The 57,671-nt window shown below is 67.2% G+C and carries 47 protein-coding genes (2 of these 47 running past the window's edge); 13 read left to right on the top strand and 34 right to left on the bottom strand.

Features of this window, described 5'->3' with window-relative positions; all coding sequences use genetic code 11:
- A protein-coding gene (locus C8J24_RS16130; RefSeq protein WP_107933953.1) for an HlyD family type I secretion periplasmic adaptor subunit crosses the window boundary here: on the top strand, positions 1-394 show its end. It extends 980 nt beyond the left edge of the window; only the last 394 of its 1,374 coding nucleotides appear in the window; its start codon lies beyond the left edge, outside the window; it ends in the stop codon at positions 392-394.
- Positions 384-1,985 carry a TolC family outer membrane protein gene (locus tag C8J24_RS16125; RefSeq protein WP_107933951.1) on the top strand — a complete coding sequence of 534 codons (1,602 nt, stop codon included), beginning with the start codon at positions 384-386 and terminating at the stop codon, positions 1,983-1,985. The genes C8J24_RS16130 and C8J24_RS16125 overlap by 11 nt, the downstream gene beginning before the upstream one ends.
- 24 nt (positions 1,986-2,009) lie before the next feature.
- On the opposite strand, the gene pelF is transcribed toward C8J24_RS16125, so the two are convergent.
- From pelF to C8J24_RS17425, 13 genes are all read right to left on the bottom strand, one after another.
- On the bottom strand, positions 2,010-3,521 hold the full coding sequence (gene pelF / locus C8J24_RS16120; RefSeq protein WP_244180779.1) for a GT4 family glycosyltransferase PelF: 1,512 nt from the start codon (positions 3,519-3,521) through the stop codon (positions 2,010-2,012).
- Positions 3,518-4,174: a hypothetical protein gene (locus C8J24_RS16115; RefSeq protein ID WP_146163723.1), complete on the bottom strand. Its 657-nt coding sequence runs from the start codon at positions 4,172-4,174 to the stop codon at positions 3,518-3,520. Before C8J24_RS16115 ends, pelF begins: the two co-directional genes overlap by 4 nt.
- A gap of 254 nt (positions 4,175-4,428) precedes the next feature.
- Positions 4,429-5,346 carry a hypothetical protein gene (locus tag C8J24_RS16110; RefSeq protein ID WP_146163722.1) on the bottom strand — a complete coding sequence of 306 codons (918 nt, stop codon included), beginning with the start codon at positions 5,344-5,346 and terminating at the stop codon, positions 4,429-4,431.
- Between the two features lie 47 nt (positions 5,347-5,393).
- Positions 5,394-6,866, bottom strand: coding sequence for a hypothetical protein (locus C8J24_RS16105; protein WP_107933945.1), 1,473 nt, complete (start codon positions 6,864-6,866; stop codon positions 5,394-5,396).
- The gene (locus tag C8J24_RS16100; protein WP_107933943.1) at positions 6,863-8,584 is read right to left on the bottom strand and encodes a tetratricopeptide repeat protein; all 1,722 of its coding nucleotides are present in this window, start codon (positions 8,582-8,584) and stop codon (positions 6,863-6,865) included. The genes C8J24_RS16105 and C8J24_RS16100 overlap by 4 nt, the downstream gene beginning before the upstream one ends.
- Positions 8,581-9,477 carry a glycoside hydrolase family 191 protein gene (locus tag C8J24_RS16095; protein ID WP_244180777.1) on the bottom strand — a complete coding sequence of 299 codons (897 nt, stop codon included), beginning with the start codon at positions 9,475-9,477 and terminating at the stop codon, positions 8,581-8,583. Before C8J24_RS16095 ends, C8J24_RS16100 begins: the two co-directional genes overlap by 4 nt.
- Positions 9,474-10,871, bottom strand: coding sequence for an exopolysaccharide Pel transporter PelG (pelG, locus tag C8J24_RS16090; protein ID WP_107933939.1), 1,398 nt, complete (start codon positions 10,869-10,871; stop codon positions 9,474-9,476). The genes C8J24_RS16095 and pelG overlap by 4 nt, the downstream gene beginning before the upstream one ends.
- A 24-nt stretch (positions 10,872-10,895) precedes the next feature.
- On the bottom strand, positions 10,896-14,291 hold the full coding sequence (locus tag C8J24_RS16085) for a M10 family metallopeptidase C-terminal domain-containing protein (RefSeq protein WP_107933937.1): 3,396 nt from the start codon (positions 14,289-14,291) through the stop codon (positions 10,896-10,898).
- 260 nt (positions 14,292-14,551) lie between these two features.
- Positions 14,552-15,178 (bottom strand): energy transducer TonB, encoded by a 627-nt coding sequence (locus C8J24_RS16080; protein WP_107933934.1) that lies wholly within the window; start codon positions 15,176-15,178, stop codon positions 14,552-14,554.
- 343 nt (positions 15,179-15,521) lie between these two features.
- Positions 15,522-15,941 carry a hypothetical protein gene (locus tag C8J24_RS17430; protein ID WP_146163721.1) on the bottom strand — a complete coding sequence of 140 codons (420 nt, stop codon included), beginning with the start codon at positions 15,939-15,941 and terminating at the stop codon, positions 15,522-15,524.
- Between the two features lie 222 nt (positions 15,942-16,163).
- Positions 16,164-17,033 (bottom strand): CE1 family esterase, encoded by an 870-nt coding sequence (locus tag C8J24_RS16070; RefSeq protein WP_107933930.1) that lies wholly within the window; start codon positions 17,031-17,033, stop codon positions 16,164-16,166.
- Between the two features lie 112 nt (positions 17,034-17,145).
- Positions 17,146-17,427: a hypothetical protein gene (locus C8J24_RS16065; RefSeq protein WP_107933927.1), complete on the bottom strand. Its 282-nt coding sequence runs from the start codon at positions 17,425-17,427 to the stop codon at positions 17,146-17,148.
- Positions 17,428-17,602: 175 nt separating this feature from the next.
- Complete coding sequence (locus tag C8J24_RS17425) at positions 17,603-18,238, bottom strand: TetR/AcrR family transcriptional regulator (RefSeq protein WP_167396789.1); 636 nt, start codon at positions 18,236-18,238, stop codon at positions 17,603-17,605.
- Positions 18,239-18,302: 64 nt separating this feature from the next.
- Between C8J24_RS17425 and C8J24_RS18035 the strand changes: the two genes are divergently transcribed.
- A complete protein-coding gene (locus C8J24_RS18035) occupies positions 18,303-20,771 on the top strand; it encodes an alpha/beta fold hydrolase (RefSeq protein WP_107933923.1) in 2,469 nt (822 codons plus the stop codon).
- A 28-nt stretch (positions 20,772-20,799) separates the two neighbouring features.
- Here C8J24_RS18035 and C8J24_RS16045 read toward each other — a convergent pair whose 3' ends face one another.
- The 9 genes from C8J24_RS16045 to C8J24_RS16005 all read right to left on the bottom strand — a co-directional run bounded on the left by C8J24_RS16045 (position 20,800) and on the right by C8J24_RS16005 (position 30,777).
- A complete protein-coding gene (locus C8J24_RS16045; protein WP_107933921.1) occupies positions 20,800-22,536 on the bottom strand; it encodes a hypothetical protein in 1,737 nt (578 codons plus the stop codon).
- Positions 22,537-22,547: 11 nt separating this feature from the next.
- Positions 22,548-23,633, bottom strand: a complete 1,086-nt coding sequence (locus tag C8J24_RS16040; protein WP_107933919.1) for a protein-glutamate methylesterase/protein-glutamine glutaminase — start codon at positions 23,631-23,633, stop codon at positions 22,548-22,550.
- 3 nt (positions 23,634-23,636) lie between these two features.
- Positions 23,637-24,491, bottom strand: a complete 855-nt coding sequence (locus C8J24_RS16035; protein WP_420894123.1) for a CheR family methyltransferase — start codon at positions 24,489-24,491, stop codon at positions 23,637-23,639.
- A gap of 91 nt (positions 24,492-24,582) precedes the next feature.
- Positions 24,583-25,059, bottom strand: coding sequence for a chemotaxis protein CheW (locus tag C8J24_RS16030; protein ID WP_107933917.1), 477 nt, complete (start codon positions 25,057-25,059; stop codon positions 24,583-24,585).
- Between the two features lie 126 nt (positions 25,060-25,185).
- On the bottom strand, positions 25,186-25,701 hold the full coding sequence (locus C8J24_RS16025; RefSeq protein WP_107933915.1) for a chemotaxis protein CheW: 516 nt from the start codon (positions 25,699-25,701) through the stop codon (positions 25,186-25,188).
- Positions 25,702-25,703: 2 nt separating this feature from the next.
- On the bottom strand, positions 25,704-27,716 hold the full coding sequence (locus C8J24_RS16020) for a chemotaxis protein CheA (protein WP_107933912.1): 2,013 nt from the start codon (positions 27,714-27,716) through the stop codon (positions 25,704-25,706).
- Positions 27,713-28,081, bottom strand: a complete 369-nt coding sequence (locus tag C8J24_RS16015) for a response regulator (RefSeq protein ID WP_031439694.1) — start codon at positions 28,079-28,081, stop codon at positions 27,713-27,715. The genes C8J24_RS16020 and C8J24_RS16015 overlap by 4 nt, the downstream gene beginning before the upstream one ends.
- Complete coding sequence (locus tag C8J24_RS16010; protein WP_167396788.1) at positions 28,078-28,389, bottom strand: STAS domain-containing protein; 312 nt, start codon at positions 28,387-28,389, stop codon at positions 28,078-28,080. Before C8J24_RS16010 ends, C8J24_RS16015 begins: the two co-directional genes overlap by 4 nt.
- Before the next feature lie 219 nt (positions 28,390-28,608).
- Entirely contained in the window at positions 28,609-30,777 is a 2,169-nt protein-coding gene (locus C8J24_RS16005; protein ID WP_107933908.1) for a methyl-accepting chemotaxis protein, read from the bottom strand.
- A 300-nt stretch (positions 30,778-31,077) separates the two neighbouring features.
- Between C8J24_RS16005 and C8J24_RS17420 the strand changes: the two genes are divergently transcribed.
- Both C8J24_RS17420 and C8J24_RS16000 read left to right on the top strand, forming a co-directional pair.
- Positions 31,078-31,275, top strand: a complete 198-nt coding sequence (locus C8J24_RS17420) for a hypothetical protein (RefSeq protein ID WP_146163718.1) — start codon at positions 31,078-31,080, stop codon at positions 31,273-31,275.
- Positions 31,272-31,931 carry a UPF0149 family protein gene (locus tag C8J24_RS16000; protein ID WP_107933906.1) on the top strand — a complete coding sequence of 220 codons (660 nt, stop codon included), beginning with the start codon at positions 31,272-31,274 and terminating at the stop codon, positions 31,929-31,931. The genes C8J24_RS17420 and C8J24_RS16000 overlap by 4 nt, the downstream gene beginning before the upstream one ends.
- A gap of 69 nt (positions 31,932-32,000) precedes the next feature.
- Here C8J24_RS16000 and C8J24_RS15995 read toward each other — a convergent pair whose 3' ends face one another.
- From C8J24_RS15995 to C8J24_RS15965, 7 genes are all read right to left on the bottom strand, one after another.
- On the bottom strand, positions 32,001-33,113 hold the full coding sequence (locus C8J24_RS15995; protein WP_107933904.1) for an alkene reductase: 1,113 nt from the start codon (positions 33,111-33,113) through the stop codon (positions 32,001-32,003).
- Positions 33,114-33,449: 336 nt separating this feature from the next.
- The gene (locus C8J24_RS15990) at positions 33,450-35,792 is read right to left on the bottom strand and encodes a xanthine dehydrogenase family protein molybdopterin-binding subunit (RefSeq protein WP_107933902.1); all 2,343 of its coding nucleotides are present in this window, start codon (positions 35,790-35,792) and stop codon (positions 33,450-33,452) included.
- Positions 35,789-36,778, bottom strand: a complete 990-nt coding sequence (locus tag C8J24_RS15985; protein ID WP_107933900.1) for an FAD binding domain-containing protein — start codon at positions 36,776-36,778, stop codon at positions 35,789-35,791. Before C8J24_RS15985 ends, C8J24_RS15990 begins: the two co-directional genes overlap by 4 nt.
- A complete protein-coding gene (locus C8J24_RS15980; RefSeq protein WP_107933898.1) occupies positions 36,775-37,305 on the bottom strand; it encodes a 2Fe-2S iron-sulfur cluster-binding protein in 531 nt (176 codons plus the stop codon). Before C8J24_RS15980 ends, C8J24_RS15985 begins: the two co-directional genes overlap by 4 nt.
- Positions 37,306-37,493: 188 nt before the next feature.
- Positions 37,494-37,937 (bottom strand): VOC family protein, encoded by a 444-nt coding sequence (locus C8J24_RS15975; RefSeq protein WP_167396787.1) that lies wholly within the window; start codon positions 37,935-37,937, stop codon positions 37,494-37,496.
- A 188-nt stretch (positions 37,938-38,125) separates the two neighbouring features.
- A complete protein-coding gene (locus C8J24_RS15970) occupies positions 38,126-41,134 on the bottom strand; it encodes a TonB-dependent receptor (RefSeq protein WP_146163717.1) in 3,009 nt (1,002 codons plus the stop codon).
- Between the two features lie 239 nt (positions 41,135-41,373).
- Positions 41,374-42,120: a FadR/GntR family transcriptional regulator gene (locus C8J24_RS15965; protein ID WP_031439703.1), complete on the bottom strand. Its 747-nt coding sequence runs from the start codon at positions 42,118-42,120 to the stop codon at positions 41,374-41,376.
- A gap of 276 nt (positions 42,121-42,396) precedes the next feature.
- On the opposite strand from C8J24_RS15965, the gene C8J24_RS15960 reads away from it, so the two are divergent.
- The 6 genes from C8J24_RS15960 to C8J24_RS15935 are packed head-to-tail and all read left to right on the top strand — an operon-like array spanning position 42,397 to position 50,648.
- Positions 42,397-43,794, top strand: coding sequence for a 3-keto-disaccharide hydrolase (locus tag C8J24_RS15960; protein ID WP_107933894.1), 1,398 nt, complete (start codon positions 42,397-42,399; stop codon positions 43,792-43,794).
- A gap of 13 nt (positions 43,795-43,807) precedes the next feature.
- A complete protein-coding gene (locus tag C8J24_RS15955; RefSeq protein ID WP_107933892.1) occupies positions 43,808-45,118 on the top strand; it encodes a Gfo/Idh/MocA family protein in 1,311 nt (436 codons plus the stop codon).
- 1 nt (position 45,119) lies between these two features.
- Entirely contained in the window at positions 45,120-45,974 is an 855-nt protein-coding gene (locus tag C8J24_RS15950; protein WP_244180775.1) for an FAD:protein FMN transferase, read from the top strand.
- A complete protein-coding gene (locus C8J24_RS15945) occupies positions 45,971-47,242 on the top strand; it encodes a Gfo/Idh/MocA family protein (RefSeq protein WP_107933890.1) in 1,272 nt (423 codons plus the stop codon). The genes C8J24_RS15950 and C8J24_RS15945 overlap by 4 nt, the downstream gene beginning before the upstream one ends.
- Before the next feature lie 14 nt (positions 47,243-47,256).
- Entirely contained in the window at positions 47,257-48,414 is a 1,158-nt protein-coding gene (locus C8J24_RS15940) for a Gfo/Idh/MocA family protein (RefSeq protein WP_107933888.1), read from the top strand.
- On the top strand, positions 48,411-50,648 hold the full coding sequence (locus tag C8J24_RS15935; RefSeq protein WP_107933886.1) for a GH92 family glycosyl hydrolase: 2,238 nt from the start codon (positions 48,411-48,413) through the stop codon (positions 50,646-50,648). The genes C8J24_RS15940 and C8J24_RS15935 overlap by 4 nt, the downstream gene beginning before the upstream one ends.
- 13 nt (positions 50,649-50,661) lie before the next feature.
- Here the strand turns inward: C8J24_RS15935 and C8J24_RS15930 are convergent, their stop codons facing one another.
- Positions 50,662-51,816: a cellulase family glycosylhydrolase gene (locus tag C8J24_RS15930; RefSeq protein ID WP_107933884.1), complete on the bottom strand. Its 1,155-nt coding sequence runs from the start codon at positions 51,814-51,816 to the stop codon at positions 50,662-50,664.
- Positions 51,817-52,074: 258 nt separating this feature from the next.
- Between C8J24_RS15930 and C8J24_RS15925 the strand changes: the two genes are divergently transcribed.
- Both C8J24_RS15925 and C8J24_RS15920 read left to right on the top strand, forming a co-directional pair.
- Positions 52,075-52,974, top strand: a complete 900-nt coding sequence (locus C8J24_RS15925; RefSeq protein WP_107933882.1) for a 2-dehydro-3-deoxygalactonokinase — start codon at positions 52,075-52,077, stop codon at positions 52,972-52,974.
- Entirely contained in the window at positions 52,971-53,606 is a 636-nt protein-coding gene (locus C8J24_RS15920) for a 2-dehydro-3-deoxy-6-phosphogalactonate aldolase (protein WP_107933880.1), read from the top strand. Before C8J24_RS15925 ends, C8J24_RS15920 begins: the two co-directional genes overlap by 4 nt.
- 33 nt (positions 53,607-53,639) lie before the next feature.
- Here C8J24_RS15920 and lldD read toward each other — a convergent pair whose 3' ends face one another.
- The 4 genes in view from lldD to C8J24_RS15900 are tightly spaced (at most 43 nt apart) and all read right to left on the bottom strand, a layout consistent with a single transcriptional unit that may run on beyond the window.
- A complete protein-coding gene (gene lldD, locus C8J24_RS15915; protein ID WP_107933878.1) occupies positions 53,640-54,773 on the bottom strand; it encodes an FMN-dependent L-lactate dehydrogenase LldD in 1,134 nt (377 codons plus the stop codon).
- Positions 54,774-54,780: 7 nt separating this feature from the next.
- Positions 54,781-56,070 (bottom strand): L-fuconate dehydratase, encoded by a 1,290-nt coding sequence (locus C8J24_RS15910; RefSeq protein ID WP_107933876.1) that lies wholly within the window; start codon positions 56,068-56,070, stop codon positions 54,781-54,783.
- Positions 56,067-56,915 (bottom strand): fumarylacetoacetate hydrolase family protein, encoded by an 849-nt coding sequence (locus tag C8J24_RS15905; RefSeq protein WP_107933874.1) that lies wholly within the window; start codon positions 56,913-56,915, stop codon positions 56,067-56,069. The genes C8J24_RS15910 and C8J24_RS15905 overlap by 4 nt, the downstream gene beginning before the upstream one ends.
- Before the next feature lie 43 nt (positions 56,916-56,958).
- Positions 56,959-57,671: the 3' portion of an SDR family oxidoreductase gene (locus tag C8J24_RS15900; RefSeq protein WP_107933872.1), read on the bottom strand. The gene runs 28 nt beyond the window's last position; only the last 713 of its 741 coding nucleotides appear in the window; the start codon falls outside the window, past its right edge; it ends in the stop codon at positions 56,959-56,961.

Genomic DNA, 57,671 nt, shown 5'->3' with positions numbered 1-57,671 from the left:
GCAGGCGATCCTCGACATCGTTCCCGACGCCGCCCCTTTGGTGGTCCGTGCGAACTTCTCGCCGGGCGACATCGACGGGGTGTTTGCCGGGCGCGAGGCGGAGGTGAAGTTCCTGTCGCTGCACGAACGCGACCTGCCGATTTTGCTCGGCACGGTTCGTACGGTTTCTGCGGATTCGCTTCGCGACGAGCAGACCGGTCGCAGCTATTTCAGTGCGGAGGTCACAGTGCCGCGTGCTCAGATCGCCAAGATCGAGGCGGTGCGCGGTCGCGACACGGGGATCCGCGCGGGCGTACCGGTCACTGTTCTCGTCAAGCTGCGGTCGCGGACTGCGCTCGACTATCTTCTCGATCCGTTGACCGAGGCCTTTTCACGGTCGCTCCATGAACGCTGAGAGGATCTATCTCGCTGTCGCCGTGCTGCTGGTGCCGGCCATGCCCGCGCTCGCGCAGACGGCACAGGAGGCAGCAACCGCAGCGCCCGAAACGCTGGGGCAGGCGATCGCCGATGCCTATCGCAGCAACCCCTCGCTGGAGGGACAGCGCGCCCAGCTTCGCGCGCTCGACGAGCGGATCGTCCAGGCGGGGGCCGCGTACCGGCTGAATGCGGGCATCAACATGACGCTGCAATATCAGTCGCAGGACCAGCGTGGGCTGCTCGGCGACTTCGATACGGCGCGGGGGCGGACCCTCGGGGCCTCGCTGACCGCGTCGCAGATCCTGCTGAACGGCGGGCGGACCGCGGCTCAGGTGTCGGCGGCCGAGGCGACCGTGCTCGCCGGCCGTGAACGCCTGCGCGAGGCGGAGAACACGATTCTGCTCGAAGTCGTCGACGCGTTCGTGTCGGTGCGGCGTGACCAGGCGCTGGTGGCGATCCAGCAGCGCTCGCTCGACTCCTATGGGCGACAGGTGACCCAGGCGATCGCGCGCGAACGGGGTGGCGACCTGACCCGCACCGACATCGCACAGGCCGAGGCGCAGCGCGAGATTATCCGCGCGCAGCTGGCGCAGGCGACCGTCAATCTCCAGGCAAGCCGTGGGCGGTTCGCGGCGGTCGTCGGGCGTAATCCGGGGACGTTGCTCGTGCCGCCGACGCTGCCCGGCCTGCCGCGCTCGCTCGATGCCGCGTTTGCCGTGGTAGAGAAGGAGAGCCCGAGCCTGTGGCAGGCGATCCTCGCCACCAAGGCGGGCGACGCGCGGATCGCGGCGCAACGCGCCGAACGTGCGCCGATCGTCGCGCTGTCGGGAAGCTATGGCTATGGAAGCCCCTATTCCTACCGCCTGCGCGATGCCGGTGCACAGGCGACCGGCGGGGTCACGGTGACGATGCCGCTGTTGACCGGCGGCGTGATCGGCTCGCGCGTCCGCGCCGCGGTCGCCGAACGCCAGCAGCTCGGGTTCGAGGTCGAGACGGCGCGGCGTACCGCACTCGCCAATGCGCAGAACGCCTGGAACCAGGCGGTGGCGGGGGGTGAACAGATGGCGGCGGGGCAGCGCGCGACCGAGGCGGCGGAATCGGCGCTCACCGGGGTTCAGCGCGGGTTCGCCGAAGGATTTCGCTCGAATTTCGAGGTGCTGGATTCGGAACAGCGCCTGCTGACCGCGCAACTCGTGTTCGTCAACGCGACCTATGGCGCCTATGCCGCCGAGGCGCGACTTTTGGCGACGCTGGGGCGACTGCAGGCGGCGGCGATCGATCAGGCAGTCCCGACCTATGATCCGGCGCAGAACACGCGGGTGGTGCGGGCCAGGACATTCAGACCGTTCGATCCGGTGCTCGCGCCGATCGACCGTGCGCAGAAGCCCGCTGGCACCGCCCCGGCTGCACCCGTGATCGCGCCCGCCACCGACGCGCGGATCAGGCCGGCCGCCGTCCAGGCCTTGCCAGGGCCGATCGGCAAGACGCTGCCGATCGGGGCGGTTCCGGTACTTGCGGGTCCGGTCGCGGCCGATCTGAGCGATGCGGTGGTCACGAGCGGGAGATGATCCGATCCGGCCTACTCGCGTCGGCTACCGCTGGATCAAGGTTTCGTAGAGTTTCGCATAGGCCCCGATGATCGTGTCGTGATCATAGTCGCGGCGGACGCGTTCGCGCATGGTTTCGCCCATTGCCGATCGCATTGCCGGATCGCCCGCGATCGCGAGGATCCCCGCCGCGGTCGCTGCCGGATTGACCAGCGGGGTGATGATACCGCCATGGCCCGAGTCCGCGCCGCCACGTCCTCCGATCATCTCGCGGCAACTGCCGACATCGGGCGCGACCACCGGGATCCCGCAGGCACCGCCTTCCAGGATCACCAGCGGTTGCGCTTCGGACAGGCTGGTGAGCACGAGCAGATCGATCTTTGCCATCCAGTCCTCGATCCGCACGCGCCCGGCGAAGTGGAAGACCGGCGACAGGCCCAGATCCTCGACCAGCCGCGAGCATTCCGCGGCATATTCCGGGTCCTCGTCCTCGGGGCCGAGCACGACGAAGCGGATGTCGGGGCGTTCGGCATGCACGATCGCGGCGGCGCGGATGAACGTCTTCACGTCCTTGATCGGAACCACGCGGCCGAGCAGCGCGACCAGCGGGTGTGCCGGATCGCGCTGGTCGGGGAGTGCGGCGAACCGCTTCGAATCGATCCCGTTGGGAATGACTCGGACCCGGTCGGCAGCCGCACCCAGCCGGCGCTGGACCGCCGTATTCTCGCCGTACAGCGCAACGATCGGATCGCAGCTGTCATAGCAGGCGGTCGCATAGCTGGTGAAGGCACGGACCCAGAGGTCGCGCAGATCGCGCACGCTGCGTTCGAGCTCGAGCCCGGTGTCGACCTGATCGCCGATCCAGTCCGCCATCATCACCTCGATCTGGCGTTCGAGCAGATAGATGCCGTGTTCGGTGATGAACGCCGGGCGCCCCGTCTCGCGCGCGGCGCGGGCGGCGAGCAGACCTGCGAAGCCAGTCGAGATCGTGTGATACGCCTTGGCGCGCGGCAGGGGCGCGGTCAGGACCGCGAGCAACCCGCCGAGCAGCACGCGCATCGCCCAGAAATAATGGTGGAACGAGGCCTTGGGCAGCATCGCCTGATAATGGCGCCTGAGCCGTGCAAAAACCGCCGGGTGCGACAGGATGTCACCGGGGGCAAGCGGTCGCGCGATGCCGCCGATCACGTCGATCAGCGTCGCGAGCCGGTCCGCGCCACCGGTCGCGACGAACGCGACCAGCGCGTCGGCGATCGGCACCGCGATCCGATCCGGGATTGAGCGCGGCATCGCCGGCGCGGGCGCCAGGCCGATTTCGACCACCGCGACGACGTTGGGCGGCGGGGCGAGCTGGAACGCGAGCAGCCCGGCACCCGGCTTGATCGCGGCGATCACGAACCGGACGTCGGGCAGATGCGTGATCAGATCCTGCAGCCAGCCGGATACGCCGCCGATCACATAGGGATAGGCGCCCTCGACGATCAGGCAGATGTCGGCGTCCGGCATGTCGAGCGACGCGTGCCGGGACGTTTCGGCCAGGGCGGACAGCGGGATCATGCCACCGCGCCCGTCAGCCACCAGTTTGCCAGCGTCGATGCGCCGCGGTCGTTCGCGCCGGTTGGAGCATCGGTCCGGTCCACCGAGGCCTGGATCGCGGTCGCCATCCAGTCGATCGCGTCATAATCGCCCGCGGCCCAGAACGCCTCGATCATCAACGCATCGCGCGTGTCCGCATGCCGGTCGTCCGCCCCGTCAGATACCGCAGCGGCCATCGTCGCAACCGCGTCCTCGCGCAGGTGGAGGCGCTGTGAATCGGACAGCAGCACATCCGAACGCGCGTGGTCCCCGAGCAGCCGCGCCAAGTTCGTCGCGGCGTCCGGATCGCCGCCATCGGCAACGCGGGCTGACAGCCGTGCACGGGAGAGCACCAGATTTTCCGCGACGCGCGCCGACGCGGCCGCCGCAAGCGCGCGGATCGTCTGGTCGCTGTCGGTCAGCGCCAGCGCGATGAGCGGCGACAGCGCGGGCTCGAACGACCGCACCACGGTCTCCAGTGCCCGCCGCCGCTCGGCGACCGCGCCGTGACGCATGATCGTGACGAGCGAGCTCAGCGTATCGGGGGTGGCATGATGAACCCGCCCGTCGAGCATGCGGGCCACCGCGAGACGCGCGCCACGCTGTGCGGAACGCCCGGCAACAGGGCCGAACATCTCGTCGTCGGTCCGGTGTGCGGCAGGTCTGACCAAGCGAGCAAGGGGCAGGGCAACAAGCAGGCCAAGCGGGCCCATCACACCCAGCATCGCCGCCGCAAAACCGGCCGCCGCACCGCTGCGAAGCCACAAAGTGAGCCCAATTCCGCTAGCGACGGCATGGGCCACGAGCGCCCAACCGGCCGCGAGTCCAGCAAGCCAGCATGCCGTCAGAACGACCAACTCCAGCAGCGCGAGCGCAGCGAGGCGGCGGATCACGCAACCAGCCCGGCAGCTCTGACCGGGCGCTGGGTCGCGTGCAGCGTATCGGCGAGCAGCGGGGTCAGCCAGGCGGTGATCTCGGTCAATTCGGCGGTACGGCTCGCGTTCAGCGTCTCGAACGGCAGTGTGTGAAGGACGAGGCACCCGACGACCTCGCCGGTCTTGCGATCGGGCAGGGCGATCGCGGCGACGCCGATACCGTCGAGCAGGCTACGATCGCTGCGCTTCGCGACGTGCAGGATCCCGTGGGGCCGTGCCATCCGCTCCATCAACGTCGCTGGCAGGGTGTCGCGCCGTCCCGCGGTAACCGGCCCGCGGATCCATGCGCGGGCCTCGTCACCGGTCATGCGGTAGCAGGTGAAGTCGGGGGTTCGTGCGGCAAGCGCGATCAGTTCCCCGATCGCGCCACGTCGTTCAGCCAGGTCCTGCGAACAGAGTCGCGCTGCCGTCTCGATCGCATGGCCGACCGTATGTGCCTCGGTCGCGATCTGCACCTGAAGCAGTCGGTTGGTCCGAGACAGCGCGGCAAACGCCTCGGTCAGCCGTGCCAGGTTCCGCGCCGCAACCCCGCCGCGCTTTTCCAGCCGATCGTGCCGCGCGGTCCGCATGATCGTCACTTCGCCGATGACTCCGGCGGCGACGAACCACATCAATGGCTGGAGCGAGAGATGGAACAGATGATCGAGATAGTCGCGCGCGCCCGCGTCATCGTGGACATGCGCGAGCCATAGCCCCGACGCGATTCCGGCGGCGACGACGCCGGGGCCGGTGCCATAGGCGAGCGCCATCACCAGTACCGGCAGCCAATAGGGGTTGGGCTGGACGCGCGTGAAGCCGGTTTCGCCCGTCAGCCACCAGTCGAGCGCCGCCAGCGCGGCGAAGGTGAGCGCGATCTCCAAGGCAATCCGCAAGGGGCGTCGCCACCGGCCCTGCCATTTTGGCGCAGATTCGTCGTGCGTCACGGCGTATCTCCGAGGCTGCGTGTCAGCAGCGCGCGCGCATAAAGCTGGCGGCCGGCAAAGCCCTGCCGCGCGATCGACGTGATGCCGCCGCTGCCCTCGACCCGCCACGCGACCGCGATCGGGGCGGCGAGGCCGAGGCTGGCGGTGGGGCCATCGCCGCCGAACCGATCGACGGTCCAGCCTGCGAGCGCGGTCATCTGCACCGCGCCGACCGCGCCACTGGCGAGGCCCTGGAGGGTGTGGTTCTCGCGGGTGGCCAGCGGGATGACGGCAAGGCGGTCTGCGCCAAGCTGCATACGCTGAACATATTCCGCGTCGAAGCGGTAGGTCAGCCCGAGCGCCGGGTACTGACGGCGAATGAGATAATCCACCCCGGCGCTCGCGACGATGGTGTCGCTTGCAACGCTACCGGCTGCGAGGCCGTACCGGTAGGCGCCGATATCCCCTTGCGCGACCACGCCCGGCGTCAGGCGGTAGGTGACGCCGATCAGCGCGCGCGAGAGATATCCTCCCGCCAGCACCTGCGCCGGGGTCGAATAATCCGGCATGTGGCGGCTCAAGGTCGCGCGGAACTGCGCGTCGGGGGACCCTGCGGTCACCCTTGCGCCGCCCCCCGTCACCGCGTCGTCGAGCGCGGCGGAGGCGAAGAGCTGGATGCGAACCGCGCCGTCGAATGCTGCGGCCAGTGACGCGTCGACGACGGTGTCGCCGGATCGCACGGTTGGTGCGGCGGTGGCGACGCTGCTGACGAGATGGCGAACGCCGCCTCCCACGTCGAGCGTGTCGCCGACCGCTGCGTCGATCCGCGCGGCGAACTCTGTCTGAGCGAGGTCGCTGCCGTCACGCGCGGTGACGCCGACGCTGGCGGTCCCCGCCGCGGCGGCGATCGTACGCCGTGCGGTCAGGTCGTCCGCCGCGAGCGCGCGGTACCCGCGGGCTGCGCCGCGGAAGTCGCCCTGGGCGAGACGCGTGTCGGCGAGCAGGCGGGCGGCGCGTCGGTCGGCCGGATAGCGATGTGCCAGGCTCGTCGCAGCGCGCAGAGCCGATCCCGGATAGCCGGCGGCCACGTCCGCCTCGATTGCAGCCAGTGCGGCGTCGGACGCGCTGTCGTCGGCGGTTTCGAGCAGCGAGCCGTCCGCGGGCGGTGAGAAGGCGAGCGCGACGACCGGGCCTGTCTGCCGCCAGCGCATCGTCCAGCCCGCCGCGGGACGGAGAACCAGGCTGTCGTCGTTCCAGCGCAGATCGCCGATCGCGTCGCCCGCCGCCTCACGGAACGCGGCAAGCCGTGCGGGCGCGATCGGTCGATCGAACCGCGCGACCAGCTCGCCGTCACGATCCTCGATCCGGACGACGGCGTCGTCGGGCCAAGCGAGCCGGGACTCGGACGTGACGATCCGGCCATCCGCGAAAACGGTCCGGGGTACGACCAGCACCGGCGCATCCGCGAGGCAGAGAAACAGGCTGATCATTGCACCAGCACCGTCCGCGCCCGGCCCGGCTGGCCCTGCGTGATCAGCAGCCGGGCGTGCAGCGCGGCAAGCGATCGGTCCTGCGGCGTTTCGGATCGCAGCGTCTCGACCAATCTTACCGCCTCGTCCCGCCGACCGAGCTTCTCGAGCACTTCCGCGCGCGCCCTGCTGTCGGCAGGCGTCTGGGCGAGCGCGCGTTCGAGCCAGGGGCGTGCCCCACGCGCCCCACCGATCCGCGCCTGCACGTCGGCCATCAAGCGCAGCGCGGACAGATCGGTCGGGGCGGTCGCGATATGCGCGTCGAGCCACTGCCCCGCAGCCTTCGCATCGCCCGCGTTCAACGCCATCCAGGCGAGATCGAGCTGATCGCGCGGCGCAGCAATCCCGGCCGCGACACGGCGTTTCGAGATCGCCGCCGCCTGTGCCGGATCGATCCGCGCGGGCGCCGCAGCGGACACGGCGCGGACCTGATCGGGGGACAGCGTGCGGCCGTCGAGCAAGGTCGCCAGCACCGTCCGACCAGCGGCGTCATTGCCCGCCGCGCGCGCCAGCGCCAGCCGCATCAGCATCACGTCGGTCTCGTCCGCGAGCGGATGCCGGGACAGGAACACCAGCGCAGCGCCCGGTTGATCGCGTTCGGCATAGCAGGCCAGCCAGCCGCGCTGCCGGGTCGCGCTGCCTTGCAGGCTCTGCTGTTTCAGCCAGGCGAGATCGTCGGATCCGGGGCGTGGACCCATCAGGTAGAGCAGCCGCTGCGCTGCCGGTGCGGTCGGTGCCAACCCGGCCGCCGCACGCCGCAGCACCGCCGTCGCATCCCCGCGATACCCGGCCGCGACCAGCCGCTCCGCAATCTGCTCGAGCGGCGCACCGGCCGCGGCCGCATCTGCGAGCAACTCGGTCCGCAGACCGGCGCGGTCGCCCGCTTCGGTCAGGATGGCCTCGCGCGCCGCCTGGCGTTGCTCGACGGGGAGGTAGCCTGCCGCCCGCAAGCCTGCCGCGGTATCCCTGGAACGCGCCGCAACCCGGATGGCGAGCCAGGGGTCTGCGGCGCGCCAGTTCGCGGTCGTCGTGGTGTCGAGCAACGCGATCAGATCGCGCCGCCCGGCCTTGTCAGCCCGCCGCGCGAGATCCAGCGCCAGCGCGGTATCGGGCGGCGGGATGACGTGGTTCGCCGCCGCCACGATCACCAAGTCGGGGCGATCGATCGCATAGGCCGCCGCGACGATGTCCGCGGCGGGCAGGGGGCCGCGCTTTTCCGCTGCCCGCGCGACCAGCGCCGCGGCGTTCGCATCGCGTCCGGTCCGGTGAAGAAGATCGATCCGGAGGCGCCACGTCGCTGCGGTCGCACCATCGGGCCGGGCGGCAAGATAATCGAGCGCGACCGCCGGTCGCTTCGCAGCGACCAGGTCATAGGCGACCTGCAGCGTGGACACCGGCTGGCCCTCCGCGATCAGCCGCGTCGTGAGTGCGGCGAGCGTCGCTGCGTCCGCAGTCGCGATCTGCGCCGTGATCGACGGATGCGCAGGCGGCGGCACCGGCGATGCTGGCGCGGGCATCGAACTGCGCGCCGCCGAAAACGGCACCGGCTGCGCGCGACGAACGGCGGGGAGGATCTCGCGCTCCTTCGGCAACAGCATCAGCCCGCCCGCGAGCAGACCGATCCCGGTCAGCGCGGGCAGCAGGAGCGCAAGCCGTGCACGGTGGCGGTCGATCCTCACCCCGCCGGCTCCGGCATGAGGCGGTCGAGCGCCAGGGTCGCGACATAGGGGCTGAACCCCGCCGCCCGCTCGCGCGCATACAGTGCCGCGACCTGTTTCGTATCCGCCGGATCCCAGTAATCCAGCGTCATCAGCGACAGCGCCGGATTCCGCGCCTTTGCGGTGCGCAGGCGACCCGCTTGCCATTCCCAATCCGAATCGCTCAGCAACTCATAGTGTTTGGCCGTGAAATTCCACCGCGATGCCATCGCCTCGCCGAGCAGATAGTCGATCTTCGGTGCAACGTCGGGCAGCAGCGCATAGCCGCGGTTGAGCATGATGCGGATCTTGGGGAAGCGGGCGCGCACGGCGGCGATCAGCGATACGCCTGCTGCTACCATGCCCTTGTTGGCCACCGGATCCTGCTGTTCCATCGCCTCGGCATTATCCATCGTATCGATGAAGATTCCGTCATAGCCGAGCGCGAGGATCGCAGGGACGAGCCGGTCGAGCACCGCTGCCCGCCACGCCGGATGACGCAGGTCGGCGAGCCGCGCATCGGGCCAGTTGGGGTTGGCGGCCTTGAGCGCGCCGGCCTTGTCCAGCGCGGCGAAATAGGGTCGGTTGCGCTCGACTTCCCCGAAGCTGACGTAACCGAGCAGCGTGCTGCCCGGGCCACGAAGCGGCGCGATCGGACGCGCGTGATGCGGCTCGAGGACCAGCAGCGCGCAGCCGCGTGCCAGCACGGGATCAGTCGCGGCACCGTAATCGACGCCCCAGCGCACCGCAGCGTTCGCGGACGGCCCGGGCGCAGCGACCGACTGGTGGCGGCCGCCCAATGCCCAGCCGGCTGCGCCGAGCGCGAGCAGCCTCTGGACCACCCCGCGGCGGCGCATATCCGTAAATCCCGTCACAACAGACGCCCTCCATGCCCCACGACGGACGGATTGTTGCCGACGAACAGCAGATAGGTGAGGTTGACCGTGGCTTCGGCGACCAGCGCGAGGCCGACCGACGCACCGACCACGGCGCCGGCCATATAGCCCCAGCCGAACGCGGCGAACCCCGTGTCCCATTGGAGAAGCGTCGCCAAGCCGCTGCCGATGGCGAAGGCGGTCCAGGTCACGAGGATCCGCCCGAACAGGTCATAATAGGCGAGCACGACCGTGGCTGCGATCACCACGAGGTGAAAGACGGTGCCGAGCGCAGTCTGGCGAAACGCGAAGACCGCGCGTGCGTCCGCGCCGATCAGCTCGAACAGGGGAACCGCGAACACCCAGGCGAGCGCGGCGACGAGGGCCTGTACCAGCAGCAGGATCCTGAGCCCGTCGAACATCGTCCCCGCCAGGTCACTGCGCGCCTCCTCGATACGTTGCAGCGTCGAGGTGCCGGTACACCGGACGATCATGTCGCCGAATGCGCGATCGAACCGCGTCTCGGCGACGATCAGCAACAGCGTCAGGCCCGGCACCATCGTCAGCAGCCCCAGAAAACTGCCCTGATCGTTGATCGGGTTCAGCCGGAGCAGCCCGATCGCGCGAATGCTCTGCGGCCCTGTCCACAGGAGCCATTTGTCGATCCAGATCGCCGCGACCCCCGCAATGCCCGCCGCGGCGACGATCCATGCGAGGCGCGGCGCCATCGCGTCTTGCGTCGGCAGGACGGGCGTGGCGGAGAAATGTCGGCGGATCACCGCTATGATCGCGGCGAGCGTCAGGCCGACGCCCCCGGCAATGATTGCAAGCACGGCAGAGACGCCAAGCCTTGGCAGGAGCGCCAACAGCAGCGTCGCGATACCGATGCCGAGCAGATAGGCGAACGGAATCGCACGGTACCGGCGCAGCGCGGTAAGCAAGGGCGCGGCGATCCAGACCTGCGTCAGCCAGGCGAGGATCAGCGTCGCGAGCGCGGCCTCGCCGAGCGGAAGCCTGGCAAGGACCCCGAAGACGATCGCCCCGATCGCCAGCGCGATCCCGCCGCCGGTCGCGAGCGCGACCAGCATGATGCCCGATACGCCGCCTGCGTCCCGCGCGAAGATCCGATCCGCGGCGATCCGCGTCGCGAGGATGCCGACCGGCGCCGCAGCGAGCGCGGACAGGCTGAACGCATAGACGAGGATCGTCTGGACGGTCCGCGCGCCGCGTGCGCCGAGATGCGTACCCAACCAGTGGGTGAGCAACGCCATCGCGACCGCGGTGATCAACCACGGTCCCGCGCTGATCACCGCGCCGAATGCAGCGGCGCCGACGATTCCGCCGACACCGCCCTCGCGCGCGGTTTTCGCTAACTGGAAGCCTATGCCCGCCATAACTTCGCCGGCCTATGGCGCAGCTTACATGAAGAAATCGTTCGCGGTCAGCACCTGGTGACCGGTCAGCGCGATCGAGAAATCGGCACCCGCACCGCTGTCGATATTGCCCTCGACCACGGTGAATTCCTTCCCGCCGATCATCTGGTAGCTGTAGCGCAGCTGCCCCGGCGCGGTGAATCGCGCGCTCGTGCCGATGAAGCTGAACGCCTGATCGCCGCGCGCGAACAGCGACGTGTTGGCGTCGATCATCGACAGGTCGATCTTGTCCTGCCCGACGGTGAAGTCGGTGATCACGTCGCGCGACGCCGATGCGAGGCTGTCGCCCTTGGCCTCGAACCGGAAGATGTCCGCGCCGGCACCGCCGGTCATCATGTCCAAGTCGTCGCCACCGATCAGGATGTCGTTGCCGTCGCCGCCGCTCAGGACATCCCTGCCATTGCCGCCGATCAGCGTGTCGTTGCCCGCGCCGCCGTTGAGCGTGTCGCTGCCGAGCCCGCCGGTGAGCCGGTCGTTGCCGCCGAGCCCGTTGAGCACGTCATTACCCCAGCTGCCGTCGAGCACATCCTGCTCGCTGGTGCCGTTGATCGTCTCGGAGAATATCGTGCCCGTCTTCGTGATGCCGACCACGTCCGTCACGCCGATCGTCAGCGTCTGCGTGTCGATCGCGCCGCGTGCGTCGGTCGCGACCACCGTCACGCCGTATATATTGTCGCGGTTGGCATCGGTGGGCGCCTCGAAATCGGGCGCGGTGACGAACTTGAGCACACCCGTCGTCGCGTCGATCGAGAAATTCGCGCCGTCGCCGCCCGCACCGATCGAATATTTGATCGAATCGCCCCAGACGATGTTGGCGTCGGTCGCGGTGATCGTCGTCAGTGCCGTGCCGTTCTCAGCGATCGACAGCGATCCCGTCGTGCCGCCCGCGAACGACGTCAGCACCGGATCGACATTGGCCTGATGACCGATCTTCACATCGTGAACGCCGATCGCGCCGAGGTCGATGGTCAGGATCTCGCCGATCTGGCTGGCGACCGTCCCGCCGCTCACCGTCGTCCAGTCGGTGCCGGGCGCCTTCAGATCGACGGTGACTTTGCCCTCGCCCTCGACCGTGAACGCCAGGTCGCGTCCGTCGCCGCTCAGTGTCGTCAGCGTCGCGCGCATCGGCAGCGCGGTGATGTGGGTCACGTCGTCCGCCACCGCGCCCATCGTGATCGCATAGGTCCCGCCCGCCTTGGGCAGGAACACGGTGTCCGCGTCATAGGCGTACCAGCCCGCGACACCCTTGATCACTTGGCCGCTGCTCTGGCCGTCGACGTCGAGCGAGAAGCTGCCCGTCGTCGCGCCGACCGTCGCGGTGATCGTGTTGCCGACGACGGTCGAGGTGATCGTCGTATTCTGGAACGCGCTGACCCGGCCTGCCAGATCGGCAAGCGTCACGAACTCCACCCCCGCCGCCGCGGCCTGCGCGATGAAGGTGGTGAACATCTGCTTGGTGTACGGGCTGGTCGCGCCGTCGCTCGACCACATGGTCGGGCCGTAATCATGCCACGGCCACACCACGACCGGCGCATCGCCACCGGCGGTCAGCGCGGCGAATTCCTTGGCCCAGATGGCGCTGGCTTCGGCAACGGTCTTCTTCTGGAACTCGATCAGCGAGAAGTCGAACGACGTGTTCGGCGCGATATACACCTTGTCGTCCGCGGCATTCTGCGGGGTCATGTACCCGACCGCGTTGGGATAACCCGCACCGACGCCCGAATAGCCGCCGCTGAGATAGGTCACGTATTTCAGGATTTCCTGGCTCGTCGCGATCTGCTCGGGCGCGCCCGGTACCGCGGCACCGCCGACCGTCACGGTCTTGCCGAGATACGCGCTCAGCTGCTTTTCCAGCTCGGCGCGCGACTGGCCGAACTCGAACGCGATCTGCGCATCGGTCAGCAGATTGGTGTTCTCGGGATGCGTGTAGCTGTGCGAGCCGACCTCGTTGCCGGCATCGAGCAACGCCTTATAGACGGGCAGCGAGACCGCCCAGTCGGTTGTCTGACCGTTCGCGGCATCGTTGCCGACATTGACGTAATAGCTGCCGACGAAATTATAGTCGGTCTTCCATTCGGTGAGGATCGGCAGCAGCTTGTCGTAGATACCGGGCGCGGTCCCCGCCGGATTGACCTCGTCGCGCTCCTGGCTCTGGTCCATGTCGACGCGCGACGCGAACAGGCCGCTCTGCCGCGTCATCTGCAATCCGACCGACAGGCCGTTGCCATGGACCGAATAATCGATCGCCTTCTGGAGCAGATTGTCGTCGGCCATCACCGCTTCGCTCGAGAACAGCACGTTGCGCCCGCCGGTCTGGGTGGCGATCGCCGCCGCATAGGTCTGGCCGTTGACCGTCTCGGTCGCGATCGTCGTGCCGGTCCCGCTGACGCTCGTGAACGCGTTCCAGCCGATGCCGGTATATTCGCGAATGACCTGCCCGTCGGCATAGCCGTCGAGCACCAGCTGTGCCCCATCGCTCGCCTTCACGGTCACGTCGGCCGGAAAGCCGCCGGTCACGCGCGTCGCGTCGAACAACAGCTTCATCCGCGCATAGGAGTCGCCGGCCAGCGCGGCATTGTCCGCGCCGTTGGTCATGAACTCGCCCGCCGCGACCAGGCCGATTCCGAACTGCGTGGTCGCCTGTTCCAGCGTCTGCGCGATCTGGTCGGCCTTGCCCGCCTCGACGTTGCGGAACGACGGGAAGACGATCGTGTCGTATCTCGCGAGCGTCGCCAGGTTGGTGAGATCGCCTTCGGTCAGGATGTCGAACGGCACGCCCGCCTGCATCGCCTGGCTCTGCGCCGCCATGAAGAGCTGTGAATAGGCAGTCTTGCTGAAATAGGCGTTCGCGGTCGTATCGGACCAGACGATCGCGATGCGGTGCGTGGGATCGGCGACGACGCCGGTGTCGTTGAACACGGTGAACGCGGGGTTCGAATAGCTGCCGGGCAGGAATGCGGTGTCGTTGACGTCGTAGATCGTGTCGATCGCGTTCGGATTGCCGATCGCCGCCTTGGGGACCTTGAACTCGACGGTGGTGCGATCCGCCGACCACGCCGCCTGCAGGCCGCTGGCGATCAGCGTCTGCCCCGCCGCACCGCTGTACAGCGAGACCGTGCCGTCGGCGGCGAAATTGACGTTGAATTCGGCACCGCCTGCGAACCCGAACACCTGATAGCCGGTGGCCGTGTTGCGATCGGTGTTGAGCCAGGCGGTGGTGTTTGCGCCGATCGCCGTCGGCGCGGTCATCGCAAAGGCAAAATCCGCGCCGTCGCTGCGGGCATAGATCGCATAGCCGGCACCGAGGCCACGGTCGATCCGGTCGCCTGCGGTCCAGTCGTTCAGAGTGCCATCAACGGTCACCGGAGTTGCGTTCGCCATTCTTTGTCCCCGCTTCGGTCTCGGGCTTCATGCGAGGGCCAAGCCGCTCGTCATCAAGCTCGAGCGTCAACTAGCGAAGACCGTCGGTCTTTCGAACAACTTAGATGAATGGTTAACGCCGAACTTGTATCACCATGGTACGCGATTACTGGTGGTATGCCCGGGCGCGAGGGCTGAGCGGTAATGCGGGCGAAACCGGAAGAATGGCAAAGCTGTGTCAATGGTAACGAACATTGATCACGTGCGCCTATCGTGTCAGGTTAACCCAGTTTAGTCGAGGTGAACTCAATTCGCTGCATGCGAATGACTGGCCACGCCTTGTCGGCCTTGTCCTTGGCCGGCGCGTATCGATAATGCTTTATCATCGAAGAACAGGCGCCGGTATCGAATGGCGCAGAGCCGCTCGACGTTATAACCGAACAGTGTCGGATCGCGCCGTCTTCCCCGACCAGATAGGCCAGGGTGACAGCAACGGACCTCCGCCCCGCCGGCAGCTTCGCGACTTCCAGCACGATGTCTGCCGGCACCTTGGGTGTAGGGGTCGAAGCATCAAAGAAGAGCTCAATGAGCCACCGAACCCGCATCCGGTAGACACCGTACATGGGCGACCCGGTCTCGTCCGTAGCCGGCGCATATTTACCCCGCAGCACCCCGGCTGCACACGCCTTCAGGTCCAGATCCTTGGATCCGCTGGTCGAGACAAGGCCGCACGTCTGCGGTTTTCCGGTCGGATCGATCAGGATCTCGACCACCGTGAAACCGCCCTTGCCCGTACCGGCTGCGCGCGCGACGTAATCGTCGGACGTGAGCATCTCACTCGCGTTGCGGACGATCACGGGCGTCAGCGTGCCCTGTCCCCCAAGAACGAGCATTACCAGCCAGAACATTCGCCTCTCCCCGTTGCGGATAGTGCTTCTTTGTAGCTGGAACCCCGGGCTGTTGACGCTCGTCTCGCGGGTAGGGTCGCCCACCCGACCCGATGCCCGCAGGTGCGTTTCTTTCCGGCAGCGCACCCCAACGGCAATCCGGGCCCCGGCAGCTTAAGCATGATCATCTGACCCTGCCGCGAGCCCGTGGCTCCGCCGGCCGAACCAACCGCATCCAAAGGGGTACCCGTCAGGCGCGGGCGGCATGGTGCGGCGTCCCGTGGCGGCGGAAGACATGGCTCAAAGCGACCCGAGACCGGCGGCTACAGACGCGCCGCTGTTGGCGTTTAGGCCCAACGGCGCGTCAAGGGGCCGGATGACCGTGCGCCATCATGACGTCGAGCTTGCTCTTGGGCATATTGATCATGAGCCCGTTCTTGTTCTTTGCAAAGGACGGAAAGTCCACCTCGACGCTCCCGATCGCACTCGACACGACCGCAAAGCCTTTACCGACGGTCTCGATCTTGCCGACGAGGAGTCCCTTTGCGTCATGGACTTCCAGCCCCTGAATGATGTCCTTCGGTCCGGCCGGGACCGGCCGCATCGTCAATCGATTGGTGTCGGTAACGCTGACTGCGAAATCCCGGAAATTTTGCTGACGGTTGAATTCCCCCGTACCGCTGTCGTTCGCCCCGACTCCCTGCGCCGAAGGAAATTGTTGTCCCTGGGCTCCGGTTGCCGATGCGAGAACAGATGCGATCATGCCAAGCAAAAGCCCCCGCATTTCATCCTCCCATTATCTTATGCAACCAGCGTATCCTGCTTTCATATCGCGGACAATACATCGAGTCGGTCTGATAAAATAAGCATTAGGTAATTTAATACAAAACAACTGGCAGATTAACCTGGCAATCAACCATCGCAATAGGGTTGGGATGGCGAAGTATTTGAACTGGCAACCAAACCGGGAATTGCCGAGACGACCTGGCAGCTGCCGACCTTTGGCTTAGCGCCGGTGGCGGGAGAAGAACGCCCACATTGCCTCATTGTCTACGACCGACCAGCTATGCGGCCCGCCGCGCGTCACACGCGCCGCGACGCTCGTGCCGTGCTGGCAGCGGGCATAGCCCTGTTCGTAGACCGTCGCGCCGAGGTTGCGGGCATAGGGATCCGAGCAGCCGTTCAGCACGGCCCAGCGTTGCAGCGCGGCGGCCTGTGAATATTGCCAATAGGGCGCGCCGCCGCCGGTGATGGGGTTGGTGGTGTCGGCATCGCCGGCGAAGGCGAGAACGGGCAGCGGCGCTGTCGAGCGACACGTCGCAGGATCGGCGCGTGACACATTGGACGTGAGGGGGCGTCCGGCACGCAGTCCGACCACCGGCGCGATCGCGGCGAAACGTCGTGCGACGACGCAACCGAGCCAGGACGTCATCCGTCCACCACCCGACAAGCCGGTCGCGTACACCCGCGCGCCGTCGACGCAGCCTGTTGCGACGAGCCGGTCTATCAGACCCGTCAGATACCGGACATCGTCGCGTGCATCGCGTGCCGGCATGCTGCCCGTGACGGTCGGGACGCCGGGGATGTTCCAGACAAAGCCGCGATCCGTGGCGATACCGCCATCGGGCGCCGCGACGACGAAGCCATGCCGATCCGCCGTCTCGGCGAGGTGGCTGTCCCGCAGCATCTCCGCGCCCGTGCCGGTGCTGCCGTGGAGCAGGATCACGAGCGGCACGGGCCCGGTTACGCCCGCCGCGGGAAGGTGAAGCATCGCGCGTTCAGGCAGGGCCTCGATGCTGCCAGGACGGCACTCGGCGCGCGCGACACCCGCAACGAAGCAGAGGGCAAAGGTAATAAGCAGACGAAATACCACCATGTGTCCGATCCTCGACGTCAGCCATCCGCGCTGAAAAGTCCCTGTAATAGCAAGGAACGCGTGTCCAGACGCGCGTCACGTCCTGCGTCGTCGGTGGATCGAGACCCCAGCGCTAGGATTGCGGCAAGTTGGCGAGGCGGCGTTCCACGCCGTTCCAGAACCGCTCGAGCCGATCGAGCGCGTGTCGCTTGATACGGTTGACCTCGTCGTCGGTCATGACCTGTACCCCGGTTGCCTGAAGGCTGCCGAAATCCTTCAACATGCGATGCGCCGTAGCCTGACAGGCCCTGACCGGATCAGTGTCGCTGGCGAGCAGCAAGGCATACAGGTTTTCCAGCACGAAGCCCTGTGCAGCCAGTGCGCCGGCCACGGCTTCGGCAAATTCATCGTCCACTGGGTATCTCCGTCCGCCGTGCCGCGGTGTGTAGCGAAGCGCTTGGCGTTCGGAAACCGCGCAGATCAAGTGTGTTGCAGCGATGACGTCGTCGTCACGACCGCCGCGGCGGAATGTGGGAAGTGGAGAAGGGCAGGGGGCTCCTTAACTCGGGCGTTCCGGTGACATCGCGCCGCTAATCATCACCCCCGCAGCTGACCAGCATCCGGCAGAGTGGCTCGACCGTGCGCACGACCCGCGCCACGGGTTCGTCGCACCCCCGCGCTACCCAGTCGCGCGCCACCGCGAGCAGCCCGTGCATGGCGCCGGCACGGCACAGCGGCTCGATCGAGCCGGGGACATGGGTCGGCACCAGCGTGCCGGCGATCAGGTCGGCGAAGCTGGCCATCGAGCGTTCGAACAGTTCGTCGACGTGCGGGTCGATGCCGGACAATTCCGACAGGAAGACGCGCGCGCTGGCCGGTTCGTCGCGCAGCAGGTCGTAATAGGCGGTCAGCAGCGCGATCAGCCGATCCTGCGGCGTCCCCCCCGCCGCATCGGCCGCCGCGGCGACCCGTTGCGTCACGAACTGCGTGACCTCGCCGAATGTCGCTAGAAGCAGCGCCTCGCTATTAGCGAAGGCTTCGTAGAAATAGCGCGGGGTCAGCCCAGCCGCGCGGCAGACCGCGGTCACCGTCGTGTGCCGATAGCCCTGCTCGCCATACAGCGCGATCGCGGCGCGGATCAGCCGGCTGCGCCGTTCGACGCGCCGCTCGCTTGCCGATGCACCGCCATAGCGCCGTCCGCCTTGGCTTGCCGCCCTCGATTTCAAGTGATAACTCCTGTTTCCAGATAACGGCGATTGCTGTCGCATCCTTCTATCGGAGCACTCCGGCATGGCAATTGAGACTGCGTCCATCCCCTCCGCCTCCGGCGCCGCGGAAGAGCTCGACATCGTGATCGTCGGTGCGGGTCTGTCGGGGATCGACGCGGGCTATCGCTTTCAGACCGAATGCCCGGGCAAAAGCTACGCGATCCTCGAGGCGCGCGATGCGATCGGCGGCACCTGGGACCTGTTCCGCTATCCCGGCATCCGCTCGGACTCGGACATGTACACGCTGGGCTTCCCCTTCCGCCCCTGGCCGAGCGACCAGGCGATCGCCGGCGGCGACGCGATCCGCGACTATATCGCCGACACCGCGCGCGCATTCGGGATCGATGCGCATATCCGCTTCGGCCGCCGCGTCGTTCGCGCCGCTTGGTCGTCCGCCGATGCGCGCTGGACGGTCGAGGTCGAGCGGGACGGCGCCGCGTCGGAGCGGATCGTCTGCCGGTTCCTGTACATGGGCAGCGGCTATTATGATTATGACGCCGGCTTCACGCCGCCCTTCGAGGGTGTCGAGGACTATGCGGGGCAGCTCGTCCATCCGCAGCACTGGCCCGCCGACCTCGATTGGGCCGGCAAGCGCGTGGTGGTGATCGGCAGCGGTGCGACCGCGGTGACGCTGGTGCCGTCGCTCGCCGAAAAGGCCGCGCACGTCACGATGCTGCAGCGCTCGCCGACCTATATCGTCTCGCGCCCGTCACAGGACGGCTTTGCGCGGTGGACGCACCGGGTGCTGCCCAAAAGCATTGCCGACAGCGCGACCAAATGGAAGAGCGTCGGACTCGGCATCGCCACCTACGCCTATGCGCGCAAGCGCCCCGATCACATGAAGGCGCTGATCCTGAAGGGCGTCCGCGCGCAGTTGCCCGAGAAATACGAGGTCGAGCGCGATTTCGAACCGCGCTACGATCCGTGGGACCAGCGTATCTGCCTCGTCCCCGATGCCGACCTGTTCGAGGCGATGCGCGGCGGCAAGGCGGAGATCGTGACCGATCACGTCGCCCGCTTCACACCGACCGGCATCGCGCTGCGATCGGGCCGCGAACTGCGCGCCGACATCGTCGTCACCGCCACGGGCCTCGTCCTGCGCCTGCTGGGCGGCGTCGAGCTCGTCGTCGATGGGCAGGTCGTGAACCCCGCCGACCGGCTGATCTACAAGGGCATGATGGTGAGCGACGTGCCGAACCTAGCGCTCGCCTTCGGCTATACCAATGCATCCTGGACGCTGAAATGCGATCTGTCGGCCCGCTACGCCTGCCGCTTGCTGCGGCACATGGACGCGAACGGCTATGATATGTGCACGCCCACGCACGACGACCCCTCGGTGACACCCGAGCCGATGCTCGGCTTCACCTCGGGCTATGTCCAGCGCGCCAACGCCATCCTGCCACACCAGGGATCCAAGGCGCCGTGGAAGGTGCATCAGAACTATGCGCTGGACCTCGCCGCGCTAAAATTCGGCAAACTGGAGGACGGAACGATGCGGTTCGACAAGGCGCGCGGTGCCACCACTCCGGCGCCGGTCGAATCACCGCGCTCTGCCGTTTCGATCGGCGCGGTGACGGCCGCGGCGGCGATCGCAGCAGTCGGCGGTCTTGCGCTGTTCGCGAAGCTGAGCCAGCGGCGGACCGAGCGGATGATACCTGCCGACGGCGCCTTCATCGACGTCGACGGCCGGCGGATGCACTATCTCGACCGCGGTACCGGACCGACGATCGTGATGATCCATGGCCTTGCCGGGCAGATGCGCAACTTCAGCTATGCGCTGCTCGACCGCCTCGCGACCGAGTACCGCGTGATCCTGATCGACCGGCCCGGCTCCGGCTATTCGGCGCCCGGCGAGACCGCGAATATCCGCGCGCAAGCCGCCCAGATCGCGCGTTTCGTAGCGGCGCTGGAGCTCGAGAAGCCGCTTGTCGTCGGCCATTCGCTCGGCGGCGCAGTCGCGCTCGCGCTGGCGATCGATCACCCGGAAGCGGTCGGTGGCTTGGCGCTGATTGCGCCGCTCACCCAGCCGCAGGACAGCGCGCCGAGCGCGTTCGCGGCTCTCGCGATAGTCTCCCCCGCCGCGCGCAAGGCGGTGGCCTGGACGCTCGCCACACCCGCCGCCATCCTGGCGGGCGAGAAGGGCGCGGCGGCGGCGTTCGCGCCCGAGGCCGTGCCCGCCGATTTCGCGACGCGTGGCGGCGGGGCGCTGGTGTCGCGGCCGGCAAATTTCGAGGCGGCCTCGGCCGACCTCGTCGCCGCCAATGACGACCTGCCCGACATGGTCGCGCGCTATCACGGCCTCTGGCTCCCGGTCGCGATCCTCTATGGCCGCGACGACCAGATTCTCGATCCCGAGGTGCATGGCGCCCGCTTCGCCGACATGGTGCCGCACGCCGCGCTGACGCTGATCGATGGCGGCCACATGATTCCGGTGACGCGGCCCGACGAGACCGCGGCGTGGATCAGGACTCAGGCCGATCGTCTCGGCTGATCGAACCAGCCGGGGGCGCGCCGCGACCTCAGAACAGACCGTCGCAGTCGTCCGTCTCTTCTGACATCGCAGCGACCTCGGCTTCGGGCTGGTCTTGGGATGGCGAAAAGCGGGCGTGCACCTGGCGTTCGCGTGCCATCGTGTAGAGTGCGTTTATCGCGTGAAAAAGCTGCTCACCGGTGGCCGAGATACTCTGGCTCGCTTCGACCAGCGGCATCGCCAGTGCATCCAGTTTCGCGTTGATGCGCGCCAGCGGCTCGGCAAACGCGGTTTCGCAGTCCAGCGTGCTGGTCATCGCCGCGACGATGTCGTGGATCGCACCCGCATCACGGTCGAGGCCGGACATGCCCTGACGCGTGAGCAACGCCCCCGCGCGAATGACCGCGAGCGCTTCGGGCAGCGACCCTGCCGTCGCTTCGTTGCCATCGGGGGGCGAGCCGATCGCGTCGGCGGCGTCGCTCAGCTGTTCGAAGGCGCTGGCGATCGATGCCGAGACAGCCTCCAGGGTGTTGACGGCACAGCGGATCTCGGTCGCGATACGCGCCAGCCCGTCGCCCTCGCGGCCCATGCGGAACGAGCGCAGATCGGAATTCCACGCCATGATCCGCACGCCGCTCGTGACCCGGTGGATCGTCGTCAGCCGGTCGCCCAGGCGTCTGACGGTGGCGGAGGCTTCGGATCCCAATTGCGTCGACCGCATGTCGGCGTCGCGCAACTGCGCGGTGACCGCATCGACATCGGCGACGCTTTGCTCGAGCAGCTGCAGGAACGCGCCATCGCTCGTCCGCTCGACGCCGCTCGATTCATGCGGTGCCACCATCGTCGCGACCTGCATTGCGATCGCGCGGAAATTGCCGCCCAACAGACGCGATTCCTTCTGGAGATCCGCAGCCGCGTCAGCGACCTGGGCCGCGAGCATCGCCATCACCTGGCCTTCGAGCGCGCTGGCGGCAGCCGGATCGCCCGCGCGATTGAGCTCGTCGACCGCCGTACCGAGCAGGCTGCAGGCCTGAGCGACATGTTCGAGCCGCTGCCGGGTGATGTCGCCGATCTGCAACGCGCCGTGCGCCGCAGACAGCTTGCTGCGAATGTCGCGGGCAATTGTCGCGATCGTCTCGGCACGCCGCGCGGCCTCGATCTGGTTCTGCTGGAGTCCGATCGCGTCCGCGGCGAGCTTGTCGGGAACATGCGGGCACAGGCGCGCGCATTCGGACGCGAGCACGCGGTTCACCTCGACGACGCAGGGAACCGTCGATGCGAGCTGCCCGACCTCCTTGCTGATCTCGTGGATTTCGCGTTCGCTGACGTCCAGTTCGGCGACCATCGCGTCGGCGAACTCGGCAAAACCATGCGCGCCAGCGGCCGCGACTTTCAGATACTGCCCGCAGATCTTCAGCAGATCGAGCGTCCGGTCGACCCGCCCGATTTCCGTCTGCACCGTTCCGCTCGCTTGCTGAAGGATGTCGAGCGAATGCTGCCGCGTCTTCTGTCGCGCGGGCAGGCTGGCGAGCTGGTCGGCATTGGCCTGCATCGTCGCGACCGCGCGGTCGGCGGCATCCCGGTCGAGCGCATTGGTGACGCTTTCGAGGCTGCCGATCAGGTTTCCGACCGTGTCATAGGCGCGTTCCAGCGAGCGACCGGCATCGACGAAGCGCTGGTCGAGCCCGCTCGCCACGCTCTCGAGCTCGGTTGCCAGCACGCTCCAGGCCGGCATTTCGTCGCCGTCCCGATCGGACTCGACAGCCTTGTGTTCGACCCGTGTCATCGTCCTAGCCCCTATTGTGCCGTTGCGTGCAAGACGTCGCGGGCGATGTGATGCAACGGGACGACCCGATCGACGCCGCCCAGCGCGATCGCTTCCTTGGGCATGCCGAAGACGATCGACGTCGCCTCGTCCTGCGCGAAGGTGCGGCCGCCCGCCTGTTTCATCTCGAGCATACCGCGCGCGCCATCGTCGCCCATCCCCGTCATGATGACGCCGATCGCGTTCGTGCCCGCAGCGGTTGCCGCCGAGCGGAACAGGACATCGACGGACGGCCTGTGGCGCGAGACCAGCGGCCCGTCGCGGACCGCAACGAAATAGCGGGTCCCGCGCCGCTCGATCATCATGTGCTTGCCGCCGGGTGCGATCAGGACCGTGCCGGGCAGGACGGGATCGCCGTGCTCGGCTTCCTTGACGGTCACGACGCACAGCGTGTTCAGCCGGTTGGCAAAAGCGCGCGTGAAGTTTTCCGGCATGTGCTGAACCACGACGACACCGGGCGTCGTTGCGGGCAGCGCCATGAGGACTTCGCGCAAGGCTTCGGTTCCCCCGGTCGATGCGCCGAGGCATACCACGCGCTCGGTCGCGCGGTTCATCACCCGACCGCTCGGGGGCGGCAGGACGGCGTCCGCGGTGAGCTTCTGCTCGAGCCGGCCCGGCCGGCTGCCATTGGACGACCGCAGCGAGACCCGCACGCGCGCCGCCGCCTTGATCACGTCGCGGATCTGGAGATTGTGATCGGCGAGGTGCTCGGCGAGCCCGGCACGGGGCTTCACGATGACGTCGACCGCGCCCGCCTCCAATGCCTGCAGCATCGCGTCGGAGCCCTTTTCCGTGACCGACGAGCACATCACCACGGGAAGCGGGCATTGTGCCATCAGCTTCTTCAGGAACGTGATCCCGTCCATGCGCGGCATCTCGACGTCGAGCATCATCACGTCGGGTACTTCGTCCTGGATGCGGCGGGCCGCACTGAACGGGTCGGCGGCGGTGCCCATGACGGTGATCTCTGGATCTTCCTCGAGGATCGCCGCAAGGGCATGCCGCGCGACTGCGGAATCGTCGACGATGAGCACACGGATTTTTCCGGAGACGGCCATGGATCAGCTCCGCTGGAAAACGGTGTGGGCGACGGGCACGAGCGGCAGGTCGTGGCCCGTGATCGATTCCGAATGCCCGAGGAACAGGTAACCACCCGGCGCGAGCCTGCTGACGAGCTTCGAGACGACCTCATGCTGGGTCGGCTTGTCGAAATAGATGAGGACGTTGCGGCAGAAGATCAGGTGCATCGGCTCGCCGACCGGATAGACCTCGTCCATCAGGTTCAGCCGGGCGAACGCGATCGCCCGGCGCAACTCGGGTATCACGCGGACTTCGCGACGCGCCGGATCACGCGATTCCATCAGATATTTGCGCCGCAGCGCCGCCGGAACGGGCTCTGCGAGATCGGCGGGATAGATGCCGCGCCGGGCGATCTCGAGCACCTCGGTGTCCAGATCGGTCGCCAATACGCTGTAAGCGATGCCGCGGCGCGTGGCGGCAAACTGGTCGAGCAGCATCGCGATCGTGTAGGGCTCGGGCCCGGTCGAGCAGGCGACGCTCCAGGCACGGATCGTCCGCAGATAGGTCGCTTCCAAGCCGGGGAGGGCGACGTCGCGCAGAAAGTCGAAATGGACCGGTTCGCGGAAGAAGTCCGTCTTGTTGGTCGTCACCGCATTGATCAGGTGGATGCCTTCCTGATCGAGATTATTGTCCGTCAGGACATGGCGACAATAGGCCTCGAGCGTATCGAACCCCAGCGCGCGTTGCCGGCGCCGCAACCGCCCTTCGAGCATCGTCCGCTTGCTCGCCGGCATCCGGATCCCGGCATAGTCGAAGATATAGTCGGCGAGCTGCGCGAACTCGCGCGGGCCGATCTGGTCCGAGGCGCTCGGCGTAGCTTTGACGATCGGGGAGATGAAGGACACGGGAGCCAGCTCCAGAAATGACGAGGGACCGTTCGAGGCGGCACCATGAGGATTGGGTGTCAGGGGTCGCGACGCGACCCCGTCATGCGGCGCTGGCGTGCAGGGCGTTGACCTCGGCGCTGGAGAAGATCTGCGCGACATCGACCAGCACGACGAAACCCTCGGTCCGCTTGACCACCCCCGCAATATAGCGCGAGGGCCAGCGGACGCCGATATCGGGCGCCGCGCCGATCTGGCCGCGGTCGAAGGTGCTGACCTCCAGCACCCGGTCGACGACGAGGCCTAGGACCAGGTTGCGCCCGTCGACGGGGACATCGATCACCAGAATCCGCGTGCTCGGCGTCGGCGCGACCGGCGGCAGGCCGAGGCGGCGTCGCAGATCGATCGTCGTCACGCCCTCGCCGCGCAGATCGGTCAGCCCCAGCAGATAATCGGGGCCGTTCGGAATATGGAAGGTCTCGGTCCAGTCGAGGATCTCGCAGACCAGCGTGACGGGCACGGCAAAGGTTTCGGCACCCAGCCCGAAGGTCACGGCCTGCAGCTCTCCGGCGACGCTCATGCCGCGCACCCAGCACAGGCTGCGGAGCGGGGGCGTGCCGCACCACCCGGCCGGGACCCGCGGGACCGATCAGTGGCCGTCGCCGAGCATCGTTCGATTGACCCGTACATGTCGGTCCTTCCAGCGTCAGAGGAGTGCCGGCGCGAGCACGGCGGGGGTGGCGCGGCCACCGAGCAGCGGGTCGAAGATCCGCGCGATATTGGCGAGGACGATGACGCCCTGCGGCGTCCGCACCAGCTCGCGGATGAAATCGCGGCGCCAGCGCAGGCCGACCGTGGGCGGGGTCTCACTGGCATTGCGGTGCAAGGTCGTCACCTCGTGCACCTTGTCGGTGCGGATGCCGATCTGGGTCGGGACACCGTCGACGTCGAGCTCGACCACCACGATCCGGCTGTCCATCGTCGATTCCGCCGAGGGGAGGCCGAACGCCAGGCGCAGGTCGGCGATCGGGATGATCTTGCCGCGGAAGTTCGCGACGCTCGCGACCAGCCGGTCCGCACCCGGCACGACCGTTTCGGGCAGCAGGTCCAGGATCTCCCGGACGAGGACCGCCTCGACCGCGAACTTCTCGGCTTGCAGATCGAACGTCAGCACCTCGAGCCGGCCGTCTTCGTCCCACTGGGTTTCCGTCGTGTCTTCCATGGTCATGCAACGGCGCGAAGCCGCTCCTCCTGATGCTGGCCCAGCGCGACGAGCTGGACGACGTCGAGGATCAGCGCGACGCCGCCATCGCCGAGGATCGTCGCGCCGGCGAAGGTCGGGACGTTGCAATGCACCGCCGACATCGGCTTGATTACGGTCTGGTGGCTGCCGATGATCTGGTCGACCACCAGTCCGACCCGCTCGGTGCCGGTCGCGATGATGACGATCTTCTGGTGGACGCTGGGCTTCGTCCCCGTCGCGAACATCTCACGCAGCCGGACGAACGGCACGAGCCGGTCGCGTAGCGTGATGAAGCTCCGCCCCCGCGAACGCAGGTCTTCCTCTAGGCTGAGTTCGATGCATTCCTCGACCACGGCGAGCGGAATGACGTAGCGACCGTCGCCGACCCGGATCAGCAGCCCGTCGATGATCGCGAGCGTCAGCGGGATGCGCAGCGACATCGCCGACCCCTGGCCCGATACGCTTGCGACCTCGATCGTGCCGCGCAGGCTCTCGATCGTGCGCTTGACCACGTCCATCCCGACACCGCGGCCCGACAGGCTGGTGATCTGCGGCGCGGTCGAGAAGCCGGGATGGAAGATCATCTGGAGCAACTCCTGGTCGCTCACGACCTGTCCCGGCTGGAGCAGCCCGTGTGCCTCGGCCTTGGCGCGGACGCGCTCACGGTCGATGCCGTGGCCGTCGTCGCGGATCGTGATGACGACCTCGCCACCCTCCTGACGCGCGGACAGCCGGACCTGCCCGATCTCGGGCTTTCCCGCGGCGAGGCGCCGCTCGGGCGGTTCGATACCGTGATCGCAGGCGTTGCGGATCAGGTGGATGAGCGGATCGGCGAGCCGTTCGATCACCGTCTTGTCGACCTCGGTGGTCTCACCGTCGGTCGACAGCTCGATCGTCTTGCCGGTATCGCGCGCGATGTCGTGGACGAGGCGGCGGAAGCGGCCGAACAGCGTGGCGACGGGCACCATGCGGAGCACCATCACCGTGTCGCGCAATTCGCTCGCCAGCCGCTCGATCTCTTCGGAGATGGAGCGAAGCGCGACGTCCGTCGCATTGCTGCCGCTGCTATGCGCCAGCTGCGACAGCCGGCTCTGGACGATGACGAGTTCGCCCACCCGGTCCATCAGCAGGTCGAGGCGTTCGGCGGGTACCCGGACGCTTTCGCCGGTCTTGGGCGCGCCCCGGCCGTTCGGGGTGGTGGCCGGGTCGCGATCCTGCGCCGGTGGCATCGTGTCGACCCGTGTGGGCGGGAGCGCAGACGGCGTCGTCCCCGCGCCAGGCGGCGGCGCGGTATCCTCCACGTCGTCGCACGACGTGTCGCCGATCGCCTCGATCTGAAGATCCAGGTCGTCGAGTACGAATATGAAGACATCCTCGAGGTCATCCCGCGACACCGCGCCGCGCACTTCGATATCCCAGCCGATATGGCATTCGGTCGGCACCAGCTCGGCAAGCGGCGGCACCTGGTCGGTCCGCGCGACGATCCGGCAGTCGCCGAGCGTGCGCAATTCATCGAGCAGCGCGAGCGGGTTGATGCCATTCTGCATCGCTTCGGGGGGCAGGCGGAGCGACAGCCGCCACCCCTGCACGACGGGCGGTGCCTCCGGCGTCGGCGCGGGCGCGCCGTCGAGCGCCGCCTGCAGCTTCGCCAGGATCGCGTCGCCTTCCGCCTTGCGGTCGGTCGCGTCGCCCTCGATCAGCGCGCGCATGTGGTCCTGCGCGGACAGGATGACCGCGATCAGCTGCGGCGTGGCGGGGGTCAGGTTCTTGCGGACGCGGTCGAAGGCGGTTTCGCAGTGATGCGTGAAGCTGGCCAGCGCGTCGAAGCCGAACATCGCGCCCGAGCCCTTGAGCGTGTGCAGTCCGCGGAACACCGCGTCGATCAGCTCGTGATCGTCCAGCCGGTGACCCAGATCGAGCAGGCCCTGCTCGACTTGTTCGAGGACTTCGCCCGCCTCGACGCGGAATGCGGCGACGGGGTCGTTCTGGCTCACCGTCCGAGGACCTTGCGCACGACCCGGATCAGCTGTTCGGGGACGAACGGCTTGACCAGCCAGCCGGTCGCGCCGGCGGCCTTGGCTTGCTGCTTCATCGCATCCTCGGATTCAGTGGTGAGGAACAGGATCGGGGTACCGCATTGCGCGGGGTTCTTGCGCAGCGCGCGGATCATCGACAGCCCGTCCATGTTGGGCATGTTGAGATCGGTGATGATCATGTCGAAGCGGCTGCCGCTGGCCTTGCTCAGGCCCTGCGCGCCGTCGGCGGCCTCGCTGACGGTGTAGCCAGCCCCGGTCAGCGCCATGCGGATGGCGACGCGTATGCTGGTGGAATCATCGACGATAAGGATGGATGCGCTCATCGCGGCAGGTCTCCGTGAAACCAGAAATTCTGATCGGCTGATGGGATATCGGTGAGGAAGCCCGCGCGCCCGAGCAGCGCCGCCAGCGCGTCGTGCACCGGCTGTGCGAGGCGCAGGGACTTGCCGTCGCGTTCGGCCTGACGGCGCGCCGCGCAGACGAGCTGCAACAGGCTGACATCGGCTTCGACAACGGCGGAGAGATCGAGTTCGATCGCGTCATGCTGCTCAAGCTGCGACGCGAGGTCCGCAGCGAACGGCACCACCGAGCTGGTCGTGACGGTGGCCGGTACAAGGATGATTTGCGCCATGCGTTCCCCCATTCTCTCCGACCGGCAGCTTCGCGCGGCCGGGTCCGCTGGTTCATTATAGACGGCGGCCAAGAGGTCCGTTCCGGACCCATCGCTTATTTTCGATCAGGTCGTCATTGACGCCGCAAGGCGACCGCGCCCGACGGCGCGATCGCCTCACCACAGCGTCAGCGATTGCGTCTGATTACCGGCTAGGCCGCCCGCCTGCGCAATCCGCGCTCAGGCCGCCTGCGCGCCGAAAGCATCGTCGTCGGCGTCGGTGCCACCCTTGATTAGATCAAGCGCGAAGCCGTTCACGCGGGCCTGCTGGTCGGCGATAGAATTGGGCTTCGGCCGCTTGGCCTTGGCGCTTGGCCGGGCGGCGATTGGGCTGCGCGCGCTCACTTTGCGCTGCACGGTCGGGGCCGGCCGCCGATGGCTAAGGTCCGCGCCGCCGCCGGTCCGGAAATAGGCGATGCTGGCCTGGAGTTCCTCGGCCTGCGAGGCCAGTTCTTCCGACGTCGCGGTGATCTGTTCGGACGCACCGGCATTCTGCTGACTGATCAGGTCGAGCTGCTGGATCGCCTCGTTTATCTGTGCCGCGCCGATATCCTGTTCACGGCAGGCCGCGCTGATCTCGGCGACGAGTTCGGCGGTGCGGCTGATGTCGGGCACCAGCTTGGTCAACATGTCGCCGGCTTCGGTCGCCGCTGCGACGGTCTGCGACGAGACCGATCCGATCTCTGCCGCCGCGACCTGACTGCGTTCCGCGAGCTTGCGGACCTCCGAGGCGACGACGGCAAAGCCGCGGCCATGTTCGCCCGCGCGCGCAGCCTCGACCGCGGCGTTCAGCGCGAGCAGATCGGTCTGCCGGGCAATCTCCTGGACGATGCCGATCTTCTCCGCGATCGTCCGCATTGCATTGACCGCGCGCTGGACCGCGATCCCGCTGAGTTCGGCGTCCTTCGCAGACTGGCGGGCGATCTTCTCGGTCTGCGCGGCATTGTCCGCGCTCTGCTTGATGTTGGCGGCAATCTCTTCCATCGCCGAAGACGCTTCTTCGGCAGCCGCCGCCTGCTCGGTCGCGCCTTGCGAGACCTGCTCGGAACTTGCCGACAGCTCCTGGCTTCCGGCCGAGACGTTGTCGGCGGCGCCGCTGGCCTTGCCGACGACGTTGCGCAATTGTTCGATCATCCGCACCAGCGCCTGGCCGAGAACATCCTTGTCGGACATGGGCTGGTGCGACACGGCCAGATCGCCATCGGCAATCTTGTCGGCCAGATCGGCACTCACCCGCAGATTGTCGACCATCCGCACGATCGCCTGTCCAAGCGTATCCTGGTCGGACAATGGCTGATGTGCAAAGCTCAGATCACCATCGGCGATCTTGTCGGCGAGACTGGCGCTTACCCGCAGATTGTCGACCAGCGCGTTGATGGAATCCTTCATGCGGCGATGGTCGCCCTGGCAGGGGATCTCGACCATCTCGCGCAGGTCACCGACGCTGGCGAGGTTCAGGACGCGATTGCCCTCCTCGATCGGCAGCAGCGTCGCGTCGAGCATCGCGTTGATCCCGCAGACCAGTCCGGCGAAATCCCCGACGAAGCGCGTCTCGTCACCGCGCTGGGCGAGCTCGCCCGCCGTCGATGCCTTGATCAGCCGTTCCACCTCGCCAACGATATCGCGCAGGTTGCGCCGAAGTGTCTCGACGGTGTCGTTGATGAAGGCTTTCTTGCCGGGAAAGGCTTCGAGCGGCGCGTCGAAATTGCCTTCGCCAAACGCCTTGATGCAGGCCATCGCCTTCTTCTTCACGGCGATATGGTTGCCGACCATGGTGTTGACGCCGCGTGCCATGGTGCCGAAGTCACCCTTGAACCGGTCGGCCGCGACGATGACGTCGATGTCGCCCTTGTCGTGCTCGGAGGACATGTGGTTCAGTTCGCTGATCAGGCCCTGCAGATTTGTGCGCAGCGTCTCGATCGTTTCGTTGATGAACGCCTTCTTGCCGGGGAAACGCTCTAGCGGGGCGGCGAAATTACCCTCGCTGAATTCCCTGACGCAGGCCATCGCGGTTCTTTTGACCGCGATGTGGCTGCCGACCAGAAGGTTGAGCCGCTTCGCCATGACCGCGAACGTTCCGTGAAACTCGTCGAACGGCAGGATGGCGTCGATATCGCCCTTGTCATGCGCAGCGCTCCAGTCGTCGATCCGGGCGCTCAACTGGCCAACCGGGCGCAGCGCGCGATCGAGCATCTGGTTGATCGCGCACAGCACCGTCTGGGTCTGGCCGTTGGCGAGCGAAGTATTCGCCCGCTGTGAAAAGTCACCATCGGCAAACATGCTCTCGAGGCGCGCCAATTCGGACGTGAGGACGTCTGACGAGACGCCGCCGAGGATCTTTGCCAACATCAACGGATTCCTTTGTGCTGCATCATGTAAATCAATAGCTCAAACAACATGGCCGCGATTTGCCGCCGTCTGAATCTCACATGTCACGCCGATCTGGCCGCCGAGCGCGGAATCGGGGGACCGCCCATCGAGGTCAGCTTGATTATAGAGTGGTCAGGGGAGGGACGGTTTGGAGCGCGCGACAATTTTCGAGATTGCGATCCGGTGCGCCGGGTGGCTGCCTCCCGCACGTCGATGCGTGCCGGATCATGGACGTGGTCTGCGCCTGTAAATCCCGACCGGTTCTGCTAGTGGACGGCGATGCTCAAAATACGAACCAAGCGCCAGGGGATGGTAACGGCGCGCGCGCTCGATCGCCTCGTGGCCGTCGAGACCTCGGTGAATGCTCTTGGCGACGAGGATCTGCTCGACCTCGCGGACATCTTCGCTGTGGGCGAGGTGACCCCGCTGCGCGAGATGGCACAGGCCGAGATGCGCCGCCGCGCGCTCAGCCTGTGAAGCGATTCCCTTCACGCTTCCGGCGCCTCGATGGCGCGCTCGCCGATCTCGCCGTCGAGGAACCGATGTTGCTCACCGAGCTCGACGGCTTCCTCACCGGGCTGCTGATCTCCCCGGAGGCGATCGCGCCGGGCGAGTGGATGACCGTGATCTGGGGAAGCGAGTCCGACGGCACGCCGCCCTTCGAGGATCCGCTCGACGTGCAATGGTTCGCCGATGCGGTGGCGGCGCGGCGTGATGAGATCGCGCGCGACCTTGCCCGCGGCAAGCTTCAACCGATCTTCGACGTCGATGAGCGCGACGGTGAAGTTCTGTGGGAATATTGGATCGACGGCCTGACCGATGCGATCGCGCTGCGCCCCGAGGCCTGGAACGCGCTGGCCGACGACCCCGCAAGGGCGGCCCCGTGGTCGTGGCTGGCGACGCTGATCGCGGTCGCGAGCAATGAGAGCGACCTCGACAGCGTTGAAATCAACGCGCTTCAGGACCGGGCGCCGGCCGAACTCACCGACGCCGTCCAGCGCCTGTACGCCGCGCAGGTGAGCGTCGCCGGCCCGTCGTCACCCGACGCATCGGCGACGGCGGCATCGAAAGTCGGCCGCAACGATCCGTGCCCTTGTGGGTCGGGGAAAAAGCACAAGCGCTGCTGTGGCTGATCGGGGACGAGGGCGGCACGATGTGTGCCTGCCCCGCGTCCCCTCGGCCACCTCAGACGCTCTGCCGGATTACGAGAGCTCGATCTTCCCGTTCATGCCGGGCCAGTCCGAATAGCCGACGGCGCCGCCGCCATACCAATATTGCTTCGGCGCCTCGGCCAGCGGCGCGCCGGTGCGCAGCCGGTCGACGAGATCGGGATTGGCGAGGAAGGGGCGACCAAAGCTGAACAGGTCGGCATTGCCTTCCGCCAGCGTCTTTTCGGCAAGCTCCAGCGTATACTGGTTGTTGGCGATGTACGCACCCGAGAAACGTTTGCGCAGCGCCTGGAAGTCGACGCCGTCCGGCACGTCGCGCGTCTGCTGGGTCACGCCTTCGATATCGTGGATGTACAGCAGCCCGATCTCCGACAGGGCATCGACGAACGTGTCGAAGGTCCGCCCGACCTGGCTGTCGAGCGGCGTCTTGCCGGGCTCGGTCGTGGCGGGCGAGATGCGGATCCCGACCCGGTTAGCACCCCAGACATCGACCACGGCGCGAACGACATCGAGCGGGAAGCGCAGCCGGTTCTCGATCGAACCGCCATAGACGTCGCTGCGCTGGTTGGTGCTGTCGCGGATGAACTGTTCGAGCAGATAGTTGTTCGCGGCATGGACCTCGACGCCGTCAAAGCCGGCGGCCTTGGCCTGTTCGGCAGCGCGGCGGTAATCCTCGACGATCGCGGGAATCTCGTCCGTCTCCAGCGCGCGCGGGGTGACGAAATCCTTCATCCCGTCATTCGTGAAGGCCTGGCCTTCCGCCTTGATCGCGGACGGCGCGACGGGGAGTGCGCCGTCGTGGAGATCGGGATGCGAGATGCGGCCGGTGTGCCACAACTGAAGAAAGATCGCCCCACCACGCCGGTGGACGGCCTCGACGATCGGCGTCCATGCGGCGACCTGCGCGTCCGACCAGATGCCGGGCGTCATCGCATAGCCGCGCGCCTGCGACGAGATGTTGGTCGCTTCGCTGATGATGAGGCCGGCATCGGCACGCTGCGCATAATAGTCGGCGGCAAAGTCGGGCGGGACACCCTCGTCGTTCGAGCGGCTGCGCGTCAGCGGCGCCATGACGATACGATTCTGCAGTCGCAGATCGCCGATCGTGACGGGCTGCAGAACGGGGCTGTCGGTTTGGTCGGACATGATCTGATCTTCCGTGAAAGTTGGGAGAAGCGGGGGCAGCAAGCTGTAACGCGCGAGCAGCCGCTAGATCCCGGCGCGGTGGCGAGGAGGGGCGTCGTCGCGGCAGAATGGGACGACCTTCCGGATCCGGTGGCGAGACACGGGTGAGGGTGTCGATGCTCGACCCCGACGGGATTTAGGCGATCACGGGCGGCTGCCGCTGCGGAGTCATCCGAAATCGCGTCACGAAGGGGCTCGAGGCCGCAGACGATCAGAAGCGCGGCGGGGGGGGGGCAGCACAGCGCCGGTCGGCGACTGCCCGACCGGCGCGTGTCGCGTTCCCGCTAAACGGCCACCCTATAGCAGCTTGTCGAGCGTGATCGGCAGGTCGCGGACGCGCTTGCCGGTTGCGTTGTAGACCGCATTGGCGACCGCCGCCGCGACGCCGGTGATGCCGATCTCGCCGATACCATGCGCACCCATCGGCGTGTGGGGATCGGCGATATCGGTCCAGATGACGTCGATCTCGGGGACGTCGAGGTGCACGGGGATGTGATATTCGGCAAGGCTCGGGTTCATGATCCGCCCATTGCGTTCGTCGAACTGCGTTTCCTCCATCAGCGCCATGCCGAGCCCCATGATGATCCCGCCGCGAAACTGGCTCTTTGCCGTCTTGGGGTTGAGGATGCGCCCGCAGTCGAACGATCCGAGAATCCGGCTGACGCGTGTCTCACCGGTGACCGCATTGACCCGCACCTCGCAGAAGATCGCGCTGTGCGAGTGCATCGACCAGTGCATCAGTTCGAGCGGCTGCGCCGCCGCGGCGGTGACGGTGACGCTGTCGCGCTGCGCACGCGTCAGGATCGAGGCGTAGCTTTCCCGCTGCGTCGGATCATCGATCTTCGCCAGCCCGGCATCCTCGCTGCCGACCGTATCCGCCGACAGCCCCGCGAGGGGCGAGTCGTTGCCGGCCAGCTTGAGCAGCTCGGCGACCAGCGCGTTATGCGCCGCGATGACGGCCGCACCGATCGCCGCGGTCTGCTGTGATCCACCCGCCATGATCGCGCCCGGGATCGACGAGTCGCCGTAGCCGACCTCGACCTGATCGAGCGACAGACCCAGTCGTTCCGCGCCGACGATCGCGGTGGTGGTCGAGGTCCCCATGCCCATTTCCGCCGCCGCGACCTCGATCAGCGCGCGCACGGCATCGCCGTCCCGCGTGAGGGTGATACGCGCCTGTGCGCCGGGCATCCGGTAATAGGGATAGGTCCCGGTCGCGCAGCCCATGCCGATCTGCCATTCGCCATCGCGGCGCGTGGCCGGTTCGACACTGCGATCCGCCCAGCCGAAATGATCCGCACCGTTGCGCCACGCCTCGACGATATGGCGCGACGAGAAGGCGAGCCCCGACGTCGGGTCCTTGTCCGGCTCGTTCAGGATCCGCAGCTCGACCGGGTCGATGCCCAGATCGACCGCGAGTTCGTCGACCGCGCATTCCAGCGCGAAGGTGCCGACCGCCTCGCCCGGCGCGCGCATGAAGGTGTTCGCCAGCATGTTCATCCGCGCGATGTCGACCTGCAGGCTTATATTGGGGCAGGCATAGGCGGCGCGCGTGCCGAGGATGAACGGCTCGGGCATGTTGTTATGCGGCGTCATGATCGACAGCCCGGTGTGGACCAGCGCATCGAAGCGGCCCTCCGCGGTCGCGCCGATCGCAACCCGCTGCTCGGTGAGCGATCGCCCGCCGACGACGCGGTACACGCCTTCGCGCGACAGCGTGATCCGTACCGGCCGGCCTGCCAGCTTCGCCGCGGCTGCACCGATGATCTGGTGATCCCACAAGCCCTTGCAGCCAAAACCGCCGCCGACATAGGGCGAGGTCAACCGGACCTTGTCGGGCTCTAGATCGAAGATTTCGCCGATCGTCTGCGCCTGGGCGGTGACCATCTGGCTCGCGTCGTGGATCACCAGCGCGCCGTCGATCCATGCGATCGTCGCGGCATGCGGTTCGATCGGATTGTGGTTGTGGCGCGGGGTGCGATAGACCTGATCGACGACATGCGGCGCCGTGGCGAGCGCGGCGTCGGCATCGCCGATCCGGTTGTGCAGCGGCTGGCCCATGAACAGGCCCGGTTCGCGCCCGTTCGCCTTCGCGCCTTCGAGACTGGTCGTCGACGGCTCCGCATCATAGGTGAAGCCGAGCAGCGACGCGGCATGATCGGCCTGCTCCTGAGTCTCGGCGAGGACGCAGGCGATCGGCTGCCCGTTCCAGTGGATGCGGTCGTCCTGCAGGATTGGCAGGTCGGCGGGGCCCACCGCGGTCGGGGACGAGCCGAACACGCCCGGCGTGTTCATCCGTGGCGCGTTGAGGTGGGTCATCACCAGGACGACACCCGGCGCGGCGTCCGCAGCCGCGCTGTCGATCGCCGTGATCCGGCCGCGCGGGATCGTCGCATAGGCGAGTGCCGCATAGGCCATGTCGTCGAAGCGAAATTCTGCGGCGAAGCCTGCCTCGCCCTTGACCTTCAGCGCGCCGTCGCGCCGCGATACCGGCGTGCCGATCAGCCCGTGCTTGTGCGCGATCAGCGGATCGGGCCGGCCACCGGGGATCCAGCTGTCGGGTGCCAGCGGAACGAGCTTCTCTATCGCGCCCTGCATAAGGCCCTGCGCCGCCTGCTTTGCGGTATCGATGATGCTCATGCGACGTCTCCCTTCGCCAGCTCGGCCAGCACCGCGGCCAGCGTTCGCGTCGCCAGTTCGGGCTTGAACGCATTGTCGCGAAGCGGCCGCGCATCGGCGAACTCCGCGGCTGCGGCTGCCCGGAAGACGGCCTCGCTGGCCAGTTCGCCGCGCAGCGCGGGCTCCGCCTTGGTCGCGCGCCATGGCTTGTGCGCGACGCCGCCGAACGCGATCCGGACGTCGGCGATCCGGTCGCCGTCCATCTCGATCGCCGCCGCGACCGAGATCAGCGCGAAGGCGTAGCTCGCCCGGTCGCGCACCTTGCGATAGGTCGAGCGCGCCGCGACACCGAGCGGCGGCAGTTCGATCGCCGTGATCAGATCGCCCGCCGCCAGTACCGTATCGAGGTCGGGACGATCGCCGGGCAGGCGGTGAAGCTCACCAAAGGGCAGCGTCCGCGCGCCGTCGCGCCCCTCGACATGCACGACAGCGTCGAGCGCGGTCAGCGCGACGCACATGTCGGAGGGATGCGTCGCGACGCAGGCATCGGATGCGCCGAGAATCGCGTGGATGCGATTGAACCCTTCGCGGGCATCGCACCCCGTACCGGGCGCGCGCTTGTTGCAGTGCGATCCGTCGGTGTCATAGAAATAGGTACAGCGCGTACGCTGCAGCAGGTTGCCGCCGACCGTCGCCATGTTGCGGATCTGCGCAGACGCCCCCGCCAGGATCGCCCGCGACAGCATGGGATAGCGCGTCCGCACGCCGTGATGCTCGGCGACCGCAGTGTTGGTGGCGGCGGCGCCGATCAGCAGTCCGCCCTCTGCCGTCTCGGTGACCGCAGCGGACAGGCGGGTCACGTCGACCAGTGTCTCGTGGCGGGCGACGGTTTCGCGCATCAGATCGACGATATTGGTGCCGCCGCCGAGAAAGGCCGCGGTCTCGCCCGCACCCAGTCGTACGGCATCGTTCACGGTATCGGCGCGCAGGTAGGTGAAAGGCGTCATGCCGCCAACTCCGCGCTCGTCTCGGCGGTCGGCGCTGGCGCCATCGTCGCCTGAATCGCGTCGATGATGCCGTTATGCGCGCCGCATCGGCACAGATTGCCGCTCATCCGTTCCTGGATCTCGTCGCGGGTCAGGATCACGTCGGCGGCGAGGTCGGCGCTGACATGGCTCGGCACGCCGCGGCGGGCCTCCGCGGCCATGCCGATCGCCGAGCAGATCTGCCCGGGTGTGCAATAGCCGCACTGGAAGCCGTCATGCTCGATGAACGCCGCCTGCAACGGGTGAAGCGCCGCGGTCTCGGCCAGGCCCTCGATCGTCGTGATCTCACGTCCGTCATACTGGACCGCCAGCGCGAGGCAGGACAGGATCCGCTCGCCATCGACCAGCACCGTGCAGGCCCCGCACGCGCCCTGATTGCAACCCTTCTTGGTGCCCGTCAGGTGAAGCGTCTCCCGGAGGTGATCAAGCAGCGAAACACGGGGATCCGCCGGTCCGGGGACGGCGTTTCCGTTTACAACGAACGACATGGCGATCTCTCCTGTGGCGCACCGCGCCGAGGGGCAGCGTACACCAGTTTATGTGTCGTGCTGATGTCTTTCAGGGTCCGGGATGCAGCGCAAATCCAAAAAGATCAAACAGCGTGCTCGTCTCTCCGGTAAGGCAGGCGGCCAAGCGAGGCGCCGCTCGATACCCTCGGTCTCGATCGGCTGCCACGTCATCGTGGCGCAGCGCCGCGTGCGTCCCCTATCTCGAGCCAATAGCCATCGGGATCCTGCGCATAGATCTGGCGGACGCCGTCGAACCGGAGCTGCATCGTGTGCGGTGTGCCCGCAAGGTCGGTCCAGACGCGTCCGTGCTGGTCCAGCCAGGCAATGACGGTGGCGAGATCATCGACGTGCAGCGCCAGATGCTCGTTCCGGTTCGAGGGTTTCGGCGTCGTACGGCCGTCGAGGATGTGGAGCGCGAGGCCGTTGCCGAGATCGAGCCAGCGGCGGTTTTTGAGCGGCGTCGGGATGATCCGCAGGCCGAACGCCTCATGATAGAAGGCCGCGCTGCGGTCGATGTCCGCTGCCTGGATCGCAACATGCTCGGCGGTCGCCGCGGGCGCCGCTGTCGTTTGCAACGCTGCAAGCGAGAGAAAAATGGATGGCACGATCATGAGGCCCGGTCCCTGAAATATGTGCTCAGCGCGTTTGTGACGATGAAGGCCCGGACCCACGCGGCGCACCGTCTGCGCCGTAGTCCAATAAAGAACCGGGCGCGCCGCACGTGACGTGCAGCGCACCCGGAGATCGGGTCGACATCGGCAGGGGGGGCGCGCCGATATCGACCAGAACCGTGAAGTCATCAGAACTGGAAATTGACCGCCAGCGCGTAGGTGCGGCCAAAATAGGACGTGTAGAGCGGGTCCTGACGCACCGTATCGACGGTCAGACGATTGGTTTCGTCAGTGATGTTCGATACTTCGGCGATCAACTTGATATGCTCGTTGAGGTTGTACGAGGCCGAGGCGTCGACAAAGATCGAACTCGCATTGGCGGTCGAATCCGCGTCGACCGAGCCGCTGGGGACGGCGGTCAGGAAGGCCGCGCGATAGTTGACCGTCGAGCGGATGCTGAACTTGTCGTCTTCGTAATAGAGCGTCCCGCTTGCCGTTTCGGGCGACAGCCCGACCAGCGGCGCGGTCCGGGACAATGTCGGCGAGATGACGTAGTTGATGTTCGACCGGACCCGCGTGAAGTTGCCAAGCGCGCCGAAATTGCGCAGCACGCCGGGCAGGAAGGTGAAGGGCAGCTGGACGTTGACCTCGAACCCGCGCAGCGGCCCGCCCTCCGTGTTGTTGCTCCGCTGGACGGTGAACACGTCGGTCGGGCGCAACTGCGTTCCGTTCAGCAGCGTCAGCGGCAGGCCGATATCCTGGAACGCGACCGCCTGGCTGGTCGTCTGGATATAGCTTTCGATATTCTTGTAGAAATACGCAACCGAGATCAGCGAGCCCTTGGCGAAATACCATTCGATCGCCGCGTCGAACGTGTTGGCACGGATCGGTTCGAGGAAGGGATTGCTGAAGGTTGCGGTCTGGATCACGAGGTTTGCAGAGCCTGCGGGGATCAGCTGGCCATAGGCTGGCCGTGACATCACGCGCGCGACAGAGGCGCGCGCGATCAGCTCGGGCGTGATGTCGAGCGCGAGGTTCGCTGACGGCAGCCAGTCGTCATAACTGCGGCCGACCTCCGATATCACGAACCGCGAGGGATAGAGCGACCCGGCAGGCGCGGCCGAGGTGATCGGGCCATAGGTGTCGAGCTTGGTATGGACGTACCGTACGCCCGCATCGCCCCGCAGTGCGAAGGGCAGCGAATTGGCGGTGTTGAACTTCACCATCGCATAGCCCGAGGCATATTTCTCATCGACGCCGCCATACGTGCCCTTGGCGCATTCGAGGCTGCAATAGACATAGTTGTCGAGCCCGACCGCGTCGCGGAACTTCTCGGGATCGATCGAGACGAAATCCTGCAACAGCCCGTCGAGGTTGCTGCCGATGCCAGTCGTCACGGTGGTGAGGCTGGCGAGCGTCACGCCCGACGGCAAGGCAAGCGGCGTGTTGGTGGCGAGCTGCCGCTCACGCGCGGTATATTTGTTGGTGCGATACTGGCCGCCAATCTGCAGCGTAAAGTCGGGGGCGGCCTCCCATTCGCCGTTGAGTTCGAAGGTCTTGCTCGTGATCGTGTTGCGACGGATGAAGTTCGACAGCTGGCCGCGCTGGTCGCCGTTGGCGAGCGGCGGGCCATATTGGAAGAGCGCGGGATTGGTCGTGTCGATCCCGTAGCCGATCTTCGGAATGTCGGGATTGTCGCGGAAGTCGATCGAGAAGTCGCGCGTGTCATTGGCATCGATCGCGACCTGCAGGCGGTCGACGTCGAGCCGCGACTGGTTGATGCCGGCCAGACCATAGACCCGGACGGTGTCGGAGAAGCGGTGGTCGAGGTTCAGATTGACCTGGCGATAGGTCGAGGTGAACTTCTCCTGCTGCATCTCCGACCGCAGATCGACGCCGTCGAACAGCCCGTGGATCAGCGACCCATTGTCATCGACCTCGATCTCGCGGACCGACGTCAGCGGCTGGCCGTTGTTCGAGATCGCGCGCCCGAACGAGCGTGCATCGAAATAGGTGTCGAGCCGATCCACCTTGAACCGCGAATACAGCCCGTCGAGCGAGATGTCGGTATTGTCGCCAGGCTTCCATTGCAGCGTCAGCGTGCCCGCGAGACGCTGCTGTTCCTGGTCGCTTTTCGCGGGTCGCGGCAGACGGGGGAGATAGACGCCGCCGCCCGGACGACCGTTCACCCCGGTCCGGCTCATGACATAATCATAGGCCGCCGCCGTGCTCGTGCGCGGATTTCCGGTGCTGCAATTATTGGCGTCTGCGCCGATCGGCGTGCCGTTCGGCTGGGCGTAGCCGGCGACCGGGCTGTTCGTCGCGGCCCCGCGAAAGCTGTAGCCGACCGGGGTGCAGAAGGGGAAGATCACGCCGGCATTCGCGGTGCCCGCAGGCTGCGCCTGGCCATAGACCGTGGTCGGCACGACATCGGCGGCCGAATAGGCATATTCTGCGATATGGCGCTTCGAATAGGCGATGCTGCCGAGGATGCCGAACGTGTCGCCGAACTGCTTGGAGACCAGCGCGGACAGGCGCGGATCGGCCTTCTTGCTGATGTCGTTGTAGATGCCGCGCGCGGTGCCGGTGAGCACGAAGCTCTTCTTCTGGTCGAACGGCTTGGGCGCGCGCAGGTCGACCGTCGCGCCCAGCGAGCCTTCCTCGACATCGGCCGACAGCGTCTTGCGGACCGACAGTGCCGAGAAGATTTCGGTCGGGAAGGTCACGAAGTCGAACGAACGGCCGGTCGCGACGCCGCCGCGAATATCGGTGCCGCTGACCTGCGACACGCCTTCCATGCCGTTGATGCGCACGCGCGTGAACTGCGCGCCGAGGCCGCGGACCGAGATGTTGCGGCCCTCGCCGCCGTCACCGCGCGAGAGCGCGACGCCGGGGATGCGCTGCATCGACTCGGCAAGGTTGGAGTCGGGGAACTTGCCGATATCCTCTGCGACGATGCTGTCGATCGCGGCGGTCTCGTTACGCTTCTGGTTGAGTGCGTTGTTCAGCGAGGCGCGGAACCCGGTCACGACGATATCGGCGTTTTCCGGCTCGGACGTGGCCTGGGTCGGGTCGACGGGATCGGGTGAACTCGTCTGGCTGTCGGCTGGTTGCGGCACCTGACTGCCCGCGGTTCGCTGGGCCATGGCCGGCGCGGCGATCAACAGACCAATGACGCTCGTCGAGATAAGCAGCATGCGCTTATCGAAGCTCTTGTGGCTCAAGGACCCTCTCCCGATAGGCCGGTCGCGCTGAGTCGGCGCGGCCCGACATTTTGCCGCCCCAGTTTTCTAGGGTCGACGTACATCGTCAGGTATCAGGGCCGCAGAAATATGACAATATGGAATCATTTGGTCAGACAATTAGTTTGACCAATATTTTGAGGCGCATCCGTAGCCGCGATTTGACAGCATGCACCTCTAGACGCGGGGGCGGGTCAGACCGAGCGACGGGCCAGGGCACGGCGGCGCTGGACGGTCGCGGCCCGCGCGCGTTCGACCGCTTCGGTCTCGGTGACGTCGAGCAGGTGGTCGATCACACGCGCAAGGTGATCGCGCATCGCGTTGCGCGCGTCGACCGGCGAGCGCGCCTCCAGCGCGGTCAGGATCCGGCCGTGCTCGGCCATGCGGTTCTCCGTGCCGAGGCTTCCCGCCTTCGCCAGAACCTCGCGCGCGAGTGGCGAGCGGAAGCGCATGTCCCAGAAGTCGGCCACCGCGGAGATGATCACCGCATTGCCGGTCGCCTCGGCGATCGCGATGTGGAACCGGCGATCCGCGTCCTCTGCCGCGATCGTGTCGTCCTGATCCATCTGCGCCAGCAGACCGCGTAGCTCGACCAGCTGCTCCTCCGTGATCTCGGTCGCGGCGACCGCGGCGACTTCGCCTTCGAGCAGGCGACGCGCCTCGGTGATCTCGAACGCGCCGATATCGAGTTCCTGCTCCGAGTCGTTCGATGACGATGCCAGCACGAACACGCCCGAGCCCTTGCGGGCCTCGACCATGCCCTTCATCTCGAGTGCGATCATCGCCTCGCGGATCGTCGGGCGACTGACCTGAAACCGCTCCGTCAGATCGCGTTCGGCGGGCAGGCGACCGCCGACCTGGAATACCCCGTCCGCGATGTCCGTCATGATCGCCTGCACGATTTTGCGGTAGAGTTTACCGCCGCCTTCAGCGTCCTGCATTGCATTCCTCGTTCGATAGACGGCAGCCTGAACGTCGGCGCCGTCCCCTACATCGCGCGGACACCGGCATCGTCAAGTCCGGTAAGCCCCGAACCAGCGGAAACATCGATAAAATGCCTTACAATCTGTTTGCATGTGGCCCGACCACAAATTAGGGTCGGTTTTGGAGAGACGTACGGCAGCGACATGTCGGCGGTGAAACGATGCGAGACGACCGGACCTGTCCGGATAGGGCTGCCCAGCCCGTGCTCGCAGAAAAGAGAAAAGGGGAGGCGAATGGTTCGAGCACTCGCAATTCTGACCTTGGCGGCCGCACCGTTGCTGCTGCAGGCGTCGGTCGACGCTGCCCCTGCGTCTCAATCGTCCACAGATCAGGCAAAAGCACCGTGGCGCGACGTGACCCCGCGCGCGGGGCTGGCCGGCTGGCGCGCGACCGGGGGCAACGCGACCTATGCGTTCGAGAATGGCGAGCTGATCGGGCGCGCCGAGCCCGGCAAGACCAATAGCTGGCTCGTGTCCGAGGCCCAGTATGGCGACTTCATCGTCGAGTTCGATGCGAAGACCGACCCTGCGCTCAATTCGGGGATGATGATCCGCGGACAGAGCCGGCCCGATTATCGCAATGGCGTCGTGCACGGCTATCAGGTCGAGATCGATCCGTCGGCGCGCGCCTGGAGCGCGGGCATGTATGACGAACAGCGCCGGCAATGGCTGTATACGCTCGGCCGCAACGCGCCCGCGCGGCAGACCTTCCGCTCGGGCGACTGGAACCACTACCGTGTCGAGGCGATCGGCGCGCGGCTGCGCAGCTGGATCAACGGCGTGCCCGCGACCGATACCGTCGACGATGTCGATGCGCGCGGGTTCATCGCGTTCCAGGTGCATGCGATCCCCGATGCGGACGCAGCGCGGCACCCCGAGGTGCGGTTCCGCAACGTCCGCGTGATCACCGATGCGCCGGCGCGCTACGCGATGCCCGCGACCGCGCTGCCGCAGCAGGGCTGGCTGAGCAATAAGCTGTCCGCGGAGGAACAGCGCGCGGGCTGGAAGCTGCTGTGGGACGGCAAGACAGGTGCCGGCTGGCGCAGCGCAAAGGGGACGGCGTTTCCGACGACGGGCTGGACGATGGCCGGCGGCGTGCTGCGCGTGGACGGCGGCGGCGGCGACCTCGTCACGACCCGCGAATATCGCGATTTCGAGCTTTCGGTCGATTTCAAGCTGGCGCCCGGCGCGAACAGCGGGATCAAGTATTTCGTCGATGCCGGCCTGCTGAAGCGCAAGGGCGAGGCGCTGGGGCTGGAATATCAGCTGCTCGACGATGCGCGGCATCCCGATGCGAAGATGGGTCGCGACGGCAACCGGACGCTCGGCTCGCTCTACGATCTGATCGCGGCGAGGAACCTGTCCGACCCGGCAAGCCCGGGCAAGCGGATCAATCCGCCGGGCGAATGGAACCGGGCGGTGATCGTGGTGCGCGGCGCGCGTGTCGAGCACTGGCTGAACGGCTTCAAGATGGTCGAATATGACCGCGGGTCGCCGGCGTTCCGCGCGCTGGTGGCGCAAAGCAAATATGCCGGGATCGCCGGGTTCGGCGACGCCGTGCAGGGGCCGATCCTGCTTCAGGATCATGGCGACCGGGTCGAGTTCCGGTCGATCAAGCTGCGTACACTCTAAGGGGGATCAAGCGATGGACCGTCGGACGATGATAAAGGGCGCGGGCGCGACGCTCGGCATGGCGATGACCGCGCGCAGCTATGCACGGATCAAGGGTGCGAACGACCGGCTGAGCGTCGCGATCGTTGGCGTGAACAGCCGCGGCCAGGCGCATATGAGCGCGTTTACCAAGGTCCCGAACGTCGAGGTCACGCATTTCTGCGACGTCGACTCGGCGGTACTGGCCAAGCGCGCGGCGGCCTTTGCCGCGAAGGGCCATGCCGCGCCGCGGACCGAAGGCGATTATCGAAAGTTGCTCGACAACAAGGCGATCGACATCATCACCGTCGCGACGCCCGATCACTGGCACGCCAAGCTGGCGGTCGACGGGATGAAGTCGGGCCATCACGTCTATTGCGAAAAGCCGATCGGCATTGCGCCGGCCGAGGGCGAGGCGATGATCGCCGCGCAGAAGAACACCGGGCGCCAGCTGCAGGTCGGCAACCAGCAGCGTTCGAGCCCCGAGACGCGGCAGCTGCTCGCGCTGGTCCAGGCGGGCGAGCTGGGCGACGTGTACGAGGCGCAGACCTGGTACGCCAATAATCGCGGATCGATCGGCAAGGGGCAGCAGGTCGCACCACCCGCGACGCTCGACTGGGACATGTGGCAGGGCCCGCGGCCACGTGCGGCGTACCGGTCGAACCTGGTGCCGTATAACTGGCACTGGTTCTGGCAATATGGAACGGGCGAGCTGTGCAACAACGCGATGCACGAACTCGACATCGCGCGCTGGCTGATGGGCCTGACCTATCCGACGAAGGTCGAGGCGAAGGGGGCCAAGCGCTTCCACGCGGGCGACGACTGGGAGATGTACGACTCGCTGTCGCTCGACCTGAACTACGACAACGACCGGGTGATCCGCTGGAACGGGCAGAGCTGCAACGCGATGCAGACCTATGGTCGCGGCCGTGGCGTGCTGCTGCTCGGGACGAAGGGATCGGCGGTGGTCGATCGCAACGGGTTCGAACTCTATGATCTGGCGGGCAAGTCGATCCGGCAGGTAATGGCCAAGGCGACGTCGGAGACGACCGGCACGGTCGGCGAGGGGGTGCTCGACGTCTATCACGCGAACAATTTCGTCGATGTGATCCGCGGCAAGGCCGCCGCGCTCAACTCGCCGATCACCGAGGGGCATATCAGCACGACGCTCTGCCATCTGGGCAACATGGCCTATCGCACCAACAGTGTTCTGACCGTCGATCCGACTACCGGCAGGCCGAGCAGTGCCGAGGCGATGAAGTTGTGGTCGGTCGCGTACGAACCCGGCTGGGAGGTCAAGGCCTGACGTGGGTATCGCCGCGCGGGTCGAGCGCTTCGTCGCGATGGGGACGCGGATCGAGCTTCACGTCTTCGGTGTAGGGTCTGAGGACGCGCTGGTCGCGGCACGGCGTGCGATCGAGGGCGTCGACGACGCGCTGACGATCCACCGGCCGTCGCCGACGACCGCGCTCAACGACGAACTGCTCGCCGGGCACAGCGTCGCGATCGACGATCCGGTGCTGGCCGAGGCGCTGATCGCGATCGACGCGGCGCATGCACTGACCGAGGGCCTGTTCGATCCGGCGGCGGATCGCCGGTTCGCCGGGGCGGGCTGGGGCGATCTCGTGTTCGACCGCAGCTCCGCGCGGATCGCCGCGACCCGGCCGCTCGCGCTCGACTTCGGCGGGTTCGGCAAGGGCTTCGCGCTCGACCGGGCGTGCGCGGCGTTGCGCGATGCGGGGGTCGTCTGCGCGTGCCTGTCCGCGGGTGAAAGCTCGATCGCGGTGATCGGGGAGCATCCGCTGGGCGGCGGGTGGCCGTTCGCGATCCCCGATCCGTCGCGCACCGACGCGGTGCTCGTCGAGGTCGAACTGGTTGACGAGGCGCTGTCGATCTCGACGACGGTCGGCGCGGGCACGCAGGCGCCCGAGCGGGCGGCGATGATCCGCCCCACCGATGGCGGGATCGTGACTGCGGCGCGCTGTACCGTGGCCATCGATCGCACCGGCGGCGCTGCGGAGGCGATGAGCACCGCGCTGCTCGTCGCCGATGCGGCGCGCGCGCGACGCCTGCTCGACGCGGCGCCGGCACAGCGGTTCCTGTACGATCTTTCCAAGGCCGCGGCGCGGACCGACGACACAGCAAGGATGCAAGCGGCATGACCGACAAGGATTTCAACCTTTCACGACGATCGTTCATCGATCGCGTGCTGACGGCGACGGCGGGCGCGGGGATGGCGACGGCCGCACCCTGGGCGGTGTCCGCGGCCTCCGCGGCGGCGGGCGCCGAGCCGGTCAAGTCGAACCCGGTGCGGCTTGGCGTGATCGGCACGGGCGACCGCGGCCGCGCGCTGATCCAGAACATCGCCAAGTCGCGCAACTGCACGGTCGTCGCGATCTGCGACAGCTATGCGCCGAACCTCGTCAAGGCGCAGCAATGGGCGCCGACCGCGCGGCGCTTTGCCGATCACCGCGAGATGCTCGATGCGCGCGGGATCGACGCGGTGGTCATCGCCACGCCGCTCGATACGCATGCGAAGCTCTGCTTCGACGCGTTCGACGCCGGGCTGCATGTCTGGTGCGAAAAGGCGATGGCGCGGACGATCGCCGATTGCGGCGCGATGATCACGCACGCCAAGGCGGCGGGCAAGATCCTGCAGATCGGGCATCAGCGGATGTTCCACCCGACCTACCTCAACGCGTTGAAACGCGCGCGCGCGGGCGAGATCGGCACACTGACACAGATCCGCGCGAGCTGGCACCGCAACAATGCCTGGCGCCGCGCGGTGCCTGCCGATGCGAACGACCGGCAGATCAACTGGCGGCTGTACCGCGACCGGTCGGCAGGGCTGATGACCGAGCTCGCGACGCATCAGCTTCAGGTCGGTAACTGGTTTCTCGACGCGGTGCCGACGCGGGTGATCGGGTCGGGCAGCATCTGTTTCTGGAAGGACGGCCGCGAGGTCTATGACCATGTCGCGCTGATCTACGAATATAGCGGCGGGCGGAAGCTGATCTACACCTCGCTGCTCAACAATGCGCGCTATGGCTGCGAGGAGCAGATCCAGGGCAGCAAGGGGACGATCGAGCCGGAGCTGGGACGCATCTATCAGGAAGTGCCCGCCAAGGTGCTGGCGTTGCAACGGATGCACAAGGACGTCGCGCGCGGGCACAAGCGCACCGTGCCGATCGGCGGCGCAACCTGGTTCCCCGAACTGCCCGTGACGACACCCGGCGAGTCGCTCGGCTGGGGCGAATATGACGAGACGATGCTGCAGTTCGAGGGCTTTGGCGAGGCGGTGCGCGCGGGCAAGCCGCTGCCCGGCCTGTTGCGCCAGGCCTATCAGGCGAGCGTCGCGTCGCTGCTCGGCGAGCAGGCGATGGACCAAAATCAAGCAATGACCTGGCCGACGAACCTGGTCGCGATCTGAAAGGGGATAGAGCTGTGAGCGACACCAACCGCCGGGGACTTCTCGGGCTCGGACTGACCGCCGGACTGGCCGCGGGCTTCGCCGCCGACGCGTTCGCGCAATCCGCCACGCGCGGCGACGCGCCGACTGAAGGGGCGATGGCCAAGCCCGCGCCCGAGGCCAAATACCGCGTGCCGTTCGCGGTGATCGGGATGGACCACAACCATATCTATGGCATCACCGACGCGGTGATCCGCGGCGGCGGCGTCCTGACCGCCTTCTACGCGACCGATCCCAAGCAGATCGCGATGTTCCGCAAGCGCTATGGCGACATCAAGCTCGCGCGGTCCGAGCAGGAGATCCTCGACGACCGCGCGATAAAGCTGGTGTGCAGCGCAGCGATCCCCGTGCTGCGTGCGCCGCTGGGCATCCGCGTCATGCGCGCGGGCAAGGACTATCTGAGCGACAAGGCCGCGGTCGTGACGCTGAAGCAGCTCGCCGATGTCCGCCGCGCGATCCGGGAGACGGGGCGCAAGTTCGCGATCATGTATTCCGAACGGCTCGAGGTGCCCGCCGCGGTGATGGCGGGGCAGCTCGTCCATGACGGCGCGATCGGGCGCGTGATCCAGACGATCAACCTCGCGCCGCACCGGCTGTCCGCGCCGAGCCGCCCCGACTGGTTCTGGGATCCCGCGCGCAACGGCGGCATCCTGACCGATGTCGGCAGCCACCAGGCGGACCAGTTCGTCTATCTGACGGGCAGCAAGCGCGCGCAGGTGCTCGCGTCGCAGACGGGCAATTTCGGCAATCCTGCGCATCCTAAGTTCGAGGATTTCGGCGACATGATGCTGAGCGGCGATGGCGGTGCGGGCTATGTCCGCGTCGACTGGTTCACGCCCGATGGCCTGTCGACCTGGGGCGACGGTCGCCTCTTCATCCTCGGCACCGAGGGCTATATCGAGTTGCGCAAATATGTGGATATCGCGGGGCGCCCGGGCGGCAACCACTTGCTGATCGCGGACAAGAAGGGGACGCGCTATCTCGATTGTTCCAAGGTGCCGCTGCCGTTCGGACCGCAGTTCGTGACCGACCTGGTCGAACGCACGTCGGTGGCGCAGGATCAGGAGGGCGCGCTGCTCGCGGCCGAGCTCGTGCTGACCGCGGAGGCGCGTGCGACTCCGGCGAAGCGATGACAGCGCGCCGCGGCGCGGCGGCCTGCACAGTGCTGCGCGCGATCGGAATCGGCGTGGCGCTTGCGGCGGCCGCACCGGCCGCACCGGGGCCGGGTCGCGATCCGCTGCCGCTCAGCGACTATGTCGATCCGCTGATCGGCACCGGGGACGACGACGAGGGCGACACGATCCCGGGGCCGACGCTGCCCGCGGGGTCGATCCATCCCAGCCCGAACACGATCACCGCGGCGACCAGCAATGCGGGCTATGACCGCGCCGCACCGCTGAGCGGGTTCGCGCAGTTGCATACGCAGGGGTCGGGCGGGGTGCCGAGCTATGGCACGTTCCTGGTCTCGCCGCAGACGGGGCCGCTCGCGACAGCCGAAGCGGAGCATCTATCGCCCAAGCGCGACGAGCGCGCACGGGCGGACGGCTACCGCGTGACGCTCGCGCGCTATGGCACCGATGTCGAGATCGCGCCCGCGCATCATGCCGCACTCTACCGCTTCACCTTTCCGAACAGCGGCGACGCGCATCTGCTGTTCGACGTGACGCGCAAGATCATGGGCGAGCTCGGGACCGCGGGATCCGAGGTGACGCTGTTCCCCGAGCAGGGCAAGATCGTCGGGCGCGTCCGCACCCGGCATTACTGGTCGCCCGCGGAGGTCGACATCTGGTTCGTCGCCAGGGTCGACGCGAAGCCGACCGCCTGGGGAGTCGAACGCGCCAATGTCCGCACCCCCGGCGCGACGCGCGCGAGCGCGCCCGCGGACCAGCCGCTGCGCGCGTGGTGGACGTTCGGCAGCGCGGGTCGCGGGCCCGTCACGATGAAGATCGCGGTCTCCTTCGCCAGCGCGGCGCGCGCCGAAGAGCTGCTCGCACAGGATCTGCCCGGCTGGGACATGGCCGCGGTTCGCAGTGCGGCGGGCAAGGCGTGGAACGACGCGCTGGGGCGGGTCACGATTGACGGGGTCGGCGCGGCGGACCGGCGGCGCTTCTACACCGCGCTTTACCACAGCGTCATCCAGCCGCGCGACCGCACGCAGGACCAGGCGGACACCGAGCGCGCGTCGCCGCTCTACGACGATCACTATACGCTGTGGGACACGTACCACACGGTCTATCCGCTGATGTCGCTGATCCGGCCCAGCACCTATGCGGGCGTGATCGGATCGTTCGTGCGGACGTGGGAACGCTATGGCGCGGCGGATACCGCGTTCATCGCCGGGCGCAATTTCCATGTCGGCCAGGCGGGCGACGAGGTCGACAATGTGATCGGCGAGGGGTTCCTGCGCGGTGTTCCCGGCGTCGACTGGCAGAAGGCGGCGAACGTCGTCCTGTTCAACGCGTTCGAGCGGCGCCGGCCGCGCTATCTGGTCGACGGCTATTTTGCGGTCGACGATCGCAGCCCCGAGGGCACGCCGCAGCGGTCGCGCTCGGGATCGGCGACGACGGGCATGGCGCTCAACGATTATTACGCGGTGAAGGTCGCGGCAGGCACGGGGCACGCCGCCGAGGCCGCGCTGCTCGAGACGCGCGCGGGGAACTGGCGCAACGTCTGGGATCCGCGCGCGGCGAGCGACGGCTATACCGGGTTCGTCGGGCCGCGCTTCGCCGATGGCCGGTTCCAGCCGAACGACCCCAAGCGCGGCTGGGACGGCAAGACGCACGACAATTTCGGCTTCTACGAGGGGACGGGCTGGATCTACTCCTACGCCGCGGTCCACGACGTTCCGGGCATGGTCGCGATCATGGGCGGGCGCGCGGCGTTTACGCGGCGGTTGCAGCATGCGTTCGACGCGGGGCTGATCGACTTCACCAACGAGCCGTCCTTCTCGACGCCCTGGCTGTTCAGCGAGGTCGGGCGCCCCGATCTGGCGAGCAAATATGCCGATATCGTCTTCCGGCGGTTTACCGCGGACGCCTATCCCGGCGACGAAGACAGCGGCGCGATGAGTTCGCATTATGTGTTCAACCGCCTCGGTCTGTTCCCGAAGCTCGGCAGCGACCTCTATTATCTCCACGCGCCGCACCAGCCGCGGAGCCGGATCACGCTCGAGAGCGGGCGGACCTTCACGATCGTCGCGCGCGGGCAGGGGGCGGGGACGCGCTACATCCGCGCGGCGCGGCTCAACGGGCGACCGCTCGACACGCCGTTCGTGTCGCAGGCCGCGATCCTGCAGGGCGGGACGCTCGAGTTCGAGCTGGGTCGCACGCCGAACGACTGGGGTCGCGCGGCGTCGTCGCTGCCCTGAGACCCGATCGGCGTCAGCGCCGGTGGGCGCCGGGTTCACCGGGAACCACGGTCTTTGGTGCCGCGCTCAGCTGGCGGATCAGGTCGGTCTCCGCCTTGCGATACGGCGTGCCGTCGGCGCGGAAGACCTCGTGGAACCAGATCGTCGGCTCCTCCATCACATAGGGCTTTTTCCAGCTGTCCCAAGGCAGCCGCGTCTGCGTCTTTCCATCGACGAACCCCCAGTTCATCATCGCGACATTGTAGCGTTTGGCGATCGGCAGCGAGCCGTCGAACGTCGAACCGTTGCCGCGCGCCATATATTCGGTGCACAGGATCGGCCGGTCATACGGCAGCAACTGGCGCACGCGCGCCTCGAACGTCTCGGGCCAGCTGTAATCGTGGAAGCTGATGACGTCGGACTGGCCCAGCTGGAGCGTCTCCATCGGCGACAGCTTGCCACCGGTCGGGGTCCAGTCGTCATGCTGCCACACGCCCGACGTCAGCGGCTGTGACGGGTCGGCGTCACGTGCCCAGTCGAACGCCTGCGCGAGAAGCGCGCGGACGAGCGGCTCCTTGCCCTCCTGGCCCTTATACTGGTCGGCGCCATTGTCGGGTTCGTTCCAGACGTCCCAGCCCAGGATGCGGTCGTCTTTCGCGAACGCCCCGACGATCCCCTGCACATAGGCCTTGTACGCGGGGTAGCGGCTCCGATCGCGCAATCCCGGCAGGCCAGGACCCTGCACCCAGCCCGAATTGTGGACGCCTGGGATCGGCGGATGCTGGGGCCCGAGCCTGGGATCGGGATCCCAGCAGCTGTCGAACAGCACGAACAGCGGGCGGATGCCGTGCGCCTGCGCGATCGTCAGGAACGCGTCGATGCGGCGCTTGAAGCCTTCGGGATCCTGGACCCAGAGCTGGTCGTGGAGGAACACGCGCATCGTGTTCATCCCGATCGCTTGGGCGAGGCCGAGTTCGTGATCGATCCGCTTGGGATCCCAGGTCGCCGCCTGCCACATTTCGAGCTGGTTGATCGCGGAGGCGGGGGTGTAGTTCGCGCCCACCAGCCAAAGCTGTCTCGCGTACCAGGCCCTGGCCTGCGCCTCGGTCCAGCGCGGGCGGGCATCGGCGGTGCCAACGCTTAGCACACTCGTCGTCGCCGCGAGCGCGGCCAGCAATAGCTTGCCCATGTCTTCCTCCCCTGTCGGTCATTCTCGTTGCAGATCAGGTACGTCAGGCCGAATTGACCGTAGGCCAGGCCGGTCCAACGCGGAACCGGTGAAACAATTGCTTCTTCGTCGCACATAATTATAGGATTAGTAATAGGCGTCGCGCGGGTCAGCGGCGGCCGCGAACGGGAGCCCGGTTCTGGAAAAGCGTTTGATCTCGCCCGATCGGGTGATCGCAGCGGGTTCGCTATTCGCCGTCAGCCATGTCAGGCGCGGTCGATGAGCTATACCGTCGCTGGCGACTGGGGCACGAGCAACCTGCGGCTCTACCGGATCGAGGACGGTGCGGTTGTCGATCGCGCCGCCGGGCCCGGTATCGGGGACCTTGGCGACCAGACACCCGAACAGGTGCTGCGCGGCGCGCTCGCACGCTGGCGCGCGACATCGGAGCCGCGCGCGATCCATCTCTGCGGCATGGTGGGGTCGCGGAACGGCTGGATCGAGATTCCCTATGTCGACTGTCCTGCCGATCCGGCGATCTGGGCGGCGGGATCGGCGCGCGCAATGGTCGACCGGATACCCGTCACGATCGGCGCGGGGCTTGCCTGCACGCGCGGCTCTGGCGCACCCGATGTGATGCGCGGCGAGGAAACGCAGATCTTCGGTGCGATGGCGCTTGTGCCCGGTCTTGCGGCCGGACGTCATCTGATCGCGCTGCCCGGTACGCACAGCAAATGGGCGACCGTCGAGGATGGCCGGGTGACCGGGTTCCAGACGTTCGTGACGGGCGAGCTGTTCGCGCTGCTGCGGCGGCATTCGACGTTGACGCGTGCGGCGGCGGATGATGGCGCGCCCGAGGATGACGCCATCGGTTTCGACGCTGGGCTCGACCGCATCTCGGAGGGCGGGCATTTGCTCGGCGCGCTGTTCGAGACGCGGGCAGCGCAACTGCGCACGGGGGCCAGCGGCCGCTGGGCACTGGGGTTCCTGTCGGGGCTGGTCATCGGCGCCGAGATCGCCGAGATCCTGCCCGCGGCTACCGGCACCATCACGCTGATCGGTGATCCGGCGCTCGCCGACCGCTACAACCGGGCGCTCGCGGCGCGCGGCCTCGGCGCTACCGTTCATACCGGCGAAGCCTGTGCGCTTGCCGGTCTTGCCTTGCTGGAGACACCATGACCGTCGATGATCTGCTCGCATCGGGCACCGCGCCCATCGTCGCCATCCTGCGCGGCATCGCACCCGACGAGGTGCTGGCGATCGGCGAGGCGCTGGTCGAGGCTGGTATCCGCCTGATCGAGGTGCCGTTCAACTCGCCAGACCCGGCGACCAGCATCCGCATGCTGCAGCAGGCGTTCGCCGATCGGGCCGCGATCGGCGGGGGGACGGTGCTCGACATCGCTGCGGTCGAGGCGCTGGCCGCGACCGGCGGCACGATCATGGTGACGCCCAACACCAACCCCGCCGTCATCGCCCGCGGCGTCGAACTCGGGCTCGAGCCCATGCCCGGGTTCGTCACGCCGAGCGAGGCGTTCCAGGCGATCGCTGCGGGTGCACGACGCCTGAAGCTGTTCCCCGCGGTCGCGTTCGGGCCCGCCTATCTGAAGGCGGTGCGCGAGATCCTGCCGAAGACTGTCCGCGTCTGGGCGGTCGGCGGCACGGGCGCGGACAATCTGGCCGATTGGCTGGCGGCGGGTGCCGAGGGGATCGGCGTCGGTGGCGCGCTCTATAAGCCGGGCGACAGCGCCGCCGTCGTCGGCACGCGCGCGCGCGCGCTCGTCGCAGCGTGGCAAGCGGCGCGGTCCGTGTAACGCGGGGCTTGGGTAGCGCGGTCGTCCGCGCTCCTAGGCCAGGATGGTCCGATCGATATCAGCGATCCGGCGGACGCCCGTCAACGCCATCGCGACGCGCATCTCGCGTTCGATCAGCGTCAAGAGCAGGTCGACCCCGGCCTCGCCCCGCGCGGCAAGTGCATAGACCCAGGCACGGCCGAGCAGCACGCCCTCCGCGCCCAGTGCCAGCATCCGGACCACGTCGAGACCTGACCGTACGCCGGAGTCCGCCAGCACCGTGACCTGGCCGCGGACCGCGTCCGCGATCGCCGGCAGTGCGCGTGCAGTCGACAGCACGCCGTCGAGCTGCCGGCCGCCATGGTTGGAGACGATGATGCCGTCCGCGCCGATCTTCACCGCCTCGCGCGCATCCTCGACGTCGAGGATGCCCTTGATGATCAGCGGTCCATCCCAGGCCGAGCGGATCCATTCGAGATCGGCCCAGCCGATCGACGGATCGAAGTTCGCGCCGAGCCAGCCCATATAGTCGTTGAGCCCGCTGTTGCTGCCGAGTACGGGTTCGAGGTTGCCGAGCTTGTGCGGTCGCCCGCGTAGCCCGACGTCCCACGCCCAGCCGGGCCGACCCATCGCCTGCAGGACGCGCTTCAGGGGTGCACCCGCGCCGGACATGCCGGAATGCGCGTCGCGGTACCGTGCGCCCGGGACCGGCATGTCGACGGTGAAGACGAGCGCTTCCGCGCCGATCTGTTTCGCCGTGGCGATCAGGTCGCGCATGAACGCCCGGTCGCGGATCACGTAGAGCTGGAACCACAACGCACCCGTGCCGCTCGCCTGCTTTACCTCCGACAAGGGGCAGATCGAAACCGTCGACAGGCAGAAGGGCACGCCCGCGGTGGTCGCCGCGCGGGCGGCCTGGGTTTCACCGCGCCGATGATACATGCCACTGATCCCGACAGGACCCAGCGCGACGGGCAGCGCCATCTTCCGCCCGAACAGCGACGTCGTCAGATCGATGTCGGCGACATCGCGCAGCACGCGCTGGCGCAGCGCAATGTCGGCGAGGTCGTCGACATTGCGGCGAAGCGTCTGCTCCGCATAGGCGCCGCCATCCGCATAATCGAACAGGAAGCGCGGCAGCCGCCGTCGGGCGGCTTCGCGGAAGTCGTGCGTCGAGGCGATGATCATGACGCGATCAGTATCGCACTTCCGCCGATACCGCATAACGTTCGAGCGATGCGGGCTTCATCTCGATCGAATAGCCCGGCCGCGTCGGCGGCATATAGGCGGCGTCGCGGATGACGCAGGGATCGACGAAATGCTCGTGCAGATGATCGACATATTCGATCACGCGACCCTCGCGCGTGCCCGAAAAGCAGAGATAGTCGATCATCGACAGATGCTGGACATATTCGCACAGCCCCACGCCACCGGCATGCGGACAGACCGGCAGGTCGTGCTTGGCCGCCATCAGCAGGACCGCGAGCACTTCGTTGACGCCCCCGAGACGGCACGCGTCGATCTGCACGACGTCGATCGCGCCCGCGTCCATGAACTGTTTGAACAAGATGCGGTTCTGGCACATCTCGCCGGTCGCGACCTTGACCGAGCCGATCCCGCGGCGGATCTTGGCATGGCCCAGCACGTCGTCCGGGCTGGTCGGCTCCTCGATGAACCACGGGTTCGCGAAGGCGAGGGCGTTGACCCATTCGATCGCCTGGTCGACCTCCCAGATCTGGTTGGCGTCGATCATCAGCTTGGCGTGCGGACCGATCGCCTCGCGTGCGATCCGCAAGCGGCGGATATCGTCGTCGAGATCGCGCCCGACCTTCAGCTTGATATGATCGAACCCGGCATCGACCGCCTCGCGCGCCAACCGGTAGAGCTTCTCGTCCGAATAGCCGAGCCAGCCCGCTGACGTCGTGTAGCAGGGAAAGCCCTCGGCCTTGAGCGTCGCGATGCGTTCCGCCTTGCCCTCGGCCCGCTTGGTGAGAAGCGCGAGCGCCTCGTCGGGCGTGATGCAGTCGGTGATGTAGCGGAAGTCGATCGTGCGGACGAGTTCCTCGGGCGTCATGTCCGCGACCAGCTGCCAGACCGGCTTGCCGACGCTTTTGGCCCACAGATCCCACACCGCGTTGACGACGGCGCCGGTCGCCAGGTGGATCGCGCCCTTGTCGGGGCCGATCCAGCGTAGCTGGCTGTCATTGGTGACGTGGCGCCAGAATCGCCCGGCATCCGCCGCGATCCAGTCAAGGTCGAGCCCGATGACCCGCTCGCGCAGTGCGCCGATCGCGGCGACGCAGATCTCGTTGCCGCGCCCGATCGTGAAGGTGAGGCCGTGCCCTTCGAGCCCGGCCATGTCCGTTTCCAGCACGACATAGGCGGCGGAGTAATCGGGGTCGGGATTCATCGCGTCCGAGCCGTCGAGCGAAAGGCTGGTCGGGAAGCGGACGTCGCGAATGCGCAGCCCGGTGATCGTCGTCATGCGCGCGATTCCACGACGCGCTGGGTCTGCTCGCCAAGGCCATCGATCCCGAGCCGCATGACATTGCCCACCGCCAGATATTTGGGCGGCTTCTGGCCGAGGCCGACGCCGGGGGGCGTGCCGGTCGAGATCACGTCGCCCGACTGGAGGCTCATGAAGCGGCTGAGATAGGACACGATCTCGGCCACCCCGAACACCATCGTCGCGGTCGTGCCGTCCTGATACTTGTGACCGTCGACCTCGAGCCACAGCCGCAGCGCCTGCGGATCGGGCACCTCGTCGGCCGTGACCAGCCACGGGCCGATCGGGCCGAACGTGTCGCAGCCCTTGCCCTTGTCCCAGGTGCCGCCCCGCTCGAGCTGGTATTCGCGCTCGCTGACGTCGTTGATAACGCAATAGCCGGCGACGTGCGCCATCGCATCGGCTTCGTCGATATAGCGCCCGGGCTTGCCGATCACGACGCCGAGTTCGACTTCCCAGTCGAGCTTGGTCGAGCCACGGGGCATTTCGACCGCGTCGTCGGGACCGCAGATCGCGCTGGTCCATTTGTTGAAAATGACCGGCTCCTTGGGCACGTCCATCCCGCTTTCGGCGGCGTGATCGCTGTAGTTCAGGCCGATGCAGATGAACTTGCCGACCGCGCCGACGCAGGCGCCGTAGCGCGGCGTGCCGTCGACCAGCGGCAGCGTCGCCGGGTCGATCGCGGCCAGCGTCGCGATCCCCTCGGGCGTCAGCGCATCGCCGGCAATGTCGCCCACGACCCCCGACAGATCGCGGATCGCACCATCGGCATCGAGCATGCCGGGCTTTTCATGGTCGATCGGGCCGTAGCGTAACAGTTTCATGGAGCGAACGTCCTCTGGTTCTAGGTCGTGGGGAAGGGGGTGGTCAGTTGACCCAGCCGCCGTCGATGACATGGGTCGTGCCGGTGGTGAATGCACTCTCGTCGGACGCGAGGTATAGCGCGAGAGCTGCGATCTCTTCCGGGCGGCCAAGGCGCCCGACGGGCTGGCGCGCGACGAAGGCGGCGGTCGCCTCTTCGAGCGGAATACCGGCCGCGCTCGCCTGCTCGGCGACGCGCTGGCGCAGCGACGGGGAGTCGATCGTGCCCGGGCAGATCGCGTTGCAGCGGACGCCGCGCAGGACATAATCCGCCGCGATCGCCTTGGTCAGGCCGATCACCGCGGCCTTGGTCGTGCCATAGGCGAAGCGATTGGGAATGCCCTTCACGCTCGATGCGATCGAGGCGAGATTGACGATCGATCCGCTGCCCTGTGCGAGCATGCCCGGCAGGAAGGTGCGGCACAGCCGGTACATCGACGTGACGTTCAAGGTCATCGAAAAGGCGAAGGCGTCCTCGTCGCAGGCCAGGATATCGCCCGCATGGACATAGCCTGCGCCGTTGACGAGGATGTCGATGTCGCCGATCTGCGCCGGCAGCGCCGCGACCGCGGCGGCATCGGTGACGTCGAGCATGATGGGCGTGACGCCCGGGACCGTCGCGAGCAGCTCGCCGTTCACGTCGGCGGCGTAGACCGTCGCACCCTGTGCGACGAACGCCTCCGCGATCGATCGGCCGATGCCCTGTGCCGCAGCGGTCA

It is taken from the genome of Sphingomonas aerolata, from assembly GCF_003046295.1.
GTDB classification, from domain to species: domain Bacteria; phylum Pseudomonadota; class Alphaproteobacteria; order Sphingomonadales; family Sphingomonadaceae; genus Sphingomonas; species Sphingomonas aerolata.
This window is presented reverse-complemented; position numbering and strand designations above follow the sequence as displayed.

Excerpts from the sequence above, each read along its gene's own strand:
- C8J24_RS17430 (WP_146163721.1), bottom strand. The coding sequence starts at position 15,941 with ATGCGGGGGCTTTTGCTTGGCATGATCGCATCTGTTCTCGCATCGGCA.
- lldD (WP_107933878.1), bottom strand. The coding sequence starts at position 54,773 with ATGATCATCGCCTCGACGCACGACTTCCGCGAAGCCGCCCGACGGCGG.
- C8J24_RS17420 (WP_146163718.1), top strand. The coding sequence starts at position 31,078 with ATGCTCAAAATACGAACCAAGCGCCAGGGGATGGTAACGGCGCGCGCG.
- C8J24_RS15955 (WP_107933892.1), top strand. The coding sequence starts at position 43,808 with ATGGACCGTCGGACGATGATAAAGGGCGCGGGCGCGACGCTCGGCATG.
- C8J24_RS16070 (WP_107933930.1), bottom strand. The coding sequence starts at position 17,033 with ATGGTGGTATTTCGTCTGCTTATTACCTTTGCCCTCTGCTTCGTTGCG.
- C8J24_RS16045 (WP_107933921.1), bottom strand. The coding sequence starts at position 22,536 with ATGACACGGGTCGAACACAAGGCTGTCGAGTCCGATCGGGACGGCGAC.
- C8J24_RS15925 (WP_107933882.1), top strand. The coding sequence starts at position 52,075 with ATGAGCTATACCGTCGCTGGCGACTGGGGCACGAGCAACCTGCGGCTC.
- C8J24_RS16005 (WP_107933908.1), bottom strand. The coding sequence starts at position 30,777 with ATGTTGGCAAAGATCCTCGGCGGCGTCTCGTCAGACGTCCTCACGTCC.
- C8J24_RS15920 (WP_107933880.1), top strand. The coding sequence starts at position 52,971 with ATGACCGTCGATGATCTGCTCGCATCGGGCACCGCGCCCATCGTCGCC.
- C8J24_RS15905 (WP_107933874.1), bottom strand. The coding sequence starts at position 56,915 with ATGAAACTGTTACGCTACGGCCCGATCGACCATGAAAAGCCCGGCATG.
- C8J24_RS15975 (WP_167396787.1), bottom strand. The coding sequence starts at position 37,937 with ATGATCGTGCCATCCATTTTTCTCTCGCTTGCAGCGTTGCAAACGACA.
- C8J24_RS16080 (WP_107933934.1), bottom strand. The coding sequence starts at position 15,178 with ATGTTCTGGCTGGTAATGCTCGTTCTTGGGGGACAGGGCACGCTGACG.
- C8J24_RS15930 (WP_107933884.1), bottom strand. The coding sequence starts at position 51,816 with ATGGGCAAGCTATTGCTGGCCGCGCTCGCGGCGACGACGAGTGTGCTA.
- C8J24_RS16030 (WP_107933917.1), bottom strand. The coding sequence starts at position 25,059 with ATGAGCGTCGCCGGAGAGCTGCAGGCCGTGACCTTCGGGCTGGGTGCC.
- C8J24_RS15935 (WP_107933886.1), top strand. The coding sequence starts at position 48,411 with ATGACAGCGCGCCGCGGCGCGGCGGCCTGCACAGTGCTGCGCGCGATC.
- C8J24_RS18035 (WP_107933923.1), top strand. The coding sequence starts at position 18,303 with ATGGCAATTGAGACTGCGTCCATCCCCTCCGCCTCCGGCGCCGCGGAA.
- C8J24_RS15995 (WP_107933904.1), bottom strand. The coding sequence starts at position 33,113 with ATGTCCGACCAAACCGACAGCCCCGTTCTGCAGCCCGTCACGATCGGC.
- pelG (WP_107933939.1), bottom strand. The coding sequence starts at position 10,871 with ATGGCGGGCATAGGCTTCCAGTTAGCGAAAACCGCGCGCGAGGGCGGT.
- C8J24_RS15965 (WP_031439703.1), bottom strand. The coding sequence starts at position 42,120 with ATGCAGGACGCTGAAGGCGGCGGTAAACTCTACCGCAAAATCGTGCAG.
- C8J24_RS16015 (WP_031439694.1), bottom strand. The coding sequence starts at position 28,081 with ATGAGCGCATCCATCCTTATCGTCGATGATTCCACCAGCATACGCGTC.
- C8J24_RS15960 (WP_107933894.1), top strand. The coding sequence starts at position 42,397 with ATGGTTCGAGCACTCGCAATTCTGACCTTGGCGGCCGCACCGTTGCTG.
- C8J24_RS16040 (WP_107933919.1), bottom strand. The coding sequence starts at position 23,633 with ATGGCCGTCTCCGGAAAAATCCGTGTGCTCATCGTCGACGATTCCGCA.
- C8J24_RS16125 (WP_107933951.1), top strand. The coding sequence starts at position 384 with ATGAACGCTGAGAGGATCTATCTCGCTGTCGCCGTGCTGCTGGTGCCG.
- C8J24_RS16105 (WP_107933945.1), bottom strand. The coding sequence starts at position 6,866 with ATGATCAGCCTGTTTCTCTGCCTCGCGGATGCGCCGGTGCTGGTCGTA.
- C8J24_RS15910 (WP_107933876.1), bottom strand. The coding sequence starts at position 56,070 with ATGACGACGATCACCGGGCTGCGCATTCGCGACGTCCGCTTCCCGACC.
- C8J24_RS16115 (WP_146163723.1), bottom strand. The coding sequence starts at position 4,174 with ATGTTCGGCCCTGTTGCCGGGCGTTCCGCACAGCGTGGCGCGCGTCTC.
- C8J24_RS16085 (WP_107933937.1), bottom strand. The coding sequence starts at position 14,291 with ATGGCGAACGCAACTCCGGTGACCGTTGATGGCACTCTGAACGACTGG.
- C8J24_RS15990 (WP_107933902.1), bottom strand. The coding sequence starts at position 35,792 with ATGAGCATCATCGATACCGCAAAGCAGGCGGCGCAGGGCCTTATGCAG.
- C8J24_RS16010 (WP_167396788.1), bottom strand. The coding sequence starts at position 28,389 with ATGGCGCAAATCATCCTTGTACCGGCCACCGTCACGACCAGCTCGGTG.
- C8J24_RS15945 (WP_107933890.1), top strand. The coding sequence starts at position 45,971 with ATGACCGACAAGGATTTCAACCTTTCACGACGATCGTTCATCGATCGC.
- C8J24_RS15985 (WP_107933900.1), bottom strand. The coding sequence starts at position 36,778 with ATGACGCCTTTCACCTACCTGCGCGCCGATACCGTGAACGATGCCGTA.
- C8J24_RS15980 (WP_107933898.1), bottom strand. The coding sequence starts at position 37,305 with ATGTCGTTCGTTGTAAACGGAAACGCCGTCCCCGGACCGGCGGATCCC.
- C8J24_RS15970 (WP_146163717.1), bottom strand. The coding sequence starts at position 41,134 with ATGCTGCTTATCTCGACGAGCGTCATTGGTCTGTTGATCGCCGCGCCG.
- pelF (WP_244180779.1), bottom strand. The coding sequence starts at position 3,521 with ATGATCCCGCTGTCCGCCCTGGCCGAAACGTCCCGGCACGCGTCGCTC.
- C8J24_RS16025 (WP_107933915.1), bottom strand. The coding sequence starts at position 25,701 with ATGGAAGACACGACGGAAACCCAGTGGGACGAAGACGGCCGGCTCGAG.